Below are 57498 nucleotides of genomic sequence, written 5' to 3'. Positions count from 1 at the left end.
CACTCCTTCTTTGTAGTTGCTATATTATACGAAGTATAAAGAAAAGTGAGATCTGTCTCTTATGTACTTTTAGTGAATATTCAAATTGCAATGGTGTTATGTTTATGGGGATTTATGAATAAAATGCACTAAACCACTAACGTCCATTTGATGAAGTAAGGGGTGGAATTGTGCAGAAAGATATAATGTATAACACTGAAATGGATGAAGCGTTAAAAGTTATAGATAAAGGATTGAAGAAGACGATAAGCCCAAAACAGATTATTGTAGTGGGAGCTGGTATGGCTGGGTTAGTTTCAGCATCTTTATTAAAGGCTGCAGGACATGATGTGAAAATTTTTGAAGCAAATAACCGGGTAGGTGGCCGTATAGAAACGGTTAGAATGGAAGATACCGGATTATATTTAGATGTTGGAGCAATGAGAATTCCGTATACGCATACATTAACGATGGCATATATAAGAAAATTTGGGCTACAGGTGAGACCTTTTATTAATAGGAATGAGACGGATGTTATATACGTAAATGGACGGAAAACGACGTTAAAACAATATGAAAAAGATCCAAGTATTCTAAGATATCCTGTGGAAATGAATGAAGTTGGAAAAACGTCAGAGGAATTATTATTGTTAGCGGTACAGCCCATTATAAATTTTATAAAAAAGAACCCAGAAAAAAATTGGGACGTTGTAGTAAAGGATTTTGGAAGGTACTCTACTGGACAATTTTTAAAGTATCATCCTTATCAGTATAATACTTACTTTTCGCCAGTAACAATTGAGATGATCGGTGTTCTATTAGATTTAGAAGGTTTTTTAGAGCGGTCGTTTGTAGAGACTTTACGATTTTTATACATTATGCAAGAGGAGAGCGGATTTTGTGAAATTATGGGCGGGAATGATAGATTACCAAAGTCGTTTTTACCGCAATTAGAAGAAAATATTATATATAATCAAAAATTAATGAAGTTACATCAACACGATAATGGTGTGACAGCTTTCTATCGGAACGAGGAAACTTTTGAATATAGTAGTATTACAGGAGATTTAGTTATTGTTACTATCCCGTTTTCGACAATGCGTTTTGTAGAAGTAGATCCGTTTGATTCTATATCTCATGAAAAATGGAAAGCAATTCGTGAATTACATTACATGCCTGCGACGAAAATAGGAATTCAATTTAAAAGCAGATTTTGGGAAGAACAAGGGCAATTAGGTGGCAGAATTATAACAGATTTGCCAATCCGTTATGCCTATTATCCAAGTCATGGGATTGGAGAAAAAGGACCTGCTATGATGTTAGGTAGCTATACATGGTCTTACGATGCATTGTTATGGGATGGTTTATCAAAAGGCGATCGTATTTATTACACCTTACACAATTTAGCAACGATATTAGGTGGTCAAGTCTATGATGAGTTCATATCTGGAATTTCAAAAAGCTGGACATTGGATCCGTATGCGCTTGGAGGATTTGCACTTTTTCAAGCAGGTCAAGAAACTGAGCTGCAACCAGCGATTGTCAAACCAGAGGGGAGAATATTCTTCGCTGGAGATCATACAACGCTATATCACGGATGGATTCAAGGTGCGATTGAATCTGGAATTCGTGTAGCGGTGGAAGTGAATGAGTAAAAGGTTTTCAATTCAGAAAATTCTTTACTATATAACTTGAGATGGATATTATTATATATAAAAGAAATATAGGGAGTGTTTACAGTGAATCCGTTATTATTCGATTTTCCTTCTGAATTTTATACTGACAGGCTTTTTATTCGAATGCCGAAACCAGGAGATGGTAAAGTTGTATATGATGCAATTCAGGCTTCAATACAAGAACTAAAACCTTGGATGGTGTTTGCACAAAAAGAGCAAACAGAGCAAGAAGTAGAAGAAAGTATTAGAAAATCACATATTCAATTTTTGCAACGTGAAGATTTAAGATTACTAGTATTTTCGAAAGAAACAGGTGAATTTATTGCTTCAGCCGGATTACATCGTATTAATTGGGATATACCTCAATTTGAAATCGGATATTGGATTGATACAAGGTTTAGTGGAAAAGGCTATATGGTAGAGGCTGCGAAAGGTATAACGGATTACGCTTTTTCTGAATTGAAAGCAAACCGTGTAGAAATTCGTTGTGATTCTTTCAATAAGAAGAGTAGAGCGATACCTGAGAAATTAGGCTTTAAGTTAGAAGGTACGTTAGAAAGTGCGAGCGTTGCGGTAGATGGAAACGGATTAAGGGATATGTGTGTATTTGCTATGACTAGAAATACATATGAAAAAGAAGAGCTGTAAGAAAACAGCTCTTCTTTTTATGCATTATGGTACAGGATGTCCATTAGAGCTTTCGAAAATTGTAAACCATTGTTGACGGTCTAAGTTAACTTTTGTAGCAAGAGCGGCAGTTTTTACGCGATCTAATTTACCAGAGCCAACGATAGGCATCATATTAGCTGGATGAGCAAGTAACCAAGCATACATAACTGTATCGATACTAGAAACACCTAACTCAGTAGCAACTTTTTGCACAGTTTCACGTACACGTACGGCGCGTTCTGATTGACCAGTAAAAATCTCCCCACCAGCAAGAGGTGACCAAATCATTGGATTGATTCGTTTTTCTTGGCATAAATCAATTGTCCCTTTTTCAAAATGCTCAAGCTGCAATGCAGAAACTTCAATCTGGTTCGTAATAAGCGGGAAATCTAAGTACGAACTTAACATATTAAATTGTGAAGGTAAGAAGTTAGATACACCGAAGTGACGAACTTTCCCTTCTTGTTTTAATTGTGAAAATGCTTTTGCCACTTCATTTGGATCCATAAAAGGATCGGGACGATGAATAAGTAATACGTCAATATAATCTGTATGTAAATTTTTAAGTGATGCTTCTACACTTTGCATAATATGCTCTGCACTAGTATTGTAGTGAGCAACATATCGCTCTGGAAATTTCGGTGATGGGGGAGCGATTCCACACTTTGTAATAATTTGCATGTTTTCTCGTAAGGAAGGCTTTAATTGTAAAGCTTCGCCAAATAACCCTTCACACGTATATGCGCCGTAAATATCAGCGTGATCAAAAGTAGTAATTCCCATATCCATACAATCTTCAATGAAAGAAAGTAATTCTTGTTTCGTCATATTCCATTCTGCTAAACGCCAAAATCCTTGAATAATACGAGAAAATTCTAGCGTTTCAGCCATTTGAACTCGATCCATTATAAGTACCCCCTTGATGAATAATAATGTTTTGAAAAGGCTTTCTTACTACATGTTATTATATAGTTAATTAGGTGTAGAGACAATAAATATGTTTTGCTACAAAAACGATTTTCTCTATATGCTATAATGTAGAAACATATAGCTATAAGGAGATGTACGAAATGATTCCAGTAACAATATTAACTGGTTTTCTTGGATCTGGGAAAACGACATTATTAAATCGTATTTTATCAGAAAATCACGGTAAGAAATTAGCGGTGATTGTAAATGAAATAGGGCAAATTGGCATTGATAATCAGTTGATTATGAATGTGGAAGAAGAAATTATGGAAATGACAAATGGCTGTTTATGCTGTACTGTACGTGAAGATTTACTCGTTGCTTTAAAACAGTTACTGGACGTAAAAGCAGAAGGGAAAATGGATTTTGATGGTTTAGTAATTGAAACGACTGGCCTTGCAAATCCAGGCCCAATTATTCAAACATTCTTTTTAGATCCAGTCATTCAATCTGCTTACCAAATTAACGGTGTTGTAACGGTAGTAGATAGTTATCATATACATAAACATTTTGAAAAAGGATTAGAAGCAAAAGAGCAAATTGCGTTTGCTGATGTCGTTTTAGTAAATAAATTAGATTTAATTGAAGAGAATGAGAAAGAAAATCTCTTGCATGAAATTCAAGGAATTAACCCGACTGCAAAGTTAATTGAGGCGACTAACTGTGAGGTAGATATACCATCTTTATTACAAATCCAAACGTTTAAAACGAAAGATACGTTGCAAATTTACCCTCATAAAGAACATAACCACTTAGAAGGTGTGAAATCATTTGTATTACGTGAAGAACGTCCGCTGGATTTACAAAAGCTTAATGAGTGGATGTCAGCTGTCGTTCAAGAGCTAGGGGAATATTTATATCGTTACAAAGGAATTTTATCGATAGATGGAGTAGATAAACGTATCGTTTTCCAAGGTGTACATACGTTATTTGCTGCTTCGTACGATAGAGAGTGGCAAGAGGGCGAAGAGCGAGTAAGTGAAGTAGTTTTTATCGGAAGAGATATTAATAAAGAGTGGTTCCAAGAACATTTCGAGGAGTGTGTGAAATAAGTCTGCGTAAATTGCAGGCTTATTTTTTATGAGCATTCTATTAGATTGCAAAACAGAATTAAATAAGGGAGAGAAACTAAAAATTGATAAATGTATAATAAAAAGCCTGTTTTCACAGGCTTGTATTTTCGTCTATTAGTAACTCCATTACAACACCTACAACTGGACCTTCATCATCAATATCCCCATTTAAGCGGAAACCAAATGATTCATACAGTCCCATTGCAAGTTTGTTGTCTGGATGTAAACTTAAGTAAATTATTTTGCATTCAAATTTTTCTTGTAAGAATTGAATGAGTAAGCGAAGGAAACGTTTTGCGTATCCTTTTCCTTGATATTGTTGGTCAATCATAAAGCGATCGAGCCATACACTTTTATGTTTTACTGAATACCATCCATACATTGCGTATCCTACAAGTGTTTCTCCATCATATAAAACTACTGACGTTCCGTTTCCTTCATATAATGATTCTGCTAAAGAAAACGCGTTACTTTCAATAAATTGTTGCTGATCTTTTGCGACGTCTAAAGCAACTACTGAACGCCAATTTTTTGCTGTTACTTCACAAATGTGAAGATTCATAATTCCAACTCACCTTCTAAATTAATATAGCTTTAAAGCTAATATGGATAATTTTACTTGTTATTTTGGTCAAGTCAAGGATAAATACATAAAAAGGCAGCTGAATAACAAATTCAGCTGCCTAGAAAATATAATGGATTAGTTTGTTGCTTCTTTCAATGTATTTACGTTTTCTTCCATTAAAGTGAAGTAATCTTTATTATTTTTTGCATCATCTTCAGAAATAGTAGCTAAGTGATTTAAGCGTAAAACTTTTGTACCAGTTTCTTTTTGAATTACGGATGCTACTTTTGGAGTAGAGAATGTTTCGAATAAAATATATTTTAGATTATGTTCTTTTACTGTTTTTGTAATGTCAGCAAGCTGCTTTTGAGATGGTTCATCAGAAGCTGAAATTCCAGCGATAGGAATTTGTTTTAGGCCGTATCGTTGTTCCCAGTAACCATAGGCAGCATGAGAAACTAAAATTTCTTTCGTTTTTGCGTTCGCTACAGCTGCCTTAAATCCATCGTCTAAATCAGTAAATTTAGTTTGAAGTGCTGCAAAGTTTTTTTCGAATTCTTGTTTATGTTCAGGTTGTAATTCTACAAGTGCATTTTTAATTTTTTCTGCCTGTTTCATTGCTAGAGTAGGATCTAACCAAACATGCGGGTCTTTATCGTGATGATGTTCATCTTCTTTATGGCCATCTCCATGATCATGATGCTCTTCTTCAGTAGAAGCACGAAGCTCAATACCTTTAGATGCATTTACAATTTTAACATTTTCTTTTTGTAATGTTTTTTCCATTTTTTCAGCAAATGGTTCTAATTCAGCGCCGTTATAAACAAATAAATCGGCTTTTGCAACTTGTACTGTTTGTTTTTGACTTGGTTCAAATGTATGTGAATCTGCACCAGGTGGGTAAATCGCTTCAACATTTACATAGTCGCCACCGATTTTCTTTGCGAAATCAGCAAGTGGGAAAATCGTTGTATAAACTGTTAGCTTTCCATCTTTCTTGGCATTACTTTCTTTTTTATTTGAGCAGCCAGCGAAAATTAAGGTAAAAATAAGTAAGAATGAAAATATAGTCAATCTTTTAGGCATGAAGTTCTCCTCTTTTCTTTTTTACGGATATATTTTCCCAATTATAGAAGAAAAATATCATTTTAATACAAAACGGAATAATTACGTTTTAGTTTGCGAACTTAGTATAATACATCTTTAATAAAGTTGCAATAAATAATAATCATTCCGATTTGTTTTTGTTATAAAGTTGTCAAATATAGGTGTATTATTTTTGCAAATGCATGCATATGTGACAACGCTGTTTTCATATATTGAAAAGGAGGTAAAGAGGGGGATGAGCGCTTGGGTTACTTAATGGAAGCTATTTTATTAATATTAGCGGTAGTATTGCCATTATCTTTCGTATTAATTTTTTTAAGAAAATTAATAAGTAATTTAGGGGACGCTACAACAATAACGAAATTACAAGAGAGAGATGAGAAAAAAGAGTGAGTAAAGCACTATGCGTACGCATAGTGTTTTACTTGTGGTAAAATAAGAGCAGGAAACTCCTAAAGGTTGTATTTTACTAAAGGAGAGAAAAGTAAAATAAGAGGTATATGCATATATGAATAAGCGAACAGCGTTAATACTTGGTGCAAGTGGTTTAGTTGGACAAGAGATAACGCGTCTATTACTTGGATCAGATTACTACGATTCGGTTACTATTTTTGTAAGAGAGCCAATGCAATTGCAACATGAGAAGTTACAGCAGAAACAAGTTGATTTTTCGGTATTAGAGGAATATAAAGAGTTCTTTGCTGTGGATGATGTTTTTAGTTGCTTAGGAACAACAATAAAAAAAGCAAAAACAAAAGCAAATTTTAAAAAAGTAGATTATGAATATACGTTACGAGCTGCGTGTTTAGCTGAAAAACAAGGGGTACAAAATTTCCTTGTCGTGTCTTCTATGGGAGCGAATCCTAAATCATTCTTCTTTTATTCACAAGTGAAAGGAAAAATGGAAGAAGAATTGCAAAAGTTAGTGATTGGTGGTATTCACATTTTTAGACCATCATTATTAGTAGGAAATCGACAAGAATTTCGTTTCGGCGAACGAATGGCTGAAAAGTTATCTCGTATTATTCCGTTTATCTTTAAAGGAGCTTTCAAAAAATATAAACCAATTTCAGCTAAAGATGTGGCGAAAGGGATGTATATAACCGCGCTACGAGAAGAATCGGGTATCCATACTTATAATTCAAATGAAATTACAACGATAGAATAAATAAAACCGAGAAGAATGACTTCTCGGTTTTATTTATTCGTATGAATTTTTCCTGGTGCTCGCTTATATTGGTGAGGTTCTTGCAATTCAAAGCCAAGTTCATTGGCCGCTATTCTCGGAAAATACGGATTGCGAAGTAATTCACGTCCGATGAAAATTAAATCTGCTTCGTTATTATTTAAAATTTGCTCTGCTTGTACTCCGGTCGTAATCAATCCAACTGCACCAGTTGCAATGTTAGCATGCTCTTTAATATGTTTGGCATATTGTACTTGATAACCGGGATACACATCAATATGTGCTGGTACAACTGCGCCAGAACTACAATCGATTAAATCTATTCCCTGTTCTTTCATCCACTTTGTATACTGAACGTAATCTTGAACCGTTAGCCCGTCAGGATGATAATCATTTGCTGAAATACGAACGAATATTGGTCCGTCCCAAACTTCATTTATCGAGTCAATGATTTCGCGTAAGAAACGATAGCGGTTTTCAGGTGAACCACCATATTCATCAGTCCGCTTATTGGAAAGCGGAGAAAGAAATTCATTAATAAGATAACCATGAGCACCGTGTATTTCAATAACATCAAATCCAGCTTGTTTTGATCGTACTGCAGCTTGCTGAAAAGCTAATACGGTATCTTTAATTTGGTGTTTGCTCATTTCTATTGGCATTTTCATTGTTTCATTAAATGGAATGGCTGAAGGAGCTAACGCATCTGTTTCTAGTTCTGCTTTTCTTCCGGCGTGAGCGAGTTGAATGGCAGCTTTTGCACCATTATCATGTATAAAAGTAGTCGTTTTATGTAAGCCTTCAATTAAACTGTTATCCCAAATGCCTAAGTCTTTATTTGAAATTCGACCTTCAGGTAACACGGCTGTTGCTTCAATCATAACTAAACCAACTTGACCGGCAGCTCTTGTTCCATAATGAATGAGATGGAAATTCGTTACTTGGCCATCCCCGTTTTCCGATGAATACATGCACATAGGTGACATAACAATCCGGTTTTTTAATGTAACGTCCTTAATTGTATAAGGTGAAAAAAGTTCGGAATTCATCCAATAGCCTCCTAGATTGAATTTTCTTACATTGTATCATTCTCTTTTTTGTTTCTCTAATAAAACGCTTATACGAAAAATTTTGTATATTCGTGTTACAATGACTAATATGAACTGAATTGGAGGATGGCATATGTACCAGGCTTATTATGAAAGCGAAGTAGGTTTGCTTGAAATTACAGCGAATCAAGAAGGAATTACGTCTGTTATATTTGTTGATGAACGACAAGAAGAAAATAAAAATGAAATGATAGAACAATGTATAAATGAGTTAGATGAATATTTTAAAGGGAAAAGAAAAGAGTTTACGGTCCCGCTGTCTGCGGAGGGAACAGCATTTCAAAAAAATGTATGGGATGCACTTTATACTATTCCGTACGGCGTAAGTGCTTCATATTTAGATATTGCAGAGAAAGTTGGAAATACAAAAGCTGTACGGGCAATAGGAGGGGCAAATAGTCGGAATCCAATTTCAATAATTGTTCCATGTCACCGTGTAATAGGGAAGAGTGGAAAGCTTGTTGGATATGCTGGTGGTTTATGGAGGAAAGAGTGGTTATTAAAACACGAAGGTATTTTGAAATGACGTATGGATGGGAAGAGGGATTGTTTTGAAATGTATAAATTGTGGGCAACCTTGCGAGGAGGAACAGTTAAATTGTGCAAGTTGTCAGCGAAACTTGGATAATGAACAAGAGGAAGGTAGCTCGTTAATAGATAAAGAACTAGAAGTATATGTAGGGAGACAATATCCGTATTACAAAAGGAAATGGGAGCTTGAGAATAAGCGGATTGCTAGGTGGAGCTGGAATGGTTGGGCTGCTATTTTCAATATAGGCTGGCTAGGATATCGTAAGTATTATGTACCAGCTGCTTTATTTATGTTGTTATTAGTAGCGTGTGATGCATTTTCGTATTATATGGGGTTTAATGTAGCGTTGCCAATCATTAATATGGTGCCTCTTACGTTTTTATTACTCATTTTTATTCTGTTTGGAATGGGGATTTTTGCAAATGGACTATACTATCAATTTGCGGAAAGACGTATATACCGAATAAAAGCAAGAGAAATAAAAGATAAATCAGTTGAAAACTATCTAATCAATGATAGCGGCGGAACGAGCAAAATGGGAGCGACAATTGTTACTATTTTAGCAGTTGCTAGCATATTTTTTAGTCATTTCTTTTTTCCGACTGATCGAGACGTTATTCAAAAGGTTCGTACAAGCTCGCTTTATGAATATCCTTTCTTTTCAATAGGTGAATCTTTCGAAAATTATTTTCAAAATGCAGGTTGGATATATTATCGTGGAACGGAAGGGTTAGAATTAGTAGAATTCCAAGGATATAACACCGGAACGCCAAGACAAAAGGTGAAGATTCAATTTGTTGTCGATTATAAATTAGGTGAAGTGGAACCATACTCACTTATGGTTAATGGTGAATCTAAAACTGAAGAAGAGTTTTTGAAGCTGATGGAAGAAATATTTAAAGTTCAAAATCCATTTGATATAGAGGATGGATTACAAATAAATGCTATTCAAGAAAGCGGCTGGAAAGAAATTTCTGATCGCTTTTTTCTATGTTTGTTAAAATAAATATTTAAAATAATCAGAATCTTTTGTATAATGAAATATATTATATAGGATTTAACTTATACATATAGATTGGGGGAAGGAAGAATGAAGAGAAAGACAACAACAATTGCTGCACTTGCGTTAACGACGAGTGTATTGGTTGCAGGATGTGGGAATGGTGAGAAGGCTTCGACAACGAAGAAAGAATCGAATAAGGGAATGGCCGATAAACAAGTTTTAAATTTGCTAGAAACAGCTGAAATTCCTTCAATGGATACATCTAAATCAACGGATTCTGTATCTTTCCGTGTATTTGTAAATGCAATGGAAGGTTTATATCGTCTAGATAAAGATAATAAACCAACACCAGGTATGGCAAAAGATGTGAAGATTAGTGAAGATAAAAAGACATATACATTTGAATTACGTGATGCGAAATGGTCAAATGGTGATCCAGTTCGAGCACAAGATTTTGTATATGCATGGCAACGTACATTAGATAAAGCAATAGCGGCAGAATATGCATTCATTTTATTTGATGTGAAAAATGCACAGAAAGTAAATAAAGGTGAATTACCAGCAGATCAATTGGGTGTTAAAGCGAAGGATGATAAAACGTTGGTAGTAGAATTAGAGCAACCAGCACCTTATTTTCTTGAGCTTACGTCGTTCCCTACATTTTTCCCATTAAATGAAAAATATGTGAAAGAGCAAGGAGATAAATACGGATTAGAAGCAGATAAATTAGTATATAATGGACCATTTACAATGAGTCAATGGAAACATGAACAAAATTATCAGTTGAAGAAAAATCCTAATTATTGGGATAAAGATACTGTAAAGTTAGACGAAATTAATGTAAGTATTGTGAAGGAAACAAGCACGGGAGTAAATTTATATGATAGTGATCAAGCAGATCGAGTTATTTTAACTTCTGAATTTGTTGATAAATATAAAAAGAATAAGCCAGATGAATTTAAAACGAAGTTAGATCCACGCATATATTTCTTACGTTTTAACCAAAAAAATGCAACATTTAAAAACCAAAAGGTACGTGAAGCGATTGATTTAGCATACGATAAAAAAGGAATTGCTGATGTCATTTTAAATGACGGTTCATTGCCAGCATATTTCTTAGTACCTGAAAAATTCACGACAGGTCCGGATGGAAAAGATTTCCGCTCTGTAAATAAAAACTTCCGTGATAGTAAAGATAATGCAGAGAAAGCAAAAAAATTATGGGAAGAAGCGAAGAAAGAGCTTGGTCAAGATACAATTACGGTTGAATTACTAAACGATGATAACGGTAGCCGTAAAAAAGTGGGCGACTTTATTAAGGAAGAACTAGAGAAAAACTTGCCTGGTATTAAAGTGAATTTGAAACAGCAACCATACAAGCAGAAGCTAGATTTAGAAAAGAAATTCCAATATGAATTCTCATTATCTGCATGGAGCCCTGATTATCCGGATCCAATGACTTATATTGATATGTTTGTTACTGGAAGCTCATTTAATGAAATGGATTATTCTAATCCGAAGTATGATGATTTAGTAGCGAAATCAAAAGGAGAGCTATTAAAAGATGATAAAGCACGCTGGAATGCACTTGCGGAAGCTGAAAAAATCTTAATTGGTCAAGACGCAGCAATTTCTCCTACGTACCAACAAAGTACAGCTTATTTAGAGAAGCCGTTTGTAAAAGACATTGCTAACCATACGTTTGGTGGGGACTTCAGTTATAAATGGGCATATATTACAAAAAAATAGTATAATAAAAGATGAGTGAATTTTCGCTCATCTTTTATTTGTATAAGGAGGAATTATAGTTGTTAAGGGGAATCAATCATATTTGTTTTTCGGTATCTAATTTAGAAAACTCTATTATGTTTTATGAAAAAGTATTAGAAGGAGAATTATTAGTTAAAGGAAGGGAATTGGCTTATTTTAACATATGTGGAGTGTGGATAGCGCTTAATGAAGAGACGCATATTCCGAGAAATGAGATTCATCAATCTTATACGCACATTGCATTTTCTGTTGAACAAGAAGACTTTAAATGTCTAATAAAGCGATTAGAAGAAAATGATGTTCATATTTTACAAGGAAGAGAACGTGATGTAAGAGATTGCGAATCTATATACTTTGTTGATCCTGACGGTCATAAATTTGAATTTCACTCAGGGACACTGCAAGACCGTTTAAATTATTATAGAGATGAGAAACCTCATATGACATTTTATTAGGGAGGGATAGTATTTGCATGCACTTGTAATTGGTGGAACAGGAATGCTAAAGAAAGTTTCTATGTGGCTTTGTGAGAAAGGATTTTATGTTTCTATTATCGGGCGAGACGAAGTGAAATTAGAAAATGTTAAGCAAATGAGTTCTGCACCAGAAAATATTACATGCCTTTCGTTAGATTATCATAATGATGAAGATGTAAAGCTAGCTATTAAAAGTACAATTAAGAAAAATGGCCCGATCACATTAGTTGTTGCATGGGTACACACAAGTGCAAAACATGCACTATCAAATATTTGTAAAGAACTAGATTTGTCGTCTAAAACATATAGTTTATTTCATATTTTAGGTAGTAAAGCATCACGTATGCCTGCACAAAAAATGGGGAGTACGCGATGTATTTATCATAGAATTATTTTAGGTTTTATTTTAGAAGATACATATGGAAAATGGCTTACTCATGAAGAGATAGCTGATGGAGTTATAAAAGGGATTGAAAGTAAACGAGCGGAGTGGATTGTAGGGAGAGTTGAACCGTGGGAATTACGACCAACATGGTGAGGGGGAGTAAGAAATGAAAACAACTATATATGTAACAAGGCATGGTGAAACAGAGTGGAATGTAGCGAAGCGAATGCAGGGACGAAAAAATTCTGCTTTAACTGAAAATGGTATAGTTCAGGCGAAACAATTAGGAAATCGAATGAAAGATTTACCAATCCATGCGATCTATAGTAGTCCGAGCGAAAGAACACTTCATACGGCAGAGTTAATAAAGGGGGAACGTGATATACCCATTATAGCGGATGAGCATTTCTATGAAATCAACATGGGTATATGGGAAGGAGAAACAATCGCGGATATAGAAAAGCAATTTCCAGAAGAAGTACATCTATTTTGGAATGAGCCACATCTTTTTCAGTCAACATCAGGCGAAAATTTTGAGGCCGTTTATGAAAGAGTAATTGAAGGGGTGCATCTTCTTTTAGAGAAGCATAAAGGACAAAACATATTGATTGTTTCTCATGCGGCAGCAGCAAAATTACTTGTAGGGCATTTCGCGCGAATTGAAATAGAAAATGTGTGGGATGATCCATTTATGCATAGTGCCAGTTTGAGCATAATAGAATTTGAAGAGGGTATTGGTAAAGTGAAACAATTTGCAGATATAAGTCACTTTCAATAAATATAAAAAAGGCCGCAAAACGGCCTTTTTTTGGTGGTATAAAAACTAGCAGTTACGTTTTTTATACCAGAAGTGATCGAATTTCTTATTTTTGCAAGATGGGAATTTATGTCCGCCTTTGCAATCATTCCATTTGTGTCCGCTATCGTGACAGTCTTTACCATGATCACATGAATCATCGCAAGAGCCACCGTGTCCGTTAGGGAAGAACTCGCATTTTTTACAGTAACATCGTTTAGTCCAGTAAAATTTCTTTTCAAAGCGTACACATTTTGTAACGAAAGTACAATGTTTTCTACGCGTACGTTTTGTAACTAAAACGCATTCTTTTCTACGTGTTACTTTCGTAACGAACGTCCATTTTTGAACGCGTACGCGAGTACATTTCGTAACAAATGTCCATTTTTTTACATGAGTACATTTTGTAACGAAAGTACAATGTTTCACACGAGTACATCTTGTTCTTGGGCAATTACAATCATCGCTACATTCAACTTTTGAAGAGCAATCATCATCGCATTCAAAAGTACTTGGATCTTGGTGTAAGAAATCCTCCATCCCAGCACTTTTGATTTCTTCAACAGCTTTTCTAATATCACGTTTCATAGAAATCCTCCTTATCATGTATTAAGTTGAAAAGGTATTCTTTTTCCTTAACATGATATGTATATAGGCATCTTTCTGAACAGGACAAGAGTGTAATTTTCTATAAATAGATGATAGCGGATGTATGGACAAGACAAGGCGCATACATTGAATGAAGAGAACTGAGAAGGGATGAGAAAACATGCTGCCTTCATATGATTTTTTTGTTCATCCAATGTACTTAGTGGAATTGAAAAAGGACATTTGGTCAGATAGTCCAGTGCCAGCAAAATTAACTTATGGAAAAAAGAAGTATGATATTGATATCGTATACCGAGGAGCTCATATTCGCGAATTTGAGAAAAAGTCTTATCATGTTATGTTTTATAAGCCTAAAAAATTTCAAGGTGCGAAAGAGTTTCATTTGAATTCGGAGTTTATGGATCCGTCTCTCATACGAAATAAATTATCTTTAGATTTTTTTCATGATATTGGTGTACTTTCGCCAAAATCACAACATGTATTTATAAAAATTAATGGTCAAATTCAAGGTGTGTATTTACAGTTAGAATCCGTTGATGAAAATTTTTTGAAAAATAGAGGATTACCGAGTGGTTCTATTTATTATGCGATAGATGATGATGCGAATTTTTCATTAATGAGTGAACGAGATAAAGATGTTAAGACGGAGCTTTTTGCGGGTTATGAATTTAAATATTCGAATAAAAATAGTGAAGAACAATTGAGTGAATTTGTATTTCAAGCGAATACTTTGACGAGGGAAGCCTATGAAAAAGAAATTGGGAAGTTTCTACATGTAGATAAATATTTACGATGGTTAGCAGGAGTTATTTTTACGCAAAACTTTGATGGTTTTGTTCATAACTATGCACTATATCATAACGATGAAACAAACTTATTTGAAGTTATACCGTGGGATTATGATGCGACTTGGGGGCGAGATGTACAAGGGAGACCACTTAATCATGAATATATTCGCATTCAAGGGTATAATACGTTAAGTGCAAGATTGCTAGACATACCTGTATTTAGAAAGCAGTATCGAAGTATTTTAGAAGAAATATTAGAAAATCAATTTACAGTTTCGGTTATGAGGCCGAAAGTAGAAGGGTTGTGTGAATTGATTCGTCCATATTTACTACAAGATCCATACATGAAAGAAAAATTAGAAACATTTGATCAAGAGGCTGATATGATTTATGAATATATAAATAAAAGAAGAAAATATATACAAGACCACTTACATGAATTGGATTAATTTTGAAAGAGATTGAAACGTTATCAATCTCTTTTTTTTGTATAATAAAGATGTATCAATAAAAATGAAGTAATATATTTCATAGAGAATGGGGATGCGGATATATGAAAATTAAATGGATTGATTGGGTAAAACAAATACAATCTATAGCTCAAGCGGGTTTAACGTATTCTAAGGATGTGTATGATATTGAGCGTTTCCAGCAATTACGAGATATTTCTATTTCAATGATGTCACATTACACGAAAACAGATTGGGAAGTCGTAGAGAAATTATTTGCAAGTGAGACAGGCTATCAAACACCTAAAGTTGATATAAGAGCAGTTATTTTTCAAAATGAAAAGTTATTATTTGTGAAAGAAAAAAGCGATGGGAAATGGGCATTGCCAGGTGGATGGGCTGATGTCGGTTATACGCCAACCGAAGTTGCAGCAAAAGAGGTTTTTGAAGAGACTGGTTATGAGGTAGATCATTTTAAGTTACTAGCTATATTTGATAAAGAAAAACATCAACCATCTCCATCGGCAACGCATGTATATAAGATTTTCATTGGATGCGAGATTATTAGTGGAGAAAAGAAAACTAGCATTGAAACAGAAGAGGTGGAGTTTTTTGGTGAAAATGAATTGCCTAATTTATCATTTGCTAGAAATACAGAAGACCAAATTAAAGAGATGTTTGCCTACATGAAAGACCCGCAGAAAGAGAAATTAATAGATTAATCCTGCTTGAATTGTACATATTGTTAAAATGAAGATATTGGCAGATTGCAGCCTTTATGTAATAATGGGATGGTATGTGAAGAAAAAAGGAGATAAAAAAGAACATGTTAGCAAACATAATAGATCAGTTATTGCAATTTTTTGCAAGCTTAGGTTACTTTGGGGTAGCTCTTGCTTTAATGATTGAAGTAATCCCAAGTGAAATTGTACTTTCGTATGCTGGCTTTTTAGTAGCGAATGGTAAAATTAGTTTTGTTGGTGCAGTTATCGCCGGAACGATTGGTGGTACTTTAGCACAAATCTTTTTATACTGGCTTGGATACTACGGAGGGCGTCCGGTTGTAGAGAAATATGGGAAGTATCTACTTATTAATAAACATCATTTAGACATAGCGGAAGGTTGGTTTAAGCGTTATGGAGCAGGCGTAATATTTTCTGCGCGCTTTATCCCAGTAGTACGTCATGCGATCTCTATTCCAGCAGGACTAGCTAAGATGCCATTAAAACTATTTACACTTTATACGGTTGTAGCGATCATTCCGTGGTCAATTCTATTTATATACTTAGGTGAAAAACTAGGTGGGAATTGGCGACAAATTAAAGAGTATGCATCTGATTACACACATTACATAATTATAGGAGCTGTTCTTTTTATTGCTCTATACTTTGGTTTAAAGTATTTCAAAAAGAAAAAAGCAGCGCGTTAAAGTCAATGATTTTTCATTGGCTTTTTTTATTTGTTTCGGTTCGGTTCTAAAAAAAAAGAGTTGTCCATAATGTATAATAATAAAGCGTAGCGGAGGAATGTGATGAAAGGGTCACCGTTTATACGTGGAACGATATTTTTAACGATGGCAACGATGATATCAAAAATGTTAGGATTTATATATGTTATACCATTTACAGCAATGGTCGGTACGAGTGGATACGTTTTATATACGTATGCATATCGCCCTTATACAATTATGCTCAGCATTGCGACAATGGGATTACCACTTGCAGTTTCAAAAATGGTATCAAAATATGATCAACTGAATGATTATCATACGGTTAAGAGAGTGTTGAAAAGTGGAATCGTGTTTATGTTTATAATGGGAGTCATTTCGTGTTTTACGTTATATATGCTAGCTCCGCATTTAGCTAAGCTTGTCATCGATGGGAATGATCAAACGGGGAATAGTGTAGGAGCGGTTACTACTAATATTCGAATTGTAAGTTTTGCGTTAATACTTGTGCCAGTAATGAGTTTATTAAGGGGCTTCTTTCAAGGATTCCAATCGATGGGGCCTTCTGCATTAAGTGTAGTTGTAGAGCAATTTTTTCGGGTTTTAACCATTTTAATAGGAAGCTTTGTCGTTTTATATATTTTAAAAGCATCTGTCTCGCTAGCAGTTGGTATTTCAACATTTGGTGCCTTTATGGGAGCGGTAGGTGGATTAACTGTTTTAAGTGCGTATTATATGAGAAGGAGAAGGCACTTAAAGAAAAAAGAAATGGCAAGTATATCACAAACAACGAAATCTTTTTTCTCGCTTTATAAGGAGCTCTTTACATATTCTATTCCTTTTGTTGTGGTGGGCTTAGCAATTCCGTTGTATCAGACGATTGATACATTTACAATTAATAAACTACTTATACAAATAGGGTATATGCAAGGAGAAGCGGAAAAAATTAATGCGATAATTGGTCTTGTTCAAATGGTTGTGCTCATCCCGGTATCCGTTGCCACAGCTTTTAGTATGTCTCTCGTACCAGAGATGACGAAAGCTTACACAGCAGGAAATACGAAGCTATTGTACAAACATTTTACGAGAACAAATGTATTAGTAGTAGCGATTACGGTACCGGCGGCAATTGGAATGATGGTGTTAGCCAAACCTGTATATACTCTTTTATTCGGTGCTGGAAATGATCCAGAGGTGGGGAGAATCATTTTACAGTATTATGCTCCTGCTTGCATACTATTTTCTCTTTTTACAGTAACGGCTGCTATGCTACAAGGAATCAATCAACAGCAGAAGACGGTGCTAGGACTAGTGATTGGAATTATTATGAAGATAGTTCTAAATATTGTATTGCTTCCGTATTTCGATTATGTAAGTTTTATCATTTCAACATACGCGGGCTATACGATTTCAGTCGGGTTTAACTTGTGGATGCTTTCTAAATATGTTATAAAGGCAACATAAGCTTTTAAGGCAGAGAGCACTCTGTCTTTTTCTATGTTTATCCCGCTTTAACGGGCAGTGAGACCCTCACCTCAAAATGCAGCGAAAGAAAAGAAGTTTGGTTGGGGGCGGGCTGCCCGTAAAATCCCGATTTGTGAGGGCTAATAATCAGCGGGGGATAAAGCTACCTACTGATTAAAGTTTCACTTTATAATATTTTTCCTATAAAAACGTTTTCAAAATAATTTTTCTATTGAAATTTAAACGTATGTTTCATATGCTGAGAATGTCGGTTTAAAAACTGTGATTTAAGAGAGGTAGATTCCTACATGTAAAAAGAATCGGGGTGATAGTATGTTAAATATATATTTAACAGACCGAAACGGAAAACTACAAGAGATTGAGGAAATGCAAAAGGGATGCTGGATTAATGTACTTCATCCAACAGAAGAAGAAATTCAATATCTAGTACAAACTTTAAATGTAGACTTAGATTTCATTAAAGATCCTTTGGATGATGAAGAACGCTCTCGTATTGAAAAGGAAGACAATAATACTTTAATTATCGTGGATATTCCGACAGTTAGACATGACGAAGAAGGAAATTCGATTTATGACACGATTCCAATAGGTATGATTGTGATGCCGGATTGTTTTGTTACAATTTGCTTAGAAGAGAATCCAATTTTTGAACGTTTTATTAATCAACGTATTAAAGAATTTTATACGTTTAAGAAGACGCGCTTTGCACTTCAGCTCTTATATACGATTTCTACTTATTATTTAAGATACTTAAAGCAAATAAATCGAAAAACAATTGATTTAGAGCATCAATTAAATAAGTCGATGAAAAATAAAGAGATTTTCACATTGCTAGGCCTTGAGAAAAGTTTAGTATACTTTACGACGTCATTAAAGGCTAATAAAATTGTAATTCAAAAGTTAATGCGTAACAGTACATTTTTAAAAATGTATGAAGACGATCAAGATTTATTAGAAGATGTATTAATTGAAAATAAACAGGCTATTGAAATGGCGGAAATATATAGTCACATTTTAAGTGGAATGATGAATACTTTTAGCTCCGTTATATCAAATAATTTAAATAGTGTTATGAAACTGTTAACGTCAATTACAATCATTTTATCTTTACCGACGATGGTTTCTAGTTTCTTTGGAATGAACGTAAAGGTTCCATTTGAAGGTGAGGCTCAAGGTTTTGTAATTGTACTCATAATATGTGCAACATTATCTTGCGCTTTAGCATTTGTATTTTGGAAGAAACGTTACTTTTAACGATAGGAAAGCTGCTCTAGCATAGTTATACAACTGCGCTAGAGCAGCTTTTTTGCTATGAAATCTCAAATTTTGAATAGAATATAACTTGTACAATGTAATGTATATAAAGGGTATGTATTCCATATAAACCTTGTCCAATTAATGAAATGGGGTTAAAATTACATATTGTTAATGAAAAGTTGGAGGAAATACATCATGGAATTGTTTCAATTACCGAAAGCATTCCTGCAAATGAATACAATTTTTATCTCCATATTAATCGAGGCACTTCCTTTCGTGCTCATTGGTGTATTTATTTCAGGATTCATTCAAATGTTTGTTACAGAAGATATGGTAGCAAAATGGATGCCGAAAAACCGATTTCTGTCTGTTTTAATGGCTACTTTTTTAGGGATGATGTTTCCGGGCTGTGAATGTGGAATCGTTTCGATTGTAAGGCGATTAATCGGAAAAGGGGTTCCGCCATATGCTGGAATTGCATTTATGTTAACTGGGCCAATTATTAATCCAGTTGTTTTATTTGCAACATACGTTGCCTTTGGAAGTAGTATGCACATGGTATGGTATCGTTCTATTGTAGCGATTATTGTAGCCATTATCGTTGGAATTATATTATCATTTATGTTTAAAGAACATCAATTAAGAGATGATCACTTCCCAGAAGTGAATCATAAGCGTCCATTACGTAAAAAAATGTGGGATGTGTGTACGCATGCTGTTGAGGAATTTTTCTCGATGGGAAAATATTTAGTATTAGGTGCGTTAATTGCGGCTGCAGTTCAAACGTTTGTACAAACTTCAACACTTCTTGCTATAGGACAAGGGCCGTTCTCTTCACCAGCTGTTATGATGGGACTTGCTTACATTTTATCACTTTGTTCAGAAGCAGATGCATTTATTGCTTCGTCATTCCAAAGTACATTTTCAACAGCATCACTTGTCGCGTTCCTTGTTTACGGACCAATGGTGGATATTAAAAATATGTTTATGATGCTTGCGACATTTAAAACAAAATTTGTAATTGTCGTTACAGTTACAGTTACACTTGTTGTTTATGCAAGCTCACTACTCATTTATGCGATAGGGTGGTAGGTTATGTTTCGAGCGTATATATTATTAGGTTTTACAATATTAATTGCGCAGCTTCATATTTCAGGCAATATTACGAAGTATATCAATATGAAGTATGCCTATTTATCAACAACAGCAGCTATTATTTTAGGATTCTTAACGATTGTTCAAATTATTATCGTTTTCCAAAAAGAACATCAAAAAGAGAAGGAACAGCACAATTGTGGTTGCGATCATAGCCATTGCGGACATGATCATTCAAAAGATGAGAATACGTGGTGGAAAAAAGCATTTTCGTACACATTGTTTTGTTTTCCGATAGTCACAGGATTGTTTTTCCCGATTGCAACATTAGATTCCGACATTGTTAAGGCGAAGGGATTTCATTTTCCAGTAGCACAAGCAGAAAGTAAAGATCCATTTATGACAAGGCAATTTCTAAGACCTGATACGAGCATTTATTACGGGAAAGAAGGATACCGAGGTGTAATGGAAAAAGGTAAAAAAGAATTTGTTACGAAAGATAGTATTAATTTAAAAGACGAAGATTTTCTAAAAGGGATGGAGACAATTTATAATTATCCTGGTGAGTTTACTGGGAAAAAATTATCCTATAAAGGGTTTGTTTTCAGAGATGATTCATCTAAAAAAGAACAATACTTCTTATTCCGTTTCGGTATTATACATTGCGTAGCAGATTCTGGTGTGTATGGTATGTTAGTGAAAAAACCAGAAGGTGTAGAGTGGAATAATGATGACTGGATTCAAGTAGAAGGAGAGATAACTACTGAGTTTTATCAGCCGTTTCATGCAAATATTCCTGTATTAGAAGTAACAAAATGGAATAAAGTTGAACAGCCGAAAGAACAATATGTATTTAGAGGAGCCGATTGATAAAATCGGTTCTTTTTTGTGGACTAAAAGTTCTGAATGTTGTTAATATTAAATGTGTAGTTCATTTAGTATAGTGACTATTAAAATGTTAGGGATAAATCATTAAAGGGGTGATAACAATGACGGAAGTAAAAGGAAAAACTGCCAATGAGTCAAGAGTGTTCAAAACGAGCCGAGTATTTCCAACAGATTTAAATGATCATAACACGCTATTTGGTGGGAAGATATTAGCGGAGATGGATATGGTTGCTTCTATTTCAGCATCCAGACATTCGAGAAAGGAATGTGTCACAGCATCTATGGACTGGGTTGATTTCTTACATCCTGTTCGTTCTTCAGATTGTGTTAGTTATGAATCTTTCGTAATTTGGACGGGGAGAACTTCGATGGAAGTGTTTGTGAAGGTAGTGGCTGAAGATTTAATCTCAGGTGAGAAGCGTATAGCGGCAACGTCATTTGTTGCTTTTGTTGCACTTAGTAAGGAAAATAATCCAGTTCCTGTACCGCGTGTTATCCCTGAAACAGAAGAAGAGAAAGAATTACATCGTATTGCTGTATTACGTGCAGAACAGCGTCATATACGTAAGGAAGAGAGTAAGAAAGTAGCTACATTGTTAACTTTTTGAGATGAATATTTAGCCATTTAAGTTACTATAGCAGGCGGAAATGATTTTAAAATGAAAAGCGGACACCTAAAAAATAGGTGTCCGCTTTTATAATTTTTTCATCCACATATCATATGACAGTAGCTACTTAGCAGAAGCAAGCAGCACCGACGATGATTAAGAGGATAAATAATACGACTAATAGCGCAAATCCATTACCATGTGCGAAGCCCATTGTTATTTCCTCCTTTTATTTTAAGATACAACATACAATATGCAAATGAGCTATTGTTTGATATGGACATATATCATGTAATGACATATTTTCTTGAATGATAATGTAATAAAAAAGGGAAGATATAGAAATAACAGTAAGTGGAGAAAGGAATTTATCGATGAAGTACTTTTTCGCTATAATCCTTTGTTTAATAGGTGTATTCATTTGGATGAATATCGATGTAGAAATGGGGAAGGAAATGGCTAGTGAATATGAATTAGGAAAAGTTCGATTAGGTGAATTTCAACTATATACGAACGGTGAAGAGTTATATAGGAAATTATTTGACGATATAAACGATGCAGAAAAGTATATATATATCCATTTTTATATTGTAGGAAAAGACGAAATAAGCCAAGAGTTTTTACAGTTATTAGAGAAAAAAGCATCTAGCGGAGTAGAAGTGAAATTGTCAGTCGATCGGGTAGGCGGATATAAGCTGAAGAAAAAGGTAATTAGCCGATTAAAAGAAAACGGTGTGAAGTTTACATTTAGTAAAAAACTGAAACTGAAAAATGTGTTCTATTCTTTGCATCAACGGAATCATAGACGTATTGTTACGATTGACGGAAAAGTATCATATATCGGCGGCTTTAACATTGGAAAGGAGTATCTTGGACAAAATCCGAAATTTGGTCCGTGGCGTGATTATCATGTACGAGTCAAGGGGAATGGTGCCACGGATATGGAAAGAAAATTTGCTGCTGATTGGAAAGAAGATACAGGAGAAAAAATGCCTATACATGAAAGTATACCTACATTAGGGAATGTGAAATATCAATATTTATTTTCAGATGGAAAAGGTTTATGGGAAAAATATGGAGCACTATTAAAGCAGGCTAAAAAATCTTTAATTATTGCTACGCCATATTTTGTACCAAGTAAAGAAATGATGAAAGAGTTAAAAGATGCATTAAACCGGGGTGTCAATGTGAAAATTCTCGTACCGTTTAAAAGTGATGCCATATTGTTAAAACAAGCTGCTTATCCGTATTTGAAAGAGATGAACCATGTTGGAGCTGAGATCTATCAATATCAGAATGGTTTTTTTCACGGGAAAGTAACAATCATTGATGGAGAAATTGTTGATATTGGGACAGCGAATTTTGATAATAGAAGTTTTTATTTAAATTGTGAGTCTAACTGTATCATATATGATAAAACAGCTGTTGATGAAGTATGGAGTCGATTACAGGTAGACTTTCATAAATCAAAAAGATTTTCAGAAGAAGACTTTGAGAAAATTAGTAAATGGGATTGGTTTTTAGCAAGAATAGCAAACGTTATAGCATCATATTTATAACATATAGACAATAGAGAAGGGAGGCACTTTCATGGACTGTATGAAAGAATTAATGAGATATAGTTATATGCTCATATATCAGGTTGGGGAGTATACAGTAGAGGTGAGAGACGAAGAATTAAAGGAGTTATTGCAGCAGCATTTACCATATATGTTACAAGCATATAATGAGCAAGTGAACTTTCAAGAAGGAGAGAATGTACAGCATATTACTTGTGAACCTCTTCCATTTCATTTGCATGAAATAGAAGAGGAAACGGAATATAAAGATACAGGAGATATCTATATTGCTACTGCATATATTTCGCATTTAAAACGATTAGCACTAAAGTTTGCTCAAGTTGCAGTGGAAGTTGCTAATCCGGAGTTTCGCTCATTTTTGGAAAATTGTTTCCTGAAAATGAACCGTTACGCTTATAGTGTGTGGCAATATGTTATGAAGAAGGAATATAAGATTACACATCTATATGAAAATGAAAAGTTTGCATGAGAAACTAAGGCGGAATGGTATGCGCCTTAGTTTTTTACGTCCATTGAGAGAAAATAACTAGTTTTATTGTGTATCGATTGGAAATGGAATATATAAATTAAAATCAAGTTTTGTTATCAGAAAATTTACAATAATTTACCGTATATTTACTGTTTTTCAATCTCTCCTTTAAAAATAGAGAGTAATATGGGATTGTACATATTCTATCACAAGGAGGAAACGCAAATGAACAAATGGGTTAAATCATTGACTGCTATGGCACTTGCAAGTTCTTTATTAATGGTAGGTTGTAGTAAAGGTGAGGATAAGAAGAAAGAAGAAGATACAACTACACAACAAGAGGACAAAAAGGATAAAGAAACAAGTGGAACTGAGAAGTCTACGGATTCTAAAGAAAAGAAATAAAGTAATAATAGAGCTTCCTCTTACATATGAGGAAGCTTTTTTGTTGTAATTTGATTGAGAGTATTGAAAAATAGAGAAAGAAGGAAAGAGGAGGGAAATAAATGAAAGTATGCATATTGGGAGCAACGGGACGAGTAGGTTCAAATATAATAAAATTAGCACTAAAGGATTCAGCTGAAGTGACAGCATTAGCACGTGATTTAAGTAGAATAGAAATACAACATGAAAGGTTGCGAGTGATAGAAGGTAATGTATTAAACGAAAATGATATAAAGAAAGCGATAGAAGGAAGTGATATAGTAATTAGTGCACTTGGAACGGATCAAAATGGAACATTAGCGAAGAGTATGCCACAAATTATAAAGGAAATGGAAGAAAAAGGGGTTCGTAAAATCATTACAATAGGAACAGCTGGTATTTTACAAGCAAGATCAAATCCCAATTTATATCGTTTTCAATCAACGGAATCCAAAAGGAAAACGACAACGGCAGCAGAAGATCATTTGGCTGCATATAAGGTACTAAGTAATAGTAATCATTTATGTTGGACAGTTGTTTGTCCGACACATTTAATAGACGGTGAGGCGATAAAGGTATATCGAACTGAAAAAGATATATTGCCAGAAGGTGGATCAAAAATTACAGTAGGTGATACAGCACACTTTGCATGGGACCTATGCAAGAAAAACATATATGAAAATAGTCGAGTAGGTATTGCATATTAAAAAACCATCCCGAAGTCGGGATGGTTAAAAGATGATATAACATACGAAGATGATAATCATAATGATTTGGAGAATTGCTTTCGCTACTGTACTGCTTAAAAAACCAACTACAGTAGCGACTCCAACTAGAAAGGCATCTTTTGGTGCTTTTTTATGCACTAGTTCTGTTATAAATACTGATAAGAACGGTATGATAATAAGTCCGAATGGGGGGGAGAAGAACGATCCGACAATGATAGAAATCATTCCGACACGTTCGCCCCATTTAGAACTACCGTATTTTTTTAAAAAATATCCATTTGCAATAAAGTCAGCAACGAAAATGAAAAGAGTAAAAATGATTTGAATAATCCAAAAAGAAGTTGTTAATTCTCCTCCATTTATACCGAAATGGTAAATCAAATATCCAGCCCAGACAGCTAGTATGCCAGGGATAATTGGATAAATAAAGGCGAGAAATGAAACAACGAAACAGGCAATGATACAAATTGTTAATAAAACAGTCACTTTATAGCTCCTTTTTAATATCTAGTTTATGTACAGCAACTTTTTTGACTTGATGTCCATCAAGTTCTAATACTTTAAATTGAAAACCAGCATATTCAATGGAATAGCCAGCTTCAATATTTAAGTCAATTGCTTGAGAGAGAAGCCATCCTCCGATTGTATCTAAATCACTATCATCAATATGTAGGCCAAAGATGTCATTTACTTCAGAAATAAGCACCTTTCCATCTAAAACAGTAAGCTTAGGCGTACGTTTTTCAATCATAGGTGATTCATCCGCATCGAATTCATCTTGAATTTCTCCAATGATTTCTTCAAGAATATCTTCCATCGTTAAAAGCCCGGCAGTTCCACCATATTCATCCATAACGATTGCCATCTGAACACGATTTTTTTGAAGATGTACTAACGTTTTACGAATTGGAACTGTTTCAAATACAGTTAGAACAGGATGTATATAAGATTCAAGTGGTTTATAAATACCTTTTGTTTGATCATGGAATACTTCTTTCGTATTGATCATCCCGATAATATCATCTTTATCTTTTTCAATGATTGGATAGCGTGTATATTTTTCAGTAGCGACGATATCCATATTTTCTTCTAACGTATTTTCAGTAGATAGGCAAATCATTTCGGTACGAGGAACCATAATTTCTTTCGCAACTCGATCATCAAATTCAAAAATGTTATTTACATATTTATATTCGGTTTGGTTTATTTCACCACTTTTAAAACTTTCACCTAATATGAGTCGCAATTCCTCTTCAGAATGAGCCAGTTCATTTTCTTTCGCAGGTTCTAATCCGAGTAGTTTTGTGAAAAATATAGCTGTACTATTGAGCAGCCAAATGAATGGATACATAATTTTATCAAATAAAATAAGCGGTCTTGCAAATTTAAGTGTGATTGCTTCTGCTTTTTGAATTGCGAAAGACTTTGGAACTAACTCACCTAATACAACGTGGAAAAATGTAATAACGCTAAAAGCGATAATAAAAGATAAAGTGTTAGCCATTGTTCCAGTAATATTAATTTTTTCAAAGAGCGGTCGTAGCAAATGTTCTACAGTCGGTTCACCAAGCCAACCAAGCCCTAAAGAAGTGATTGTAATCCCGAGCTGACAAGCTGATAAATAAACATCTAAATTTGATATGACACTTCTTGCAGCTAAAGCTTGTTTATTACCTTCATTTGCAAGTTGGTCAATTCGACTTTTTCGTACTTTTACAACAGCGAATTCTGATGCAACGAAAAAGCCAGAAATAAGAATAAGTACAAAGATGAGAAAAATATTTAATATGTCCAAGTGTATTCTCCATTCCAAGGTTTGGAATAAAGATGTCACCTCCTGCAATTATGTTATACTTTTATAATAAATCCAAATGAAAAGAATAGTCAAAGGAAAAGGGTAAATATTGGTATGTTTCTGTAATAGTTTTTGAATTTGCTGTTATTTTGTCCGCTATACAAAAGGAATAACCCTCTACTTTTAGATTATAGAGGGTTATTTCAAATTAAGGTTTTGGAACACTTCTCGTTAAAGTGTATGACTGTTGCTTGGAGTAATTTGTGGTCCATAGTGTTTGAAGGAAAGAAAGCATGCTATAAGGGATATAGAGTAGTAATAAGCCGATTGTAACAATTATGGGGGAATTTCCGCCAAATTGAACGATAAATTGTAACAGTCCATTTGCATGAAAAACGCATTCCATAAAAACGAATGAAAGAATAATGGAACCTAAAATTGATTTATGATTCGAAGTAAGCGCCAAAAACAATGTATCCACAAGAAAAGAATCATGTTTTATTTCATATTCATTTTTGTTTTTCAAGAAAGGAATCCATTTTTGTACTGCTTGCATAACGATAATCATGGAAGTACTACATACGATAATAAAAGATGAGTAGTAAGGAAGGTTTATAAATTGTGCAACGTATAGAAGTAGTAATAAGACTGAACATTGTAATACTACAGTGCAAAAAGAGTAAGGTATCCAATTTAATACAGTAGTAAACTTTTTAAACGAGTTAGGTAATTTGAAAAATAAATGGCCGATACCCAAACTTATGAAAAATCCGATCGCAAGGGTAAAAGTAAAACGAACAATCGATATAAAATATATTTCCCATATGTAAGGGAATAATGGTGTTGAATGATTAGAAGTATGTATCATTTGGTTTGCTGAGAAAAAGATAGATTCATGCATCCAATCAATCTTTGGAATTGATATAGAAGAAAGCTGTGCGAAGTTTTGAAAAATGCTAATAAATCCATTTTGATAAGAGTAATTGTGTGTAGTAAAAAGAGCTGGAATAGGACTTATGGCAAAAATAACAATAACACCAATTATAAATTTACATATATGTGAGTGTAATAAGGACATATAACCACCTGCTCTTGGAATATTCAGAAAATTCTTATTCTTATTTTAGCTTTTTTTGAAAGAAGTTACAATATATTTTTCATTCAGCAATTCAGAGAGAAGATTTGATAGCAAAAATATGCAAGTGAAGGATTGATGAATAAATTATGACAAGAAAATGAATAATTTTCAGAAAAATAAAATAAATTATTTATTTTTTTCTGAAAATATAATATAGTTATGGCACAGAAAGTATTTTAACATAAGGAGGCTTTTTATGAGGATTAAAGGGAATTACGTGCCGAAAAGGGAAGTTTTACTGTGCTCAAGTTCAATTACGATAGGGGAAGCGTTAGAGCATTTAAATAAAACAGGGTATCGTTGTGTACCAGTTTTAGATGAAAAAAAAGAGAAATTTTTAGGGAATATATATAAAGTAGATATTTTAGAATATAAAGGATCACTTGATGAGAGTGTAATACAATTATTAAACGATAAAGAAGGATTTGTGAGAGAAGATTCATCTTTCTTTAAAGTATTTTTTACAATAAAAAAATTGCCTTATTTATCAGTAGTTGACGAAAAAGGGGTTTTCCTTGGAATTTTAACGCATAAAAAAGTTTTTGAGTTATTAGAGGATGCATGGGGCGTTCACTCTAGTAGATACTCTGTCATGATTGGGACGCAAGACTATAATGGAGCAATCCAAAAGTTATCGACAGTTTTAAAGAAATACACTGGTATTCAAAGTTTGATGACTTTTGATAATGATGCCTTATTAGTTCGTAGAATTATGTTTACATTAGGAGAAGAGTTTAACGACGGTGAATTAGAGACATTATTGAAAGATTTAGAAGATCACGGATTTAGAGTTGTGTATGTGGAAGAGATGAAAAATCCACGTGAAGTTGAAACGATAGAGTAACATACAAAAGCCATCTAAATTTGAAGTGCACCCCAATTGTTAGACACAGTCTAACAATTGGAGGTGCACTTCATTATGGATGGCTTTTGTTATGTTACGTGTGTAAAGTTATTTGAAAATAACGATAGGATAATAGGTGAGATTGTAACAATATTTGTGTAAGAGAATAAAAATGTAGATAATTTTGATTTTCAAAAAAATCAATTTGAAAATATGTTTTTATTTTGCAACTAAATATGTTACTATATGTGTGATAAAAACAAAGAGGTCTGACAACTATACTCCACGTAATAACACTCTAATGATTTAAAAATTCAAAAAAATCAAAATTCAAAACGACAATTGTAATAATGATTAGAGTAAAAATAAGGGGAATGGAGAAATTATGGAGAAAGACACTGCTTTGTAAGGGGCATATTTTATCATCTTGAGCAGAGAGGAGGATGCATAGCATATTGTAAAATATAGAGATAAACAATGAAAAAGTGCTATGCAAATAAAGAGCATGAAGGGACGTTTAAGGCCAGGTGATACGGTAGCAATTGGTTTAATGCTATTTGCATTATTTTTAGGAGCAGGAAATTTAATTTTTCCGCCAGTTTTAGGTCAACAAGCAGGAGAGAATGTTTGGATTGCTACAATAGGATTCCTTGTAACGGGAGTCGGATTACCCCTACTAGCTGTAACAGCTGTCGCGTTTGTAGAGGGGGACTTGAAAGCGCTATCTTCTAGAGTCCACCCTATATTTGCGTTTATTTTCCCATTGATTAGTTATTTAGCAATTGGACCATTTTTCGCGATTCCTCGTACTGGAGCTGTTTCGTTTGAAATGGGTATGAAGCCGTTTTTATCAGAGGCAATGGTTTCAGAGTGGTACATGCTATTTCTTTTCACGATAGTTTTCTTCGGAATAACGTGGTATTTATCATTAAATCCATCTAAATTAGTGGATTGGTTTGGAAAGTTTCTTACACCATTATTAGTATTAATTGTCGCTGTTATTGTCGGAAAGGCAATCATTGATCCAATTGGAGAGCCAGCTACGCCGTTAGCTGCTTACAAAGAAAATGCTTTCTTTGGTGGATTTATTCAAGGATATTTAACGATGGATGCAATTAGCGCGCTCGTATTCGGAATTGTCGTCGTCCAAGTTATCCGCTCTAAAGGGATAAAAGAGAGTAGTCAAATTGCAAAAATAACAGTAGTATCAGGTATTATCGCTGTACTTGGTTTAACGTTAATTTATTTATCACTTGCTTATCTTGGTTCAACAAGCACATCACTTGGTATCTCAGAAAACGGTGGTCTTATTTTAACGAATGTTGTAAATGAGCTATATGGGACGAGTGGTAAAATTTTATTAGGGCTTGTTATTATACTCGCTTGTTTAACAACTTCTGTTGGGTTAACATCTGCGTGTGCGGGTTTCTTTACAAACTTATTCCCAAAACTTTCGCATAAAACGATTGTAACAATGGTATGTGTATTTAGTTTAATTGTATCTAACCTAGGTTTAACACAATTAATCGCAGTAACATTACCTGTGTTAATGATTATTTATCCAGTTGCAATTGTATTAATCGTACTTTCGTATTTCCATAAGTGGATTGGGAAGCGTAATACAATTTATATTGGAGCTATTTTAGGTGCATTGTTAATTAGTTTCTTTAACGGTTTAGAAAGTGCGAAAATTAAAATTGACGCGATTTCTAATGTACTACAAATGTTACCGTTATATAACGAAGGAATCGGATGGTTAATTCCATCATGTATTGGCGGGATTCTCGGTTTCTTCTTCTATAAATCAAATGAATCAAGTGAATTACAAAAGAAAGGTGCTTAGGCACCTTTCTTTTTTTAAAGGGGATTTTTGTATTTTGTCTAAGTAATAATTGGGGGGAATGATAAATGGCTAATTTTGAAGATTTTTTAAATTTGGATTTGAGAATTAGAACTGTAATACATGCAGAGGAATTTAAAGAAGCGAGAGTACCAGCGATTAAACTAGCAATAGATTTTGGAGAAATCGGGATAAAGCAGTCAAGTGCTCAAATTACGAAAAGGTATAGTCCAGAAGAGTTAATCGGTCAACAAATCGTTGCTGTTGTAAACTTTCCACCAAAGCGTGTAGCTGGATTCAAATCAGAAGTGCTTGTGCTTGGCGGCGTTCCTGAAGCTGATGATGTAGTGTTGCTTCAGCCTAATATGGAATTGCCAAATGGAACAAAAATTAGCTAGGGTGAAGGTAGGGGCTAATATGGATATCGGACGAGAATATTTACAATGTGCGATTTCGAACTTTAAAGCAATAAAGAAACAAGGAGAACGGGCACTTTCTCAATTATCATATGAACAAATACAATGGTCTTCTCATGAAGAAACAAATAGTATAGCGATTATTATTAAGCATCTGCACGGTAATATGCGTTCTAGATGGACGGATTTTTTTACGTCTGATGGTGAAAAAACAGATCGTAATCGAGATGGTGAATTTGAGGGATGCTATCATTCAAAAGAAGAAGCCATTATAGCTTGGCAAGAAGGATGGAAATATGTTTTTAATACGATAAATACTTTAACGCCGGAACACTTATTGAAGACGGTATACATTCGCGGTGAAGAACATACTGTCATGCAAGCAATTGAAAGGCAAATTTCTCATTATGCATTGCATATTGGTCAGATTATTTACATTGGGAAGATGTTAAAAGAAAATGAGTGGGAATGTTTAAGTATTCCGAGAGATCAGTCTGCGCATTATGTGGAGAAAAAACGTTCAACATAATAATAAGAAAGAAACCGATAAAAAATGGGGAAAAAGAAAGTCAGCCAAATAATAGATGGTTCTGTAATCATAAGAATACTGCCAAAAATAAGTCCATATACAATAAGAAAGAAATTGAAAAGTGTATTCAAAGGGAGAAATCGTGAGATGAACACTTGCTGTCCTTTATAACAATCACTGTGAAATAAATAAAAGCGGAAGTACCATGTGGCTGTAATAAGATCTTTCTTTCTCACAATTCTTTTTTTGCATGTATGACAGATAAATGGTGGTTGCATTTCATTACGCTCCATTTTTTATTTTCATAATAATGTGAGACAAAAGTAGGTACAAAGTGTATGTTCCTATATACGCTCCTGCAATAAGGAAAAATGGATTCAGTAAAATTCCATGAATGCTCGTCATGAAAACTAAATCTTGTATTAAAACATCGTATATATTAATGGAAATAATTATACCGAGTACATAAAGTGCCAAGTACGCAGAAATATGTAGCACAATAGAGATTTTTGGATGCTTAGCGGACAAATAAAAAATGAATGATAGAGCGATTGGTAATATTCCTATTAATAGCTTCAATTCATTTCACCTCATTAACAATATAGCCGAAATTTTAACGGTCTATTCTCTAGGGCTTGTACATAACTTGAAATAGAGAGGTGATAGTATGAATCGGGGCTTTTTTTTTATGAAGTTTACAAGTATGCGTAAGTTAGTTTTATTTGTTATTACTACAGTGCTAGCGACTTTTTTTCTTATTAGTCTGATGGTAACCTCTATGAAAGAGACGAAGTCAACGTATTTATATAATTGGTTAAATGAGTTATCGATGAATGGTTACATGTATGTACTTGGAAAAGAGAATCATTATTTTACACAGGAGTATCGAAATTTGAATCAAGATTTTTCAATTTCTTCTTTTCTCTTTTCTATGGCTACAAATATTCGCTTTAATGATATACGCAGTTTTGTCGGGAAAGAGCTCCCCGGTTTCGGTAAGTACGATACTGAAATTGTTATTGCGGGTGAGGGTACAAATTATTCTAACTTACCGATAGAGTCGAGTGTTCCTCTTGAAGAAGTAGTGAAGGAACGGACTAGTGGAACTGGACAAGCACCTAAACAAGATACGAATAAAGAGAAAAAACAGCCGTCCCAAACGACTGGAAAGAGACAAGTTGCGTTTATTTATCATACACATAGCTGGGAATCTTATTTACCTTTACTTAACTTAACGAATGACCCGAATCCGAATAAAGCAACGAGTTCTGTATCGAATATTTCTATGTTAGGAGACCGTTTCCGTGAACAACTAGAAGGTGAAGGGATTGGAGCTACTAACGATAAGAGTGATGTTGGTCAAAAGTTAATAAGTAAAGGTTTAAATAGTAATAGTTCGTATAAAATGTCACGAGAAATTGTGCAACAAGCTATGGCTGGAAATAAAGATCTTCAATACTTTTTTGATTTGCATCGTGATAGTGCCCGAAAGAATGTAACGACAAAAACAATTGGAGATAAATCATATGCAAAGCTTGCATTTGTAGTAGGGAAAGGAAATAAAAACTATGAAAAAAACTTACAATTAGCGACAGCTTTACATGAGGCGATTAATAAGAAATATCCAGGAGTGAGTCGTGGGGTCATTCAAAAAGGGTTCCAGACAGGAAATGGAATCTATAATCAAGACCTATCAGGACAAGCGATATTAATAGAAGTTGGCGGTGTAGATAATACGGAGGAAGAATTGAATCGATCAATTGATGCACTTGCTAAAGCATTTGGTGAATATTTTTGGCAGGCAGAAAAAGTGAATGGATAAAGTGAAACGTGAATTAGCCAGGACATCTATCGATAATTATTAGCTCACTTCAATTTTGGAAAAACGTAAGTGTAATGCTTGCGTTTTTTCTTTGTAATGGTGAGACGTCACAGAATAGACATAATTTGTCGGTGTTATAGTAATATCGAAATTTGTCAATTTATAGTAGGAGATTTACAAAGGGATTTTCGAGAAAGTAGAGAAAATCTTTTTATAAGGAAAACTTTTTATTATGAAACTGGTAGGGTGATTGAAGTGATTAGGGAGATCGAAATAGAAGATGCAGCATCATTTTTACAATTAAGTAAGCAATTAGATGAAGAAACGAAGTTTATGTTATATGAACCAGGAGAAAGAAAAACTACAGCTGAGCAACAAGAAAAAATAATCCATCGCTTTATAGAAAATGAATATGCAACAATATTTGTAGCAGTTGAAGATGAGAGGATAGTAGGTTTTATATTAGTGAATGGAAATAACATTCAAAGAAAGAGACATGTGGCAACCATTGTAATTGGTATTTTGCAAGAGTATAACGGGCGAGGTATTGGGACGAGATTGTTTAAAGAGGTTGAGAAGTGGGCAAAATTACATGATGTATGGCGTTTAGAATTAACAGTAATGGCCCACAATACAAGAGCTCAGACACTATATAAAAAAGCTGGATTTGAGAAAGAAGGTGTCAAAAAAGCTGCTCTTATTATCGATGGAAAGGAAATCGATGAGTATGAAATGGCCAAATTATTAAAATAAGAGGTCGTTATATGAAAAAAAGATGGGCACTACTCGGTATCGTAGCTGCAATAATTATTGTTGGAGTAGCAGGAATCAATTATAAAATGTATAAGGATAAGCAAGCGCGGGAAGTAAGTGTAAATAGCATATTTCCGAAAGCGAAAGAAACGATTGCTAATATGGATGGGGATATTGCGGTAATTAATAATCCGAATTCAATGCTTGTACTTGTGAATAAAAGTAGGCGTTTACCAGATGGTTATAGACCGCCAGATTTAGTTATTCCGAAAGTGCGCTACTCTAGTGAAGGTGATCAAGAAAAGAAAAAGATGAGAAAAGAGGCAGCGAGGGCGCTTGAGGAAATGTTCCAGCAAGCTAACAACGAGCGTATTTTTCTTTTTGCAGTTTCTGGATTTAGATCCTTTGATCGACAAAAAGCATTAAATACGATGTATAAAAAACAAGATGGGGAAGCAAAAACAGCAATGTCTAGCGCGGTTCCTGGCACAAGTGAGCATCAAACTGGATTAGCTATGGATATTACGTCTCAATCTGCTAAATTTCAGTTAGAGACGGTTTTTGGGGAAACGAAAGAAGGTCAGTGGCTTTCTGAAAATGCCCATAAATTTGGTTTTGTGATTCGATACACAAAAGCGAAAGAAACGATTACGGGCTATCGGTATGAACCATGGCACGTAAGGTATGTGGGAAATCCACAAGCTACATATTTGTATGATAATCAACTGACGCTTGAAGAAGTAACAGAGTAAATGATTGAGGGGAGAGACGTATAATGACGATGTTATATAAGAAAAAAGTACATGCATATATTACAAGAGAAAAAGAGGGGGTTATGCAATTACTTGTTTTTAAACATCGTGATATACATGAAGCTGGTATTCAAGTGCCAGGAGGAACGGTTGATGAAGGTGAAACGTTAGAAGCGGCTATATTGCGTGAAGTACAGGAAGAATCCGGATTGCGTCATTTATGCATAGAACGTTTTTTAGCAGATTACATCATACATATGAAAGAAAAACAGGAATATGAAAAACGCCACTTTTTCCATGTTACTTTACTAACAGATGTAAAGGATACTTGGGAACATATTGTAAGTGCTGGTGAGGAAGATAAAGGATTAGTATTTTGCTACGAATGGGTTGATATTGCAAAATGCCCTGAATTAGCTGGGAAACAAGGTGAGTTTTTACATTTATTAGATGAAATATACACACAGTAACGTTAGAGTCTGAAACGAAGGTTAATCCGTTTCAGACTTTTTTTATTTTTCGGGAAATTAAAGGTGTTTAAATAAGGAAATTGAATTTCTTTAAAGGGATATTAATTTAGGATGTGTTGAGGTGAAAAAGTAAGGGGTATACGCTAAAAAAGTTCATATAAGGGAGAATATAAATGGAAATTCAGTTTAATCCAATCTTAAAAAAGGAATTAACAATTCAAGATATTCAAAATGAAATGGAATCAGGAAAGTTAACTTCAAAAGAGCTAGTGATGTATTATCTTTATAGAATCGCAAAGTATGATCAAGACGGACCGAAAATCAATTCAATTTTAGAAATCAATCCAGATGCAATTTTTATTGCAGAAGCGTTAGATCATGAAAGAAAGACAAAGGGTGTAAGGGGTCCGCTACATGGTATACCTGTTTTGGTTAAGGATAATATTGAAACGAATGACTCCATGCATACAAGTGCAGGTACGATTGCTCTAGAACAAAATATAAGTAGTGAAGATGCATTTCTCGTTACTAAACTGCGAGAAGCAGGGGCCGTGATAATAGGAAAAACGAATATGACAGAATTAGCAAATGCAATGTCTTTTAAAATGTGGGCTGGATATAGTGCAAGAGGTGGTCAAACAATTAATCCATACGGAACGGGTAAGGATGGTATGTTTGTTGGGGGCTCAAGTACAGGCTCTGCGATAGCAGTTGCTGCTAACTTTACAGTAGTATCTGTTGGGACAGAAACCGATGCTTCTATTTTGAGCCCCGCTGTTCAAAACTCTGTAGTTGGCATTAAACCGACTGTCGGTCTAATTAGTCGTAGAGGAATTATTCCATTCACTTATTCGCAAGATACAGCTGGACCATTTGCTAGAACAGTAACCGATGCTTCTATTTTGCTAGGGAGTTTAATTGGGGTAGATGAGAAAGATGTTGCTACTCATAGAAGTGAAGGTAGGGCAGAGCATGATTATACAAAATATCTTGATGTTAATGGCTTAAATGGAGCGAAGATTGGTGTGTTTAACGCTGCACCAAAAGATTATTACGAAAATGGTGAGTATGATGAAAACTTGTTTAAGGAAACGATCCAAGTATTACGTAATGAAGGAGCGACAGTAGTAGAAAATATTGATATTCCTTCTTTTCATAGAAAATGGAGTTGGGGAGTTCCGCTTTATGAACTGAAGCATAGTTTAGATAACTATCTTTCTAAATTACCTTCTACTATTCCGATACATTCTATTTCGGAGTTAATGGAGTTTAATAAAAACATAGCAGAAAGAGCTTTAAAATATGGACAAACTAAGTTAGAGGGAAGAAAAGACTTTCCAAATACGTTACGAAATCCAGAATATTTAAATGCGAGATTAGAAGATATATATTTTTCTCAAGAACAAGGCATTGATTTTGCATTGGAAAAATATAATCTTGATGCAATACTGTTTCCTTCCTATATAGGTTCTACTATATGTGCGAAAGCGGGTTATCCGTCTATAGCAATACCAGCTGGGTATATGGAAAGCGGGAGACCTTTTGGAATTACGATTGCAAGTACTGCCTTTAGTGAAGGGATATTAATTAAGCTAGCTTATGCTTTTGAACAAGCGACAAAGCATAGAAAAATCCCCAACTTATCATGAATAGAATAAACAAAGAGGACAGGAATCCCTGTCCTCTTTGTTTTAGTGATTAAAGTGAAATATCGTTCTGCTCTGTCTTATGATATTTTAATAAACTAAAAGATAAACAAGCGGAACATAAAATAAGAATAGAAGCGATGATATAAATTGTACGAACACCGAACATATCAGTAATAATGCCAATGCTAAGCATAGATAGTCCAGAGGCTGTTGAAAGAAGTGCACCATGTGCTGTATACATTTTGGATAATAAAGCAGGGGCGACACTTGATTGTAAAACAGTCGTTTGGGAAATATCTCTAATTTGATAACATGGTCCCATTAGAACACATAGAAAAAGCGCAATAAATCCGCTGCTTGTCATACCGTATAAAAATGTAAGAATACTAAACATAAGAGAGCCAATCGACATAGATCGTATTAAATTGTTTTGAATATAGGAACTCATTTTCCAGGCTAATAGACCACCGATTAACGTGCCAACATAATAACTTGTATTAATATATCCCCACCATTCTTCGCCCTTATGAAGGATAGTCGTAACGTATGCCATCGTAATAGCACCAATCCATATTGTCCCTGCGAAAGTTTCGATTAAGTCCATATATGTAACGGTACGGAGAGAAGGATTTTGAAATAGGAGTTTCCAACCTTCCAATAAAACAGTACTTTTGGAAGAGGGAGAATCTGCTATTCTTTCAGTATGTATGGAACGTAATGAAAAATGTAATGCAATGCATCCGAAAATCATTAAAATGTTATTAATCATGAGTGTAGAAGTAGCGCCAATGAGAAGAACGACAATACTCGTAAATGAATAAGCAACGGCTTGCACAATTTGTGTTGAAAAGGAAAAGATACTATTTACTTTTACTAATTTTTCTTTCGGTGTAAGGCGCGGGAGAATACCGTATAATAACGGAGCACTCCACCCACTACATAATGAAATGACAAAAATAAAAGTTAATAGAGCTATAATGTTTGTGGATAAGACCGGGAACAAAATCATTAATAATAGTAAAAAGACTGTTTTCAGCCATTGGAGCGTATATAACAGCGTATAAGATGGAAAACGATTTATTATAAGTGGTGCAGAGATGTTAGCAATTAGATTTGTGATAACTTGTAATAATGGAAAAAGAGCAGTAATAGTAGCTGATTTAGTTGCTATATAAATATGAGTTGTAATAATCATTACATATACGATGTCAGCGAGAGTAATGCATATTTTGGAACCTAAATAGTAGATTAGTGACAGGTTTCTCAATAAGATTATCACCTCTATAAAAAATAGTATTTAGTAATTAGAATAATTGTAATTTAAAAATTAAAATTTTTAAAGAATTTAATTTTTTGTCACTTTTTGAAAGGGATTTTCATGTATAATGAAGAATATATTGATATAGTATTATATTAATGATCATTGTAACAGTGAGTATGTACAATAGCTTGTAGCAAACGCCCAAGTGTAAGAAAGGGCGGATAAACCATTCTTTTCTTCATATACATATAGAAAATGAGAAAGAAAGTGAGGGTTGCATATGGCTGCTTGGGTAATTTGGTTTATAATAGCTGGTATTTTATTTATCGCAGAAATGTTGTCGATTACATTTTACATGCTTTGGCTTGGAATTGGAGCTGTTGTCGGAGGTCTTATTGCTTTGTTTGCTCCTGATGCACTACTGTTACAAGTTACTGTTGGTGCAATTGTAAGTTTAACTTTGACATTCTTTACGAAAAGAATTTCAAAAAACTTTCGAGAAGCAAAAGGTTTTACTGATACAGTAGATATGCTTGTTGGTAAAAAAGGAATCGTTATGCAAGCGATTACAAATGAAGCGAATGGTATTGTGAAAGTGGATGGAGATACTTGGACAGCTATTGCAGATTCTTCAATTGATGCTGGAGAAAAAGTCGTTGTTATAAAGAGGCATAGTACTATATTACAAGTGAAAAAGGAGAGTGAATAAATATGGTAGCATTAACGTTAACGATTATATTCGCACTAATTGTAGTTACATTTATCGCATTAACAATTAAAATTATTCCTCAGCAAAAAGTTGGGGTTGTTGAAAGATTTGGTAAGTTTCAACGTATCATGCACCCAGGGTTAAATATTTTAATACCAATTGTAGATCGTGTTCGTGTATATCATGACTTACGTATTCAACAAACGAATGTACCACCGCAAAAGGTAATTACGAAAGATAATGTTCAAGTAGAAATTGATACTATTATTTTCTATCAAATTGTTGAACCAGAACTTGCGACATATGGTATTTCAAACTATGAATATGGTGTTCGTAATATTACTTCAGCAACGATGCGTCAAATTATCGGTAAAATGGAACTGGATGAAACGTTATCTGGTCGTGAAAAAATTTCAACAGAAATCCGCTTAGCGCTTGATGAAGCAACAGAAAAATGGGGCGTACGTATTGAACGTGTCGAAGTTGTTGATATTAACCCGCCAAAAGATGTGCAAGCATCAATGGAAAAACAAATGAAGGCTGAGCGTAATAAACGTGCGATTATTTTAGAAGCTGAAGCAGCAAAACAAGATAAAGTCCTTCGTGCTGAAGGGGAAAAGCAAAGTAAAATCTTGATGGCTGAAGGGGATAAAGAAGCGCGTATTCGCGAAGCTGAAGGTATAAAAGAAGCAAAAGAATTAGAAGCGCAAGGGGAAGCAAGGGCAATTGAAGAAATCGCAAAAGCAGAACAAAATCGTATTGAATTGCTTCGTGAAGCCAATTTGGATGAGCGTATACTTGCTTACAAATCATTTGAATCATTAGCTGAAGTTGCAAAAGGACCAGCAAATAAAGTCTTTATTCCGTCTAATGCAATTGAAACACTTGGTACTCTTGGGGCAATTGGAGAAATATTTAAAGAAAAACAAGCGAAGAAACTACCTTCAAATGATACAGGAAAAGAACAATAAAAGTGAGGAAGAGAAATGGGATACCATTTCTCTTTTTTTGCGTATATTCCGAAAAGCTTGTACATATCCATGTATAAAGAAGGTGATGCAGTGAAAAAGTATGCAACTCGAATACATGGGAAGAAACTGATTTCGTTACTCCTTTTATATGCGCTAATAGTAATTATGATAGCGTCGATTTTGACGTCATTTTTACATACAATGAAATCGAATTATGCAAATCAATGGTTTGGAAAAGTATCGATGCAAGGTTTTGTTCAAATGATAGAAAGTGAGAATCGCTATTACGGATTTGATTATTTTAAGAAGAATAAAAGAGAGTCAGTTGGGAATTTAATGTTCTCTATCGCGACAGATTTGAAAATTAAAGATTTAAGAACATTCGTCGGTAAAGAAGTACCTGGTATGTCAAAGTATTATTCTAATATTATCGTAGCTGGGGAAGGGACAAACTTGACGAATATCCCAAATGAATCTAGTGTACCGATTGAAGAAGTAACGAAAGAACGGGAAATAGCAAAAGATAAAGTTACAGAAGCGGAAAAGAATAATCCGGTTCAGAAAAAGAACGGAGCGAAAAAAGGTGAAAGTGCAGTATATATTTATCATACACATAGCTGGGAATCCTTCTTTCCATTATTACCAGGGGCAACTGATCCATCTAGCCCAGATGTAAATGTGTCTTTACTAGGGAAACGTATGAAAGAGCAACTTGAAGGACAAGGAATTCCGGTAGTTCATGATAAAACGAATATGGGTGATTTATTAGCGAGTAAAAAGTGGGTATGGTATCAGTCATATAAAGCGTCTCATGAATATGTAAAAGAAGCATTAGCACAAAATAATAAAATTGGGTTTCCGATTGATATACACCGTGACGATCAGCGTAAGAAAGTAACAACAAAAGTAATTAACGGAAAATCGTATGCAAGATTATATTTTATAATTGGGATGGAAAATGAAGGCCATGCTGAAAATGAAAAAATTGCAAGAGCGATCAATAGTTATTTAGATGAAAACTATTACGGATTAAGTAGAGGGATTTTTCCAAAGTATAAAAAAGATGGAAATGGCGTTTATAATCAAGATTTATCGAAAAATGCGATGTTAATTGAAGTTGGTGGTGTTGATAATACGTTAGATGAATTATATAACACAATTGATGTGTTAACAGAAGCGTTTAGTAAATATTATTGGAATGATGCGGAAAAAGTGAATGGATGAGGGACGGGAGACCGTTCCTTTTTTATTTTGGAATCTTAAAATGTGATATAATGGAATTTTATGAATGTTAAATAAAGGGGGAGAGAAACATGCAAATACTACTAATACGCCACGGAGAATCAGAAGCTGATATTTTACATGTGCATGAAGGTCGAGCTGATTTTGAGTTAACTGACAAAGGGAGACAACAAGTACAAAGACTTGTACAGAAAGTGAAAAAAGATTTTGCGCCAGATTTCATTTGGGCAAGCACATTAAAACGCGCTCGCGAAACGGGTGAAACATTAGCAGAAGCAATTGGTTGTCCAATTCAATTAGAAGAGGAATTAATGGAGTTTAATAATGGAGTGCAAGCAGGCTTATCATTTGAAGAAGCAAAGAAATATCCAGAGCCAAAGTTTCTTCATGACCGTTTTGAAAACGGAGAATCATTTATTGAGTTTCGAATGAGAATAGAAGGAATCTTTTCTAAAATTATGATAGAGAATACATATGATCGAATTGCAATTGTTGCCCATGGAGGCGTAATTAATAGTCTATTACGTGCATTTTTCAAAATGCCAATTTCAATGGACTACTATTTCAAAATAGGAGATACGGGAATAAGTTTAATTGAAATTGAGGGTGAACAAAAAACGGTGCATTTCATTAATGATACGAATCATTTGGACGGGATGTAAAGACTTATGTACAAAGTTGTATTTTTAAATCGTTTTCACTATATTGGTTAAGCATATAAATAGAAGTATCAATAGCAACTTTTAGTTGATGCAATGCAGATTGAACAAACATTGTAATTCTCCTCGTCTCCGTATATAATAGTTTCTTGAGGATATTATATCATACTCAAAATTCCGAAGATTCTAGTAGTTTGACTAGCATAATGAAAAGTATTATATTGTAAAAGGTCATATGAAACGTGAAATAGAATGGAATGCAATTATTGAGTTAGGAGTTAGACCAATGAGTTTGAAATATGGAAGAGATACAATTGTAGAAATTGACTTAAATGCTGTAAAACATAATGTAAAAGAATTTAAAAAACATGTAAATGATGAAGAAATTAAGATGATGGCTGCTGTAAAAGCGAATGGGTATGGCCATGGGGCAGTTGAAGTTGCCAAAGCTGCAATTGAAGCGGGAATACATCAACTTGCAGTTGCATTTGTAGATGAAGCAATAGAATTAAGAGAAGCAGGAATTACTGTACCAATTTTAATTTTAGGATACACACCAGTAGCGGCTGTAGAAGATGTAATTCAATATGACGTTATGATGACTGTTTATAGAGTAGAAGATTTACATGGTATAAATGAAATTGCAAACCGTCTTCAAAAGAAAGTACAAATTCAAGTGAAAATTGATACAGGAATGAGTCGTATCGGTTTACAAGAAGAAGAAGTTAAACCATTTTTAGAAGAATTAAACCGTATGGAGTATGTAGAGGTAGTAGGGATATTTACGCATTACTCTACGGCAGATGAAATCGATAAATCATATACGAATATGCAAACAAGTTTATTTGAAAAGGCTGTTAATACAGCGAAAGAATTAGGAATTCAAATACCATATATTCATAGTTCAAATAGTGCGGGATCAATGGAATTAAGTAACACATTTCAAAATATGGTACGCGTTGGAATAGGAGTGTACGGTATGTATCCATCAAAAGAAGTGGATCATTCAGTCGTTTCTTTACAGCCTGCGTTGTCGTTAAAATCAAAAGTAGCTCATATTAAACATGCGAAGAAGAATCGTGGTGTAAGTTATGGGAATACGTATGTAACAACTGGTGAAGAATGGATTGCGACTGTACCAATTGGTTATGCTGATGGTTATAATCGTCAATTATCTAATAAAGGCTATGCGTTAATTAATGGGGTTCGAGTACCTGTTATTGGCCGTGTTTGTATGGATCAGTTAATGTTGGATGTTTCAAAAGCGATGCCAGTACAAGTAGGAGACGAAGTAGTATTCTACGGTAAACAAGGTGAAGAAAATATCGCAGTAGAAGAAATAGCGGATATGTTAGGTACAATAAACTATGAAGTTACATGTATGCTAGATAGAAGAATTCCGCGTGTCTATAAAGAAAATGACGAAACAACTGCAATTGTAAATATATTAAGAAAAAACTGAATTATTTCGATTCAGTTTTTTTATTTTTTTATTCATATCAAATGCGAATATACCCTCGTTATGTAATACGGAGTAAACTTTGCGAAACACACTTTTTAGTTCAACTAAATTAAACTATTACCGGCAGAGATGACCAGTCCCGCAACAAAGATCTAATATACGAGAGTAGGGAAGAGCATCTTGTAAAACGAGGCTGGATAGGAGTATTCAACAAAATGTCCCCAATGTTTATTATAGATGTCTGCTAAAATATCATAATTAGAATAAATTGTTTTTTTAACATATGTATTCACCTAAAAATTAATTAAATTATAATAGTCATGCCTCGTGTTAATTTCAAAACCACATTGTGTATATAGTTTTAAAGCGTGGATATTTTTCGTTTCGACGTCTAACTCAATTGTTGAAACTCCTTCTGTAATAAGAGTATGTACTATATTACAAAGAATATCTTTTCCGTATCCTTTACCTTGATAAGAAGGATGAACGGCGAATCCTGATAGTGTAGTAGATTGCTCTTGTTTAGAAACTGTAATTGTTCCTATCACTTTTCCAGCAATAAGGGCACTGTAAACTTGATGGGAAGATGAATTCATCATTTTTTGTAACCATGTAGCCGTATTTTCTACTGAATCACCAAAAGCTTTACTAGAAATTTCAATAAGATCAAGAAGTGATTCTGAAGGTGCAAGAGTAAGCTGTATATTATTATCTGTTGTTTTTTGAATTTCGTTTGTTTTGAACTCCATACTATATTCACTATATAAATATGGTAACTTCATATGTTTTACAAATTCATTCCCAGAAATAGAATCCCCATTAATAATAAGAAGAGCTTCATCTGTCTCTCTATTTTCTATTTCTTTTATTGCAGTTTGTAAAAGGATAGTTCCGAAACGTTGTTTTCTAAAATGAGGATGTACAAAGCCTATTAGTTCAAGCTTTGTTGGTCTTTCGAAATCATACATATTTAAAGCGCCAATTAATTGAGTACCGTTATAAAGAAGAAAATCGTTTATATAATCTTCATTTCGATTTTTTAAAAAGTTGATATGTAAATCTGAAGAGTAATCAAGATTGTCTTGTTGCCCGCAAATATAAGCCAAATCCTTCATTTGTTGTATTTCACTTTCTGTTACAGAACGCTTTTTCTGAATATCCATTTCATAATCCCTCTCATTCGTATTTAAAAATAGGATGGGTGACTTAACCATTCCTTTAATTCCACATTACCTTGCACAGATAACAGTCGGTATAAATAACGATAAGGCTGTCTATATTCTTCTAAGTGAGGAATAGACATAATTGTTTCGTAACCACGTTTAAAGGCATGTGCTTCTTTTTCGGTAAGTACATATTCTAGTCCGATAAAATCAAGCTCTCGCGGAGCAACAGCGTAAGCTTCAGTATCTACTAAACCCGTAATAGTTGTACCGTCAGATAAAAATTGAGTAGGATCCATATCAATTAAGATGAGTGTAGATTCCTTTGGTACGGACAGGGAAGAAAGTTGTGATTCAAAGGTAGGGAATGCATTTTTTATGCTTTCATCATCGGAATAAAACATATTCGCAAGCTCTTTACTCACGTTTAAAATATGTGATTGGAATTCATCTAGTGGAACTTGGAACGTGCCTGACGGATTTCCTATGAAATCGGCTTTAAATTTATGTATTTCTGCAAGTCCTTTTCCTAGGCTGAATAAAATAGAATCTGGTTGCTCGATAAAAGATTGAACTGTGTTACCTACTAACTTTTCGACCACCACAAATTCACGGCTATTTAAAACATGTTTTTCTAATATTGTTGGGATAGGAAGATTCGTATGTTCTTGCAGCAATGTATGTACAGTTTCTAAATGATGGACGTTCCTTGGATCAATTCCAAATAGATTTTTACACCCCCACCAAAAATCATTATTTGGTTCTTCATTCATTTTAGAAGCACGAACGATAACTTCTGTATCTTCTGTTTGAACGAGAAAAACATCACTTGCATGATCTTCATAACCTGGGTGCAAGGCTTGAACGGATAGAATAGATGAATTGAATAGTTGAATTGAATAGTTGTTGTAACATGAAAAGACTCCTTTTTCTGTAAATTCCATAAATTCATTATATAACAGATGATGTGTTATGAGGATAAAGATAAAAAGATTGAAAGCATACTTACATTTATAGTGAAAATTCATTAAAAATATTATATTTCTCTATTTTTGTATGAATTGTCTAAAAATAATGGTGGTAATACTTGAATGTAAGACTCGTATCTTTAAATCTATGAAGAGTAAAAGTAAAATTAAGCATTCATTTATAAGATTGTGAATCACAATAATGTAGACTATAGAAAATATTTCTCAATAATAAAATGAAGAGAAAAGCATGAAGAAGTAGAATGCATTCATTTATAATAGACTTAAATTAATTAATATAATTAATTGTTAATTTTATTATATTAATTGGATAGGAGAGAATGTTATGGCAAATGTACTCGTAATAAATTTTCCTGGGGAAGGTCATATTAATCCGACTTTAGCTGTTGTAAGTGAGTTAATTCAGCGAGGGGAAACAGTTGTTTCTTATTGTATTGAAGATTATAGAAAGAAGGTTGAAGCAACAGGTGCGGAATTCCGAGTGTTTGAGAATTTTCTCTCTCAAATTAATATTATGGAACGAGTAAATGAAGGTGGGAGCCCTTTGACGATGCTATCTCATATGATTGAAGCATCAGAGCGTATTGTTACTCAAATTGTAGAAGAAACAAAAGAGGAAAAATATGATTATTTAATATATGATAATCATTTTCCAGTAGGACGTATTATAGTGAATATTTTACAATTACCAAGCGTTTCATCCTGTACAACGTTTGCTGTTAATCAGTACATTAATTTTCATGATGAGCAAGAATCGAGACAAGTAGATGAAATGGATCCATTATATCAATCTTGTTTAACGGGAATGGAAAGATGGAATAAGCAGTATGGAATGAAATGTAATAGTATGTATGATATTATGAACCATCCTGGTGATATTACGATTGTATATACTTCAAAAGAATATCAGCCGCGTTCAGAGGTATTTGATGAATCGTATAAATTTGTAGGTCCATCAATTGCTACTCGAAAAGAAGTGGGGAGTTTTCCTGCCGAAGATTTAAAAAATGAAAAAGTGATTTTCATTTCTATGGGAACAGTTTTTAATGAACAACCAGCTCTGTATGAAAAATGTTTTGAAGCGTTTAAAGATGTTGATGCGACAGTCGTATTAGTCGTTGGTAAGAAGATAAATATAAGTCAATTTGAAAATATCCCGAAAAACTTTAAGTTGTATAATTATGTCCCGCAATTAGAAGTTTTACAGCATGCTGATGTATTCGTGACACATGGTGGTATGAATAGTTCGAGTGAAGCGTTATATTATGGTGTTCCATTAGTTGTAATTCCGGTAACAGGAGATCAGCCATTCGTTGCAAAACGATTGACTGAAGTAGGGGCAGGCATAAGACTTAATCGCAACGAGTTAACTTCTGAATTGTTACGTGAGACTGTAAAGAAAGTAATGGATGATGTGACGTTTAAGGAGAATAGTCGTAAAGTGGGAGAGTCGCTTAGAAATGCCGGTGGATATCAAAGGGCAGTTGAGGAAATATTCAAATTAAAAATGAAGCCGTACGTAAAGATTAAATAGATGTTAAAAACACACTTACTTTTAATTTGTAAGTGTGTTTTTAGTATTACGCGTTACATGTGTTACATAAAAATAGCGATAAAGGAGAAACTTTTGTGTATATAAATCGATACCTTTGAATTAGTAGTAAAATTACGTTAAAATAATACTAAGAAAATATATAAGTTTTGGGGGTAATGAATGAAGAAAGTATTTGAATACGTATTATTAACAATTGGCTCAATTATAGTAGCAGGTTCATTAGAGCTTATTTTAGCACCTAATGGATTAGTAGATGGCGGGGTAACGGCTATTGCTATTATGGCAAATAAAGTCGCAGGATTGCCGCTTTATGGTGTGTTCTTAGGAATTAATATCCCAATTTTATTATTTACTGCAAAAGTAATGGGAAAGAAATTTTTTATCCGTACATCTTATGCGAATGTAGTTACAACACTCGGATTAATTTATTTAAAACCATTTCCAGCAATTACGACTTCTGAGTTATTAATTGTACTTTATGGTGGAGTACTGTTTGGAATCGGTGTTGGGATTGTTGTTAAAATGGGTGGAGCAATTGACGGTTCGGAAATGTTAGCAGTTTGGATGAATAAACACTTTAATGTACCGATTAGTACATTTTTACTTGCAGTAAATGCAGTTATTTTCATCTTTGTTGCCATTTTATTTTCAATCGAACAAGCGATGTTCTCATTAGCAATTTTCTATATTGTTACGAAGATGATTGATTTTATATTAGATGGTATTAATCAAGGTAAGAGCGTTATGATTATTTCTGGTAAGAATAAAGAAATAGGCGATTTACTTATGAAAGAATTGCAACTATCTGTTACGTATCTACATGGAGAAGGTGGTTTTTTAGGGGAGCATAAGAGAATCATTTATTGCATTACAAACCGATTCATTTATCCGAAAATGAAAGATCTCGTTCTCTCTGTAGATCCAGCCGCTATAATCGAAGCTTCCTATTCAACAGAAACGACTGGTGTGAAACGTCCGGGAAGGAAAGCTAGGTCAGGTGAATAACTAGAAGAAGGCTGTCCAAAAAGTTATTTTGGAACAGCCTTCTTTTTTATTTTGTTGAATTGTTAACATGTTACAAGTTAAATCCACTGTTAAAAAGTTTCCTTGCAACTAGGAAACCAAGCGTCTTTTAATAATCTAGCCAACGTTTCAATTTTATTTTCTGGAATACTACCAAAGCCGAGTAATACGTATGATTCCTTACGTAAATCATTCACGAAATCATATGGAGAAAGTGGGTATAATTTAACGCTTTGTTTTTTAGCGGATTCAATCAGTTCATTTTCATTCATACTGTTATGGACACATAAAACAATATGAAGTCCGGACTGTTCGCCAAGAATTTGAACATTAGCCCCCATTTCTTTCATAATGGATTTTACTAACGCATGATGTTTTCTTTTATATAGTGTACGACTCCGATTAAGGTGACGTTCCCAATTCCCGCTTTGTATAAAGTTAGCAAAAGCAAGTTGTTGTATTGTAGCGACTGTTTGTTTGAAAATTCCATGCAGTTCTTGATATGTTTTTAAAAGGTGTGGTGGTAAAACAACATATCCCATTCGTAAAGAAGGTAAAAAAGATTTTGAGAAAGTCCCCATATAAATAACGCGTTCATTTGAATCAAGACTTTGTAAAGAAGGAATCGGCTTACCAGCGTAGCGAAACTCTCCGTCATAGTCATCTTCAATAATGTATCCATTGCAATCATTAGCCCACTTTAACAATTCTAATCTTCTAGATAAAGGCATAATAATCCCGAGCGGAAATTGGTGTGATGGTGTAACGTATGCGACATTGGAATTTGTATTGTATAAACTAGAAATATCAATCCCTTTTTCATCCAATGGTATGGGATGAATTTGTCTATCACAGCTTTTAATGATTGCGTGTATACGGTGAAATCCAGGGTTTTCAATGCCGTATTCTTTTGTAGGGCCAAGCAGTTGAAGTAGTAGCCAGAGAAGTGGCTGCGTTCCGGCGCCAATCACAATTTGATCAGGTGAAGAATGGACACCGCGAGAATGATATAAATATGTTGATATATGCTCTCGAAGAGCGAATTCACCTTGAGGGTCTTCTTTGGCAAATAGTGCATTTTCGTATGTAAGTATGGATTCTTGTAATGCTCGTTTCCAATTTGTAATCGGAAATGTATTTTGATCAATAAGTCCTTGGCTACAATCATATTCAAATTTTTCGTCTATCAAATTGCTCGTCTTCTTTGCTGCATTTGGCTTTTTATTTGGGATAACGTCAATATCGAAATTTGCTACAAAAATACCACGTTTCGGTTTACTTTCTACATAACCTTCAGCTAATAATTGTTGATAAGCTGATTCAACAGTAATGCGGCTAATATTAAGTTGTGATGCTAAATTTCTGTGTGAGGGTAGACGTGTGCCGACAGAAATAGTCCCTTGTATAATTTCAGCTTTAATATATTCGTAAATTTGCAAGTAAATAGGTGTGTTACTTTGTAATTGCAATGGGATAGTAAAATCCATATAAAACTCTCCTTTAAAACTGGCCTTATAAAAAACACTTAAACTGTCACTTAAGTGAAGGGCAGTTACTTTCTATAATAATGATATAACATTTAGAAAATTAAATAAATAGTTAGAGGAGAGTTAAAAATGAATGTTAAAGAAGTAGTAACAGAAGAGCAATTACATGAAGTATTACCTGTTTTACAGCAATTAAGAACGAAACTTTCAAAAGAGGAAACAAGCTCTTTATTTCGAAAAATGAAAGAAGAAGATTATAAACTATTTTCGCTGTGTAATGAGAATGATGAAGTTGTTAGTCTTGCAGGTGTAGCAATTTGTACGAACTTTTATAATAAGAAACACGTTTTCGTATATGACCTTGTAACAGCAGAAGCACATCGTTCAAAAAGACATGGGAAAGTATTACTTTCGTATATAGAGAACTGGGGAAAGGAAAACGAATGTGAGTCTATCGTCCTCACGTCAGCATTTTCAAGAATTGATGCTCATCGTTTTTATGAAAGAGAAGGGTATGATAAGGTGAGTTATTCTTTTCATAAAGAATTATAAATAATAATAAGAAGAAGTTGTCCCGCAAAAGTTGGGAGCAACTTCTTCTTATTTATTAAGTTATTATTGAACCGTAAATAGGTTGTAAGTTATGGTATATGTATTTGAAAAGGTTATATAGTGTATTTTGTCGAATTGTTTTAATTTAATAAAGAGAATGATTGGAGCGCTTATACTTGAAAAAAATAAAGAAACTATCAATCCCTAATGATGCTAGAGTTATTGTCATATCTGATATTCATGGAGAATTAAATCTTTTAAAAGAAGCACTACATAAAGTTAACTTTAAAGATGAAGATTATTTAATTATTAATGGAGATCTTTGCGAGAAAGGACGAGATAGCGTAGGCGTAGTAAACTACGTTATGAATCTTGTAAAGAACAATTCAAAGGTTCACGTTGTTGAAGGGAATTGTGAAGTTTTAGTTGATGCTCTTCTAAATGAAAATCCTGGTCTTATTAATTATTTATGTACGAGGAAGCATTCAATTTTTAATGAATGGCTAGAGCAATTGGGTTTTTCAGTTCATGAGGGCACTTCAATTCGTGAAGTGAAAGAAGCATTGTTAAGTGAATTTTCACAAGAACTATATTGGCTAACAGAGTTGCCAACAGCGATTGAAACAGAAGATTATATTTTTGTGCATGCCGGTCTAGAAGATAGAGTAGATTGGAAAGAAACTGAGCGCAAAAATGCGATAGCAATGCCGGAGTTTTTCAATCAATCACATAAAGCAAATAAGTATGTAATAGTCGGTCATTGGCCTGTCGTGAACTATTCTGAAGAAGCACCGTCTAATAATCCAGTTATTGATAAGGAGAAAAAAATTATTGCGATTGATGGAGGAAATGCAATTAAAGAAGCAGGGCAATTAAACGTATTTATTATTCAGAGGAAACAAACGGACGATACGTTTTCTTATACATATGTAGACTATTTTCCAGAGTACGAAGTAATAGCGGATTTTAATGCGAATTCAGAAATGCAGGGCGGAGTGACATATCCGTATTATTACATAGAGCCTATCGAGAAGATGCAAGATTACACCGTATGTAAACAAAAGGAAACGAATAATGTGCTCACTGTAAAAAATGAATATATGAAACAACTTAAGTCAGGTGAATATACAGTGAAAACTGATATTTCTTGTGCGCAAATAAGCGTTAGGAAGGGAGATATCGTTTCTCTCATTGATGATAGCTGTTCAGGATATGATTTAATTAAAAAAGATGGCGTAGAGGGTTGGATAGAGAAAGGGATTTTAGTTGAGATAGAAAAAGTGAAAAATAAAACATTAAGCTGAAATAGGAGGGATATAACCTCCTATTTTTTTAAAGGAGTAGATTGCTTGCTGTCTTTAATAAGTAAATAAATCGTACTCGGCAGAATGATAAGCGTCATTCCTAAAAGAATTGCTAGTATAGCATAACCTCTATAGGGAGCAGAAACGATAAAAGGAAGTATCGCTAAAAAAATACCTGCTATCATCATTGAAATACTACTAATATTTGAAGCTCTTTTTTCAAGGTGCTTATCATTCCATTCTAATGAAACGGTTGATTTAGTCGTATCAATTTTGGAACTGAAATAACCTATTAATATAAATAAAAGCCCTAATGCTAAAAATATGAAATGATCAAGAGGAAGTGAAAAGCCAAGAGCGATGAGGGCGATGACAATATCGACAAAAAATAAGAATAGTAACATTGTGTTGCCGATCCAATGGAGAAATTTCTGGTTACTCGCTGCTTTAGATAAAGCTAAAAATACAAAGAATAAGAAGGAACATATAATTATATTTACGATTACAAAAGTGCTTTTATCCATTGTTGATGTAGGCGTTCCATTAAAGTCCCATTTCGTAACAATATTTGATGGTAAGAAGAAATATAGAATAATATTTGTCGTAACAATAGTGAGAAATAAAGCAATACTAAATCGATTCTTCACTGAATCACCAGCTTTCTAAATCAATAATTGGTATCTAATAACAAAATTATACAATATAATAAATGATATTAGTTTTGATTTTTCTGAAAAAATATTATAATTATATATGAAATAAAGAGGAATGCAGGAGGGAATTATGCAAAACGTTGTATTAAAGGGAAAGAAAGTTACAATTCGTACAATAGAAGAATCGGATATAAAAACATTATGGAATATCATATTTAAAGAAGAAAGCCCAGAATGGAAGAAATGGAATGCGCCATATTTCCAGTTCTCAATGCAAGAATACTCTTCCTATAAAGAGAAGATGCAAACTCGTTTGCAAGAGGAACCACTGTCAAATTTAATTATAGAAAATAACGGTCAAATTATAGGGACGGTCGGATTTTATTGGGAGCATAAACCGACGCGTTGGTTGGAGATGGGAATTGTTATTTATAATCCAACTTACTGGAATGGTGGCTACGGTACAGAAGCGTTAACGTTATATCGAGATTTATTATTTGAAAAGATGGAAATTGGTAGAGTAGGGCTCACGACTTGGTCTGGTAACGAACGAATGATGAAAGTAGCGGAGAAAATAGGAATGAGCTTAGAAGGTAGAATGCGAAAGTGTCGTTATTATAACGGAACATACTATGATTCTATTCGAATGGGCATGATTCGTGAAGAATGGGAAGCGCTATGTGTAACGAAGGGGTGAGAAAGATTGTACGCTATTATTGCTACATTTGATCGTGTGTTTACTAATAAAATTACAGAACTGCAAAATGAATTAACAAATGTAATTGGAACAAATCAACTAGCTGGAGTAGAACCTCATATAACGATTGCGGATTATAATGAGTTAGATGTTCATTTGTATACTGAGAAACTAGGGGAGTTTGTAGCTATTCAAGAAAATATGGACGCAGTAACTTTTCCTTCTGTTGGAATTTTTCCTACTAATGGAACGGTCTTTTTAGCGCCGACTGTTACCAATGAATTGTTAAAACTTCATTATTCTTATCATGATTATTTTAAAATTTTTCATGACAACCCAACTTCATATTACGTACCGGGAAAATGGGTTCCGCATTGTACAATTGCAAATAAATTACATACAAAGCAGTTTTTAAGTGTAATGGAATATATTTATGGAAAGTTTGATTTTGCAACAGCTTCAATTGAGAAATTAAAATTAATTAAGGTGAATTATGAAAATGGTTTTGCCGTTTCTTCTAGTATATTAGCAGAATATAATTTAAAGAGAATGGAGACATCGAGATGACATATATAATTAGAGAAATGAAGCAAGAAGACATTCATGCTGTACAATCAGTAGCAAAAATAGCTTGGCATGATACATACGAAGGCATTATTCCAAGAGAAATTCAAGATAGTTTTTTAGATGAGGCATACTCTGATGAAAAAATGAAATATCGTCTTAAAAATACACATTTATTCGTTGCGGAAGAAGAGGGTAAAGTAATAGGGTTTGCAAACTTTTCACCTGTTAGACTACAAAACGAAGCAGAATTAGGTGCGATTTATTTGTTACCAGATCAGCAAGGAAAAGGGATCGGAAGTGCTTTATTACAAAGAGGGATTAAAGCATTAAATGGGATACGGAAATTGTACATACATGTAGAAGCAGCAAATGAAAAAGGAAAACGCTTTTATGAAGCGAAAGGTTTTGCTGAATTAGAGCAATTTGAAGAAGACTTTGAAGGACATATGATGCAGACAGTAAGGATGGTTTTATACGTATAAGGAGGACTAGTAATGAAAATTTTTGATTTTAGTGAAAAAGTAGGAAAGCACCTATCAGTATTTCAATCTAATTTCATCATGTCGAAAATATTAAACCATAGAGGGAATATACATATCGGTGCTATGCATTTACACGAGAATGGAATCATCGGTTATCCCGCATTAACGGGCAGTAAGAACCCTGCCTCAAAATTCAGCGAAAGCAAACAAGTTAGGTGGGGGATCAACTGCCCGTAAAAGCCCGATTGGTTTAACTAATAATCAGTGGGGGATGAATAAAACCCCCACTGATTAAAGTTTCACTTTATCACGAAGCAGTTGTATCTCAACTGCTTCTTATTGTGGATGGAGCAGGATATGTATGTGGGGTAAATAAAGAAAAGATAAAGATAGAGGCGGGACAAGCTGTGTTTTGGGAAAAGGGAGAGCTCCATGAAACAAGTACAGAACACGGATTAACAGCAATTGTTATGGAAGCGGAGAATCTTGAACAAGCGATAGTAATGCCTATTATTCAAGGGGAGTTGTGAAAAATGATTGTTAAGGCGAATCAAGAAGATACCAATGAAATATTAAAATATTCGGCTCAATCGCTTTTTGAAGGGACGAGAGGGAATTGTCAATTAAGTACCGAGAAAGCAATTGAGATTACAAAGCCGATTGTAGAAAAAGGAGCATACTATTTAATCGTTAAAGAAAAAAATAAAGTAATGGGATGGATATTAATAGGGGAAAATACAGACTATTTTTCTCGTGAAAAACTTGGATTTATATATGAATTGTACGTTTTCCCAGAATATCGCGGGAGAGGATTATCGCGAGAACTGATGGAAGCTGGTATTAAGGAATTAAAGGAGAAGTATTCAGAAATTCGGTTGAATGTATTTGCTGGGAATTTTGCAAAAGAGATGTACGAAGAGTTTGGGTTTGTTGAAAGGCAGGTAATTATGACTTTGAAGTGAGTAGAATAGTCTGAATGAGAGAAGAGAAAATAATGATTTAGTGGCTACTTTATCGCTGGAATTTAAAGCGAATAAGTATAAAATAGATGGTTTGCCTTTATTTTATAGTAGATTTATAGAGTGTGCTTAAAAAACAAATAAATTAGTATTATATAATATATCGTTATTATAGTAAAAGAGAAATTTTGGAAAAATATCATTTTTTTGTTTAGAAATTTTTAAATTATTGATATAATCAATTTGTAGAATTGATTATTGGTTAATTTTACTATTTTTTAATTTTAAGGGGGATTTAATAATGGCAGGACAAATTCGTATGTCACCAGAGGAGCTTAAATCGAAAGCGACTCGATATGGACAAGGTGCAAATCAAATTGAGGACATTTTACGTCAACTACAAAACTTACAAAATGAATTAAGAGGAGAATGGGAAGGTCGTGCTTTCGAAGGTTTTGACCAACAGTTCAATCAATTAAAGCCAAAAGTACAAAACTTCGCACAGCTATTACAAGAAATTAATATGCAGCTTAATAAAACTGCAGAAGCTGTTGCTAGACATGACGAAGATCTTTCTCGTAATTTCGGTCTACAATAAGACAGATAAAAAGAAATATATAATTTAGCCATGCAACCATACGTTGTATGGCTAAATTACTTTAAAACTAGAGTAAGATACGAAGTCTTTCATCAGATAGACTTGCAGTCGCAGGAGTGATAAGTAGTGAAAAAGTTCAAATGGAGCATCTTGTTGTTTATTATTTTAGCTCTTGTACTATCAACAGGGGTCTCCTATTTAGCATTAAATCAAAATGTTAAGAAAGCTAATGAGAATACTACACCAAAAATGACAGTTGCGTTGGTAAATGAAGATCAGGGCACTGTATTTGAGGGCAATAAAATAGCGTTTGGAGATCAATTTGTTAAAAATGTAAATAAAAATACGAAACAAGAATGGTACGTAGTTAGTCGCGGGGTAGCAGAAAATGGATTGAAAAATAATAATTACAATATGATGATTGTTATTCCAAATGATTTTTCTAGGAAGGCAGTTGCGATTGATTCAGAGATTCCAGAGAAATTAACGTTAAACTACAAAGTAAATGCAACTGGGAATAAGGATTTGAAAGCTGAGGCAGAAAATACAGCTTCTGTTATTTTAGAAGATTTCAATAAGCAAATAATCGACGTTTATTTTGCGAGTATTATCGGTAAGCTACAAGGTGCACAAGATAATATAGGTAAAATAATTGAAAAAGGAAACGTTCAAACAACTATGTATAAAAAAGATATACATAGTCCGTTAGCAAATTACACAAATCAATGTAAAACAGTACAAGATTATACAGGTGTTTCTGTTAATAGTTTCAAAGGATTTCAGGATGTTTTAAAAGGTTTCGGTCAAGCGTTAGATGAAGGGAATAAATCTAACAGTACGTACTTAGATGGTTTTAATAACTTTCAAAAAATGCAAACTGATAACAATTTATTAGCGAATAATTTCACAAATCAATTTAATCAATATATGAATGATATGAATACAGGCGATGCTTTAAAGCAATTAAGTGCATTGGAATCCGCTAATAAAATTATTTCAAATCAATTTACGTTTTCAGAGAAAGAACCCAATATTTTAACTGATGCTTCAGCGATTCAAAAATATTTAGCAGATGTAAAAAAACAAGTATCTGAATATGATACAGAACTTGCAGGAAAGTTAGAAAGTGATATTCAAGAGACGGTAATTAAGAAGTTGAAGCAATCTATGTCGAATGATGGAAAGCAAGAAATTTTCATAAATACATTAATGAAACAACCAGATGCTCGAATAAAGAAACAAATCGAGAATTTAATTGCGAAATTACCTAGTTTAAACATGGAAGAAATCGGTCAAAGTGATTTGCCAGATGCAACGAAATTACAACTGCAAAATGTAATTCAATTTACAAAAAAATATAATAAAGAAAATAATTTTTATTATGATCCTGTAAATAAAATATCTTTAGGAAACGCTATTAAAGAAGTAAAGGATAGACTTTATAAGGATGGAACTACATTTAGTGATACTGCGAAAGTAATTAAAATGGAATCCCCGCAAATTTTGAAGATAAAGATTCCAGAAGAATTTGAACTAGATGGAAGTACAGGATTCTTACATATTGATGGTGAGGATCGTACAAGTGATTTTCTTCAAAGCGAAGCAGGAGAAATTACAATAGCTCCTCGTAATGAAGGGGATATAAAGATTGATCTGCATGTGAAGTTAAAAGATCCAAACATCAATATAGATGTTTTCTCTCCTGTAATGTGGCAGTGGGAATTGAGTGGGACTCATAAAAAAGAAACTAGTCCTGAAAAAGAAAAACCTAACAAAGAAGATAAAGGAACACAAACGGAAAATAGCAAGGTGGAAAATGTGGTTCATAAATCACAGTATGGCATAATGCCGTTAGTACACAATGCTAAAACGCCTATTATCAAAAAAATGGAAAACACAACAGGCAATAATGAAGGAAGCCAAGGAGGCGGAACAGGGAAAGATAACGGAACTGAAGGAAACCCAGGAGGCGGAACGGGAACAGATAACGGAACTGGAGGAAACCCAGGAGGCGGAACGGGAACAGACAACGGAAC

63 protein-coding genes and 3 pseudogenes are annotated in these 57498 nt (G+C 34.0%); 48 read left to right on the top strand and 18 right to left on the bottom strand.

The annotated features are described in order from the left end of the window. The first annotated feature begins 170 nt into the window (after positions 1-170). Together F3I02_RS01850 and F3I02_RS01845 are read left to right on the top strand one after the other, a co-directional pair. The gene (locus tag F3I02_RS01850; RefSeq protein ID WP_001168124.1) at positions 171-1634 is read left to right on the top strand and encodes a flavin monoamine oxidase family protein; all 1464 of its coding nucleotides are present in this window, start codon (positions 171-173) and stop codon (positions 1632-1634) included. A gap of 84 nt (positions 1635-1718) precedes the next feature. Continuing rightward, complete coding sequence (locus tag F3I02_RS01845; protein WP_001068749.1) at positions 1719-2303, top strand: GNAT family N-acetyltransferase; 585 nt, start codon at positions 1719-1721, stop codon at positions 2301-2303. A 24-nt stretch (positions 2304-2327) separates the two neighbouring features. Here F3I02_RS01845 and F3I02_RS01840 read toward each other — a convergent pair whose 3' ends face one another. Continuing rightward, on the bottom strand, positions 2328-3230 hold the full coding sequence (locus F3I02_RS01840; RefSeq protein WP_000376358.1) for an aldo/keto reductase: 903 nt from the start codon (positions 3228-3230) through the stop codon (positions 2328-2330). A gap of 164 nt (positions 3231-3394) precedes the next feature. Between F3I02_RS01840 and F3I02_RS01835 the strand changes: the two genes are divergently transcribed. Beyond that, positions 3395-4345 (top strand): CobW family GTP-binding protein, encoded by a 951-nt coding sequence (locus F3I02_RS01835; protein WP_000613422.1) that lies wholly within the window; start codon positions 3395-3397, stop codon positions 4343-4345. Positions 4346-4457: 112 nt separating this feature from the next. Here the strand turns inward: F3I02_RS01835 and F3I02_RS01830 are convergent, their stop codons facing one another. Further along, a complete protein-coding gene (locus tag F3I02_RS01830; protein ID WP_196477502.1) occupies positions 4458-4928 on the bottom strand; it encodes a GNAT family N-acetyltransferase in 471 nt (156 codons plus the stop codon). Positions 4929-5066: 138 nt separating this feature from the next. Then, positions 5067-6017, bottom strand: a complete 951-nt coding sequence (locus F3I02_RS01825) for a metal ABC transporter substrate-binding protein (RefSeq protein ID WP_001126151.1) — start codon at positions 6015-6017, stop codon at positions 5067-5069. 264 nt (positions 6018-6281) lie between these two features. Between F3I02_RS01825 and F3I02_RS01820 the strand changes: the two genes are divergently transcribed. Both F3I02_RS01820 and F3I02_RS01815 read left to right on the top strand, forming a co-directional pair. Next, positions 6282-6431, top strand: coding sequence for a hypothetical protein (locus tag F3I02_RS01820; RefSeq protein ID WP_000540931.1), 150 nt, complete (start codon positions 6282-6284; stop codon positions 6429-6431). Positions 6432-6546: 115 nt separating this feature from the next. Further along, positions 6547-7206, top strand: coding sequence for an oxidoreductase (locus F3I02_RS01815; protein ID WP_001042740.1), 660 nt, complete (start codon positions 6547-6549; stop codon positions 7204-7206). Positions 7207-7235: 29 nt separating this feature from the next. On the opposite strand, the gene namA is transcribed toward F3I02_RS01815, so the two are convergent. After that, positions 7236-8273, bottom strand: a complete 1038-nt coding sequence (gene namA, locus F3I02_RS01810; protein ID WP_001083646.1) for an NADPH dehydrogenase NamA — start codon at positions 8271-8273, stop codon at positions 7236-7238. A 133-nt stretch (positions 8274-8406) separates the two neighbouring features. Here namA and F3I02_RS01805 point away from each other — a divergent pair, with 133 nt between their 5' ends. From F3I02_RS01805 to F3I02_RS01780, 6 genes are all read left to right on the top strand, one after another. Next, on the top strand, positions 8407-8859 hold the full coding sequence (locus tag F3I02_RS01805) for a methylated-DNA--[protein]-cysteine S-methyltransferase (RefSeq protein WP_000283913.1): 453 nt from the start codon (positions 8407-8409) through the stop codon (positions 8857-8859). Positions 8860-8866: 7 nt separating this feature from the next. Then, on the top strand, positions 8867-9871 hold the full coding sequence (locus F3I02_RS01800; protein ID WP_374058636.1) for a DUF2628 domain-containing protein: 1005 nt from the start codon (positions 8867-8869) through the stop codon (positions 9869-9871). 84 nt (positions 9872-9955) lie between these two features. Then, positions 9956-11617, top strand: a complete 1662-nt coding sequence (locus F3I02_RS01795; protein WP_000824272.1) for a peptide ABC transporter substrate-binding protein — start codon at positions 9956-9958, stop codon at positions 11615-11617. Positions 11618-11676: 59 nt separating this feature from the next. Continuing rightward, positions 11677-12093 (top strand): FosBx1 family fosfomycin resistance bacillithiol transferase, encoded by a 417-nt coding sequence (gene fosB / locus F3I02_RS01790; RefSeq protein ID WP_061884085.1) that lies wholly within the window; start codon positions 11677-11679, stop codon positions 12091-12093. Positions 12094-12106: 13 nt separating this feature from the next. After that, positions 12107-12652 (top strand): short-chain dehydrogenase, encoded by a 546-nt coding sequence (locus F3I02_RS01785; RefSeq protein WP_000543109.1) that lies wholly within the window; start codon positions 12107-12109, stop codon positions 12650-12652. A 13-nt stretch (positions 12653-12665) separates the two neighbouring features. After that, positions 12666-13277, top strand: coding sequence for a phosphoserine phosphatase 1 (locus tag F3I02_RS01780; protein WP_000858824.1), 612 nt, complete (start codon positions 12666-12668; stop codon positions 13275-13277). A gap of 45 nt (positions 13278-13322) precedes the next feature. On the opposite strand, the gene exsB is transcribed toward F3I02_RS01780, so the two are convergent. Further along, on the bottom strand, positions 13323-13883 hold the full coding sequence (exsB, locus tag F3I02_RS01775; RefSeq protein ID WP_000817483.1) for an exosporium protein ExsB: 561 nt from the start codon (positions 13881-13883) through the stop codon (positions 13323-13325). Positions 13884-14064: 181 nt separating this feature from the next. Here exsB and cotH point away from each other — a divergent pair, with 181 nt between their 5' ends. From cotH to F3I02_RS01735, 8 genes are all read left to right on the top strand, one after another. After that, positions 14065-15141, top strand: coding sequence for a spore coat protein CotH (cotH, locus tag F3I02_RS01770; protein ID WP_000938002.1), 1077 nt, complete (start codon positions 14065-14067; stop codon positions 15139-15141). A 104-nt stretch (positions 15142-15245) separates the two neighbouring features. Then, the gene (locus F3I02_RS01765; RefSeq protein WP_196477500.1) at positions 15246-15863 is read left to right on the top strand and encodes an NUDIX hydrolase N-terminal domain-containing protein; all 618 of its coding nucleotides are present in this window, start codon (positions 15246-15248) and stop codon (positions 15861-15863) included. A 104-nt stretch (positions 15864-15967) separates the two neighbouring features. Next, positions 15968-16570 carry an undecaprenyl phosphate transporter UptA gene (uptA, locus tag F3I02_RS01760; RefSeq protein ID WP_000880691.1) on the top strand — a complete coding sequence of 201 codons (603 nt, stop codon included), beginning with the start codon at positions 15968-15970 and terminating at the stop codon, positions 16568-16570. Positions 16571-16672: 102 nt separating this feature from the next. Then, a complete protein-coding gene (locus tag F3I02_RS01755; RefSeq protein ID WP_000678843.1) occupies positions 16673-18052 on the top strand; it encodes a putative polysaccharide biosynthesis protein in 1380 nt (459 codons plus the stop codon). A gap of 333 nt (positions 18053-18385) precedes the next feature. Then, the gene (locus F3I02_RS01750) at positions 18386-19327 is read left to right on the top strand and encodes a magnesium transporter CorA family protein (RefSeq protein ID WP_000932387.1); all 942 of its coding nucleotides are present in this window, start codon (positions 18386-18388) and stop codon (positions 19325-19327) included. Positions 19328-19525: 198 nt separating this feature from the next. Further along, a complete protein-coding gene (locus F3I02_RS01745; RefSeq protein WP_196477499.1) occupies positions 19526-20422 on the top strand; it encodes a permease in 897 nt (298 codons plus the stop codon). Between the two features lie 3 nt (positions 20423-20425). Next, complete coding sequence (locus tag F3I02_RS01740) at positions 20426-21295, top strand: TIGR03943 family putative permease subunit (protein WP_000488052.1); 870 nt, start codon at positions 20426-20428, stop codon at positions 21293-21295. Between the two features lie 119 nt (positions 21296-21414). Continuing rightward, positions 21415-21921 (top strand): acyl-CoA thioesterase, encoded by a 507-nt coding sequence (locus F3I02_RS01735; RefSeq protein ID WP_000141162.1) that lies wholly within the window; start codon positions 21415-21417, stop codon positions 21919-21921. 127 nt (positions 21922-22048) lie between these two features. On the opposite strand, the gene F3I02_RS01730 is transcribed toward F3I02_RS01735, so the two are convergent. After that, positions 22049-22135: a YjcZ family sporulation protein gene (locus F3I02_RS01730; protein ID WP_000505094.1), complete on the bottom strand. Its 87-nt coding sequence runs from the start codon at positions 22133-22135 to the stop codon at positions 22049-22051. A 160-nt stretch (positions 22136-22295) separates the two neighbouring features. Here F3I02_RS01730 and cls point away from each other — a divergent pair, with 160 nt between their 5' ends. The 4 genes from cls (at position 22296) to F3I02_RS01710 (ending at position 25100) form a co-directional block, all read left to right on the top strand. Next, positions 22296-23480 (top strand): cardiolipin synthase, encoded by a 1185-nt coding sequence (cls, locus tag F3I02_RS01725; protein WP_003300934.1) that lies wholly within the window; start codon positions 22296-22298, stop codon positions 23478-23480. A gap of 31 nt (positions 23481-23511) precedes the next feature. After that, entirely contained in the window at positions 23512-23970 is a 459-nt protein-coding gene (locus tag F3I02_RS01720) for a spore coat protein (protein WP_000340562.1), read from the top strand. A 225-nt stretch (positions 23971-24195) separates the two neighbouring features. Continuing rightward, a complete protein-coding gene (locus F3I02_RS01715; RefSeq protein WP_001045967.1) occupies positions 24196-24375 on the top strand; it encodes a hypothetical protein in 180 nt (59 codons plus the stop codon). Between the two features lie 101 nt (positions 24376-24476). Further along, positions 24477-25100, top strand: coding sequence for an NAD(P)-dependent oxidoreductase (locus F3I02_RS01710; protein ID WP_000861628.1), 624 nt, complete (start codon positions 24477-24479; stop codon positions 25098-25100). A 24-nt stretch (positions 25101-25124) separates the two neighbouring features. Here the strand turns inward: F3I02_RS01710 and F3I02_RS01705 are convergent, their stop codons facing one another. The 3 genes from F3I02_RS01705 to F3I02_RS01695 form a co-directional block, all read right to left on the bottom strand. Further along, entirely contained in the window at positions 25125-25607 is a 483-nt protein-coding gene (locus F3I02_RS01705; protein ID WP_196477498.1) for a DUF456 domain-containing protein, read from the bottom strand. A gap of 1 nt (position 25608) precedes the next feature. Continuing rightward, on the bottom strand, positions 25609-26916 hold the full coding sequence (locus F3I02_RS01700) for a hemolysin family protein (RefSeq protein WP_000353731.1): 1308 nt from the start codon (positions 26914-26916) through the stop codon (positions 25609-25611). A 208-nt stretch (positions 26917-27124) separates the two neighbouring features. Next, positions 27125-27994 carry a hypothetical protein gene (locus F3I02_RS01695; RefSeq protein ID WP_131251386.1) on the bottom strand — a complete coding sequence of 290 codons (870 nt, stop codon included), beginning with the start codon at positions 27992-27994 and terminating at the stop codon, positions 27125-27127. Between the two features lie 256 nt (positions 27995-28250). Here F3I02_RS01695 and cbpA point away from each other — a divergent pair, with 256 nt between their 5' ends. From cbpA to F3I02_RS01675, 4 genes are all read left to right on the top strand, one after another. Next, positions 28251-28898, top strand: coding sequence for a cyclic di-AMP binding protein CbpA (gene cbpA, locus F3I02_RS01690; RefSeq protein ID WP_196477497.1), 648 nt, complete (start codon positions 28251-28253; stop codon positions 28896-28898). Between the two features lie 505 nt (positions 28899-29403). Next, positions 29404-30741: a branched-chain amino acid transport system II carrier protein BrnQ4 gene (gene brnQ4 / locus F3I02_RS01685; protein ID WP_000678504.1), complete on the top strand. Its 1338-nt coding sequence runs from the start codon at positions 29404-29406 to the stop codon at positions 30739-30741. A 65-nt stretch (positions 30742-30806) separates the two neighbouring features. Further along, a complete protein-coding gene (gene csaA, locus F3I02_RS01680) occupies positions 30807-31136 on the top strand; it encodes a chaperone CsaA (RefSeq protein ID WP_196477496.1) in 330 nt (109 codons plus the stop codon). Continuing rightward, complete coding sequence (locus tag F3I02_RS01675) at positions 31117-31683, top strand: DUF1572 domain-containing protein (RefSeq protein WP_000435826.1); 567 nt, start codon at positions 31117-31119, stop codon at positions 31681-31683. Before csaA ends, F3I02_RS01675 begins: the two co-directional genes overlap by 20 nt. Here the strand turns inward: F3I02_RS01675 and F3I02_RS01670 are convergent. Together F3I02_RS01670 and F3I02_RS01665 are read right to left on the bottom strand one after the other, a co-directional pair. Next, positions 31656-31961, bottom strand: coding sequence for a hypothetical protein (locus F3I02_RS01670; RefSeq protein ID WP_002163956.1), 306 nt, complete (start codon positions 31959-31961; stop codon positions 31656-31658). The two genes, F3I02_RS01675 and F3I02_RS01670, sit on opposite strands and share 28 nt — an antisense overlap. Positions 31962-31965: 4 nt before the next feature. Then, complete coding sequence (locus tag F3I02_RS01665) at positions 31966-32262, bottom strand: hypothetical protein (RefSeq protein WP_000770727.1); 297 nt, start codon at positions 32260-32262, stop codon at positions 31966-31968. Between the two features lie 88 nt (positions 32263-32350). On the opposite strand from F3I02_RS01665, the gene spoIIP (F3I02_RS01660) reads away from it, so the two are divergent. The 5 genes from spoIIP (F3I02_RS01660) (at position 32351) to F3I02_RS01640 (ending at position 37129) form a co-directional block, all read left to right on the top strand. Then, complete coding sequence (spoIIP, locus tag F3I02_RS01660) at positions 32351-33505, top strand: stage II sporulation protein P (RefSeq protein WP_001079281.1); 1155 nt, start codon at positions 32351-32353, stop codon at positions 33503-33505. Between the two features lie 255 nt (positions 33506-33760). After that, positions 33761-34258 (top strand): GNAT family N-acetyltransferase, encoded by a 498-nt coding sequence (locus tag F3I02_RS01655; RefSeq protein ID WP_000617569.1) that lies wholly within the window; start codon positions 33761-33763, stop codon positions 34256-34258. An 11-nt stretch (positions 34259-34269) separates the two neighbouring features. Then, on the top strand, positions 34270-35010 hold the full coding sequence (locus tag F3I02_RS01650) for a M15 family metallopeptidase (protein WP_000747650.1): 741 nt from the start codon (positions 34270-34272) through the stop codon (positions 35008-35010). A 23-nt stretch (positions 35011-35033) separates the two neighbouring features. After that, positions 35034-35480, top strand: coding sequence for an NUDIX hydrolase (locus F3I02_RS01645; RefSeq protein WP_000178284.1), 447 nt, complete (start codon positions 35034-35036; stop codon positions 35478-35480). 173 nt (positions 35481-35653) lie between these two features. Beyond that, the gene (locus F3I02_RS01640) at positions 35654-37129 is read left to right on the top strand and encodes an amidase family protein (RefSeq protein WP_131251388.1); all 1476 of its coding nucleotides are present in this window, start codon (positions 35654-35656) and stop codon (positions 37127-37129) included. 49 nt (positions 37130-37178) lie between these two features. Here the strand turns inward: F3I02_RS01640 and F3I02_RS01635 are convergent, their stop codons facing one another. Beyond that, the gene (locus F3I02_RS01635) at positions 37179-38396 is read right to left on the bottom strand and encodes an MFS transporter (RefSeq protein ID WP_001245230.1); all 1218 of its coding nucleotides are present in this window, start codon (positions 38394-38396) and stop codon (positions 37179-37181) included. A gap of 274 nt (positions 38397-38670) precedes the next feature. On the opposite strand from F3I02_RS01635, the gene F3I02_RS01630 reads away from it, so the two are divergent. From F3I02_RS01630 to F3I02_RS01615, 4 genes are all read left to right on the top strand, one after another. Beyond that, entirely contained in the window at positions 38671-39099 is a 429-nt protein-coding gene (locus tag F3I02_RS01630) for an NfeD family protein (protein WP_000741974.1), read from the top strand. A 2-nt stretch (positions 39100-39101) separates the two neighbouring features. Then, positions 39102-40070: an SPFH domain-containing protein gene (locus F3I02_RS01625; RefSeq protein ID WP_000226252.1), complete on the top strand. Its 969-nt coding sequence runs from the start codon at positions 39102-39104 to the stop codon at positions 40068-40070. A 15-nt stretch (positions 40071-40085) separates the two neighbouring features. Next, complete coding sequence (gene spoIIP, locus F3I02_RS01620; protein WP_308018182.1) at positions 40086-41294, top strand: stage II sporulation protein P; 1209 nt, start codon at positions 40086-40088, stop codon at positions 41292-41294. Positions 41295-41383: 89 nt separating this feature from the next. Beyond that, the gene (locus F3I02_RS01615; RefSeq protein ID WP_131251390.1) at positions 41384-41974 is read left to right on the top strand and encodes a histidine phosphatase family protein; all 591 of its coding nucleotides are present in this window, start codon (positions 41384-41386) and stop codon (positions 41972-41974) included. Positions 41975-41990: 16 nt separating this feature from the next. Here the strand turns inward: F3I02_RS01615 and F3I02_RS01610 are convergent. After that, a pseudogene (locus tag F3I02_RS01610) lies at positions 41991-42086 on the bottom strand (DinB family protein); the annotation flags it as partial. Positions 42087-42257: 171 nt separating this feature from the next. On the opposite strand from F3I02_RS01610, the gene alr reads away from it, so the two are divergent. Then, complete coding sequence (gene alr / locus F3I02_RS01605; protein WP_001987589.1) at positions 42258-43433, top strand: alanine racemase; 1176 nt, start codon at positions 42258-42260, stop codon at positions 43431-43433. A 120-nt stretch (positions 43434-43553) separates the two neighbouring features. Here the strand turns inward: alr and F3I02_RS34810 are convergent. From F3I02_RS34810 to F3I02_RS01595, 3 genes and pseudogenes are all read right to left on the bottom strand, one after another. Beyond that, a pseudogene (locus tag F3I02_RS34810) lies at positions 43554-43726 on the bottom strand (class I SAM-dependent methyltransferase); the annotation flags it as partial. Then, positions 43727-44596: a GNAT family N-acetyltransferase gene (locus F3I02_RS01600; RefSeq protein ID WP_046945153.1), complete on the bottom strand. Its 870-nt coding sequence runs from the start codon at positions 44594-44596 to the stop codon at positions 43727-43729. It lies immediately after the preceding pseudogene. A 23-nt stretch (positions 44597-44619) separates the two neighbouring features. Then, the gene (locus F3I02_RS01595) at positions 44620-45540 is read right to left on the bottom strand and encodes a nitrate reductase (RefSeq protein WP_196477495.1); all 921 of its coding nucleotides are present in this window, start codon (positions 45538-45540) and stop codon (positions 44620-44622) included. A 370-nt stretch (positions 45541-45910) separates the two neighbouring features. Between F3I02_RS01595 and F3I02_RS01590 the strand changes: the two genes are divergently transcribed. Then, on the top strand, positions 45911-47119 hold the full coding sequence (locus F3I02_RS01590; protein WP_196477494.1) for a macrolide family glycosyltransferase: 1209 nt from the start codon (positions 45911-45913) through the stop codon (positions 47117-47119). Positions 47120-47299: 180 nt separating this feature from the next. Further along, positions 47300-48145, top strand: a complete 846-nt coding sequence (locus tag F3I02_RS01585; RefSeq protein WP_000755125.1) for a YitT family protein — start codon at positions 47300-47302, stop codon at positions 48143-48145. Positions 48146-48234: 89 nt separating this feature from the next. On the opposite strand, the gene pdxR is transcribed toward F3I02_RS01585, so the two are convergent. Beyond that, entirely contained in the window at positions 48235-49650 is a 1416-nt protein-coding gene (gene pdxR / locus F3I02_RS01580; RefSeq protein WP_196477493.1) for a MocR-like pyridoxine biosynthesis transcription factor PdxR, read from the bottom strand. A 129-nt stretch (positions 49651-49779) separates the two neighbouring features. Between pdxR and F3I02_RS01575 the strand changes: the two genes are divergently transcribed. Together F3I02_RS01575 and F3I02_RS01570 are read left to right on the top strand one after the other, a co-directional pair. After that, the gene (locus tag F3I02_RS01575; RefSeq protein ID WP_001101115.1) at positions 49780-50202 is read left to right on the top strand and encodes a GNAT family N-acetyltransferase; all 423 of its coding nucleotides are present in this window, start codon (positions 49780-49782) and stop codon (positions 50200-50202) included. 176 nt (positions 50203-50378) lie between these two features. Continuing rightward, entirely contained in the window at positions 50379-51506 is a 1128-nt protein-coding gene (locus F3I02_RS01570; RefSeq protein ID WP_000721382.1) for a metallophosphoesterase, read from the top strand. A gap of 20 nt (positions 51507-51526) precedes the next feature. Here the strand turns inward: F3I02_RS01570 and F3I02_RS01565 are convergent, their stop codons facing one another. Beyond that, the gene (locus F3I02_RS01565) at positions 51527-52153 is read right to left on the bottom strand and encodes a DUF1648 domain-containing protein (RefSeq protein WP_003300956.1); all 627 of its coding nucleotides are present in this window, start codon (positions 52151-52153) and stop codon (positions 51527-51529) included. A gap of 136 nt (positions 52154-52289) precedes the next feature. On the opposite strand from F3I02_RS01565, the gene F3I02_RS01560 reads away from it, so the two are divergent. The 7 genes and pseudogenes from F3I02_RS01560 to esaA form a co-directional block, all read left to right on the top strand. Further along, positions 52290-52856: a GNAT family N-acetyltransferase gene (locus F3I02_RS01560; protein ID WP_196477492.1), complete on the top strand. Its 567-nt coding sequence runs from the start codon at positions 52290-52292 to the stop codon at positions 52854-52856. A gap of 6 nt (positions 52857-52862) precedes the next feature. Further along, positions 52863-53423 (top strand): 2'-5' RNA ligase family protein, encoded by a 561-nt coding sequence (locus tag F3I02_RS01555; protein WP_196477491.1) that lies wholly within the window; start codon positions 52863-52865, stop codon positions 53421-53423. Further along, positions 53420-53905, top strand: a complete 486-nt coding sequence (locus F3I02_RS01550; RefSeq protein WP_000221052.1) for a GNAT family N-acetyltransferase — start codon at positions 53420-53422, stop codon at positions 53903-53905. The genes F3I02_RS01555 and F3I02_RS01550 overlap by 4 nt, the downstream gene beginning before the upstream one ends. Positions 53906-53917: 12 nt before the next feature. Beyond that, positions 53918-54435: pseudogene (locus F3I02_RS34805) on the top strand (cupin). Between the two features lie 3 nt (positions 54436-54438). After that, a complete protein-coding gene (locus tag F3I02_RS01535; protein WP_000635650.1) occupies positions 54439-54867 on the top strand; it encodes a GNAT family N-acetyltransferase in 429 nt (142 codons plus the stop codon). A gap of 298 nt (positions 54868-55165) precedes the next feature. Further along, entirely contained in the window at positions 55166-55462 is a 297-nt protein-coding gene (locus tag F3I02_RS01530; RefSeq protein ID WP_000918601.1) for a WXG100 family type VII secretion target, read from the top strand. A gap of 126 nt (positions 55463-55588) precedes the next feature. Further along, the coding region (gene esaA / locus F3I02_RS01525) for a type VII secretion protein EsaA (protein WP_196477490.1) at positions 55589-57498 on the top strand (1910 nt) is incomplete at its 3' end.

The sequence above is a fragment of the Bacillus sp. SRB3LM genome, assembly GCF_015712745.1.
GTDB lineage: Bacteria > Bacillota > Bacilli > Bacillales > Bacillaceae_G > Bacillus_A > Bacillus_A thuringiensis_K.
This window is presented reverse-complemented; position numbering and strand designations above follow the sequence as displayed.

Excerpts from the sequence above, each read along its gene's own strand:
- F3I02_RS01630 (WP_000741974.1), top strand. The coding sequence starts at position 38,671 with ATGGCTGCTTGGGTAATTTGGTTTATAATAGCTGGTATTTTATTTATC.
- F3I02_RS01840 (WP_000376358.1), bottom strand. The coding sequence starts at position 3,230 with ATGGATCGAGTTCAAATGGCTGAAACGCTAGAATTTTCTCGTATTATT.
- F3I02_RS01745 (WP_196477499.1), top strand. The coding sequence starts at position 19,526 with ATGGAATTGTTTCAATTACCGAAAGCATTCCTGCAAATGAATACAATT.
- brnQ4 (WP_000678504.1), top strand. The coding sequence starts at position 29,404 with ATGAAGGGACGTTTAAGGCCAGGTGATACGGTAGCAATTGGTTTAATG.
- F3I02_RS01615 (WP_131251390.1), top strand. The coding sequence starts at position 41,384 with ATGCAAATACTACTAATACGCCACGGAGAATCAGAAGCTGATATTTTA.
- F3I02_RS01645 (WP_000178284.1), top strand. The coding sequence starts at position 35,034 with ATGACGATGTTATATAAGAAAAAAGTACATGCATATATTACAAGAGAA.
- F3I02_RS01800 (WP_374058636.1), top strand. The coding sequence starts at position 8,867 with ATGGGAAGAGGGATTGTTTTGAAATGTATAAATTGTGGGCAACCTTGC.
- F3I02_RS01595 (WP_196477495.1), bottom strand. The coding sequence starts at position 45,540 with ATGGAATTTACAGAAAAAGGAGTCTTTTCATGTTACAACAACTATTCA.
- spoIIP (WP_001079281.1), top strand. The coding sequence starts at position 32,351 with ATGAATCGGGGCTTTTTTTTTATGAAGTTTACAAGTATGCGTAAGTTA.
- F3I02_RS01695 (WP_131251386.1), bottom strand. The coding sequence starts at position 27,994 with ATGTCCTTATTACACTCACATATATGTAAATTTATAATTGGTGTTATT.
- F3I02_RS01740 (WP_000488052.1), top strand. The coding sequence starts at position 20,426 with ATGTTTCGAGCGTATATATTATTAGGTTTTACAATATTAATTGCGCAG.
- F3I02_RS01550 (WP_000221052.1), top strand. The coding sequence starts at position 53,420 with ATGACATATATAATTAGAGAAATGAAGCAAGAAGACATTCATGCTGTA.
- F3I02_RS01765 (WP_196477500.1), top strand. The coding sequence starts at position 15,246 with ATGAAAATTAAATGGATTGATTGGGTAAAACAAATACAATCTATAGCT.
- F3I02_RS01750 (WP_000932387.1), top strand. The coding sequence starts at position 18,386 with ATGTTAAATATATATTTAACAGACCGAAACGGAAAACTACAAGAGATT.
- F3I02_RS01830 (WP_196477502.1), bottom strand. The coding sequence starts at position 4,928 with ATGAATCTTCACATTTGTGAAGTAACAGCAAAAAATTGGCGTTCAGTA.
- F3I02_RS01815 (WP_001042740.1), top strand. The coding sequence starts at position 6,547 with ATGAATAAGCGAACAGCGTTAATACTTGGTGCAAGTGGTTTAGTTGGA.
- cbpA (WP_196477497.1), top strand. The coding sequence starts at position 28,251 with ATGAGGATTAAAGGGAATTACGTGCCGAAAAGGGAAGTTTTACTGTGC.
- spoIIP (WP_308018182.1), top strand. The coding sequence starts at position 40,086 with ATGGGATACCATTTCTCTTTTTTTGCGTATATTCCGAAAAGCTTGTAC.
- namA (WP_001083646.1), bottom strand. The coding sequence starts at position 8,273 with ATGAATTCCGAACTTTTTTCACCTTATACAATTAAGGACGTTACATTA.
- F3I02_RS01735 (WP_000141162.1), top strand. The coding sequence starts at position 21,415 with ATGACGGAAGTAAAAGGAAAAACTGCCAATGAGTCAAGAGTGTTCAAA.
- F3I02_RS01805 (WP_000283913.1), top strand. The coding sequence starts at position 8,407 with ATGTACCAGGCTTATTATGAAAGCGAAGTAGGTTTGCTTGAAATTACA.
- cls (WP_003300934.1), top strand. The coding sequence starts at position 22,296 with ATGAAGTACTTTTTCGCTATAATCCTTTGTTTAATAGGTGTATTCATT.
- uptA (WP_000880691.1), top strand. The coding sequence starts at position 15,968 with ATGTTAGCAAACATAATAGATCAGTTATTGCAATTTTTTGCAAGCTTA.
- F3I02_RS01575 (WP_001101115.1), top strand. The coding sequence starts at position 49,780 with ATGAATGTTAAAGAAGTAGTAACAGAAGAGCAATTACATGAAGTATTA.
- exsB (WP_000817483.1), bottom strand. The coding sequence starts at position 13,883 with ATGAAACGTGATATTAGAAAAGCTGTTGAAGAAATCAAAAGTGCTGGG.
- F3I02_RS01755 (WP_000678843.1), top strand. The coding sequence starts at position 16,673 with ATGAAAGGGTCACCGTTTATACGTGGAACGATATTTTTAACGATGGCA.
- pdxR (WP_196477493.1), bottom strand. The coding sequence starts at position 49,650 with ATGGATTTTACTATCCCATTGCAATTACAAAGTAACACACCTATTTAC.
- F3I02_RS01600 (WP_046945153.1), bottom strand. The coding sequence starts at position 44,596 with ATGGATATTCAGAAAAAGCGTTCTGTAACAGAAAGTGAAATACAACAA.
- F3I02_RS01730 (WP_000505094.1), bottom strand. The coding sequence starts at position 22,135 with ATGGGCTTCGCACATGGTAATGGATTTGCGCTATTAGTCGTATTATTT.
- F3I02_RS01590 (WP_196477494.1), top strand. The coding sequence starts at position 45,911 with ATGGCAAATGTACTCGTAATAAATTTTCCTGGGGAAGGTCATATTAAT.
- csaA (WP_196477496.1), top strand. The coding sequence starts at position 30,807 with ATGGCTAATTTTGAAGATTTTTTAAATTTGGATTTGAGAATTAGAACT.
- F3I02_RS01640 (WP_131251388.1), top strand. The coding sequence starts at position 35,654 with ATGGAAATTCAGTTTAATCCAATCTTAAAAAAGGAATTAACAATTCAA.
- F3I02_RS01710 (WP_000861628.1), top strand. The coding sequence starts at position 24,477 with ATGAAAGTATGCATATTGGGAGCAACGGGACGAGTAGGTTCAAATATA.
- F3I02_RS01560 (WP_196477492.1), top strand. The coding sequence starts at position 52,290 with ATGCAAAACGTTGTATTAAAGGGAAAGAAAGTTACAATTCGTACAATA.
- cotH (WP_000938002.1), top strand. The coding sequence starts at position 14,065 with ATGCTGCCTTCATATGATTTTTTTGTTCATCCAATGTACTTAGTGGAA.
- F3I02_RS01715 (WP_001045967.1), top strand. The coding sequence starts at position 24,196 with ATGAACAAATGGGTTAAATCATTGACTGCTATGGCACTTGCAAGTTCT.
- F3I02_RS01675 (WP_000435826.1), top strand. The coding sequence starts at position 31,117 with ATGGAACAAAAATTAGCTAGGGTGAAGGTAGGGGCTAATATGGATATC.
- F3I02_RS01530 (WP_000918601.1), top strand. The coding sequence starts at position 55,166 with ATGGCAGGACAAATTCGTATGTCACCAGAGGAGCTTAAATCGAAAGCG.
- F3I02_RS01670 (WP_002163956.1), bottom strand. The coding sequence starts at position 31,961 with ATGCAACCACCATTTATCTGTCATACATGCAAAAAAAGAATTGTGAGA.
- F3I02_RS01780 (WP_000858824.1), top strand. The coding sequence starts at position 12,666 with ATGAAAACAACTATATATGTAACAAGGCATGGTGAAACAGAGTGGAAT.
- F3I02_RS01720 (WP_000340562.1), top strand. The coding sequence starts at position 23,512 with ATGGACTGTATGAAAGAATTAATGAGATATAGTTATATGCTCATATAT.
- F3I02_RS01535 (WP_000635650.1), top strand. The coding sequence starts at position 54,439 with ATGATTGTTAAGGCGAATCAAGAAGATACCAATGAAATATTAAAATAT.
- F3I02_RS01825 (WP_001126151.1), bottom strand. The coding sequence starts at position 6,017 with ATGCCTAAAAGATTGACTATATTTTCATTCTTACTTATTTTTACCTTA.
- F3I02_RS01795 (WP_000824272.1), top strand. The coding sequence starts at position 9,956 with ATGAAGAGAAAGACAACAACAATTGCTGCACTTGCGTTAACGACGAGT.
- alr (WP_001987589.1), top strand. The coding sequence starts at position 42,258 with ATGAGTTTGAAATATGGAAGAGATACAATTGTAGAAATTGACTTAAAT.
- F3I02_RS01650 (WP_000747650.1), top strand. The coding sequence starts at position 34,270 with ATGAAAAAAAGATGGGCACTACTCGGTATCGTAGCTGCAATAATTATT.
- F3I02_RS01625 (WP_000226252.1), top strand. The coding sequence starts at position 39,102 with ATGGTAGCATTAACGTTAACGATTATATTCGCACTAATTGTAGTTACA.
- F3I02_RS01585 (WP_000755125.1), top strand. The coding sequence starts at position 47,300 with ATGAAGAAAGTATTTGAATACGTATTATTAACAATTGGCTCAATTATA.
- F3I02_RS01835 (WP_000613422.1), top strand. The coding sequence starts at position 3,395 with ATGATTCCAGTAACAATATTAACTGGTTTTCTTGGATCTGGGAAAACG.